Here is a 47,006-nt window from a genome sequence, read left to right on the forward strand (position 1 = left end):
GCTGCATCACGACCCTCAAATAGCACAACTACTTTTAATTGATTCAGCACTACCCAGTCTTGCAATTTAATTAATTCACTTTGCAGGCGAATGAGCTCTGTAAAATAATATCGACGGGCCTTGCGCTCATCGGGGGTGAGAGGATTTGGGTTATGTCGGTCATCATCAAGCTCCATTTCAAGCTCTTCATCAAAGCTATCCATTAACTCTTCTTGAGCACGGCGGTAAAGGTCGGATTCGTTCATAGGGGAAGATATGGGTGGCATTAAGCTGTGTTTGGGGGGCAATTGATAAGTCAATTCTTATATTTAATTATGACATTAATATGACAGCTAACTTTAGCCCCATTTAGGGCTCTAATCGCGGGAGTTGTGGGGAATTGCTTGGCCATTGCACCACAATTTGTGGGTCAAATTTCAAAATTTTCTTATTTTTATTGGGGTAGCTTAGTGTCGATAAGAGATGTTGAATTAGGTTAATGCGCGCTATTTTTTTGTCATTAGCCCGAATCACAGTCCACGGCGCAGCGCTATTATTCGTTTTTTTCAGCATTGCATCGCGCGCTTTGCTATAGGCTAGCCATTTTTTTTGCGCCTGCTGATCAATAGGACTCGTTTTCCATTGTTTCAGCGGGTCTTTGATGCGATCTAGCAAACGCTCTGCCTGTTCTTTTTTAGATATATCCAAATAGTATTTAATTAACTTGATGCCAGAGCCTACTAACATAGCCTCGAAGCCATTTACCGTTTTCATAAATTCAAGATACTCTTTTTCAGTGCAAAACCCCATGACATGCTCAACGCCTGCGCGGTTATACCAACTACGATTAAACAAGGCGAATTCACCTTTGCTGGGTAACTGCGCTACGTAGCGTTCGAAGTACCATTCGCCGGTTTCTCGATCGGACGGTTTACCTAGCGCAACAATCCGAGTTTCTCTAGGGCTCAAATGTTCAGCGATGCGCTTAATGCTGCCGTCTTTACCTGCGCCATCGCGGCCCTCAAAAATAACTAGAATACGTTCGCCATTTTTAATGAAGTGACGTTGCAACTTAACGAGTTCAATTTGTAATAAATAAAGTTCAGCCTCGTAATCTAATTTTTTATTTTTTACTTTTTTGACGGGAGATTTAAATTTCATCACGGTTAGTTTACAAAGTTACCAGATTTTTTTTAAGCTATATAGCGATTTAAGGTTTTCATTACTTTGCTCGCGTACCCGATTTTGTTCTGCACTTAACCAGCCCATGGCAAACCAATGTTGAGAATGTTTTTCTACGCTTGGCCCTAACTCATGAATCGCCACGCAGATGTCGTTATAGTTACCCAAACTTTCTAGGGCAGTAGCCATCACCTTCAGGTATTTGCTACGTTTATTACGCTGACAAAAATCTCCAAAAAACTCAAGCGAGTAACGTAAAAATTTTAATTTTTTGCGTAAACGATGACGCTTGAGATCGTCGATAGTTTTAAAGTGAGCGGCTTGTTTTTTGGTATCACGGAAGGTGCTATCGAGCATGGCAATAATCCGTTTTTTTAATAGGCTGTTAGGCAGGCTAGACTCCACATTATGATTTCCAAGGGCGATGATGGCCAATAGTAGTTCTTGAAATGGCTTCGCACGTAAAAATGTACTAGGATGTTTTTGCGGTGGCATAATTTCTAATTGAATGGCGGGACCTTTCGAGGCCTTTAAGGCAGGACTTAACTTTTCAGCAATAAAATTGCTATCTCGATATGTGCCTAGTAATTGGAATACCTGCTCGAGTGTTTGAATTTGCAGTTCGGTCATATAGGTATGATTCAGCGCTAAAATTTTCAAAGCCGATTTAAAGCGCCGTAAACCCACTCTAAGCTGGTGTAAATGCTCATCATAAAGATTAATACCTGCATTTATTTCACTTAAATTTGGCAAAATTTGCGCTAAACAGGATTGCACAATGGTGGAAATAATTTCAGTATCGCTTGGCTTGGAATTAGCAAAATGGGCTAACTCCGCCCGCACCGGTGGGATGGATTGAATACCATTAGCCAAGGTAAAGCCTTGTTGAGCTTTGCCCCGCGTATCAATAGAGGCGCCAAATCGCTTCACCATCATTAATGCGTGGGCAATGACCGCACTGCGTTGCCCACTTAAGAGTTCAATTTCGAGCTCCATTACGGGCACTGTTTTTTCTGTGCCTTGGGAATCAAATGCTTTAATTTGACCAAGATCAAGCGCATATTCAACCAAGCCGTTGCGCGCCTTAAGGTGGGCCTTGCGACGCCATATATCGGTGGAATACCGTACTGCTAAGCCCTCTGCCGAGGTATTAACCAGCGCCTTCATTAGTACGGCTCCAGCAGGATGCTCGGCGTGGGCAGCTAAGGACCATGCTGGAATACCACCCCCGCGATGGGGTACCACTATTTCATGTTCAAGCCGGGCAAAGTTGCTTGAGGTGCCTGTTTTAAGGGTCTGCACCCATTGACGGCCTTCTTTGCGCAGCCGCAAAGCAATGCCAGCACGGGCTAAGCGAAAGTCGTCAGTATCTATATAAGCAGCTTGCAAGTGTTGCCGCTTCAGGGCACCTTTGCTACGAAGAAATTTTTCAATTGCCGGCAGTTTTTCGGCTGGAAAGACGAGTTTTAGCTCGAATTCTTGATGGTCTTGATGCAATGAATCCATATTGGTGCATTCTAACTCGCAAACATGACAAACTAGGAATTGGAAAATTGAGCCATCAGGACATTTTGGCCAATAATGGGTTTTTGCTTGGCCTTGGCATGCAGTTGTTGGTAACTGCCGTCGGAGTTCATTTGCCACGCAGAGGCATTATCAGAAAGTAGAACTTTTAAGCCTTCTTGAATGACTTTTTGTTTTAAAAAAGCATCTTTAATTGGAAATGCCACCTCAACGCGGCGTAAAAGATTACGCTCCATCCAATCAGCACTAGATAAATAGACTAATTCATTACCGCTATGATAAAAATAATAAATGCGATGATGTTCTAAAAATCTGCCAATAATCGACCGTACTTGAATATTGTCGGATAAACCTTTTACACCTGGCTTAAGGGCGCACACACCCCGAACAATAAGTTCAATTTTGACACCCGCTTGAGAGGCCTTATACAACTCTTCAATGATAGTGGGCTCTAATAGGGCATTCATTTTTGCTATGATCAGGGCTTTTTTTCCATCCCGTGCAGCACGTGCTTCAGTGCGTATCAGTTTAATCAGTTCGCTTAAGAGAGTAAATGGGGCCTCAAGCAGTTCCTTGGTTTTGGATTGCAAGCCAGTGCCCGTTAACTGCTGAAAAAGTTGATGAGCATCGCTTGTCATATCGGGATTGCAGGTCATCAGACCAAAGTCAGTGTACAGTTTTGCCGTGCGGGGATGGTAGTTACCGGTGCCCAAATGAACGTAGCGTTGTAAGATATATTTTGGTGCCGCTTTACTCGAACTAGAATTGATACTGGGTATGATTTCGCGGCGCACGATTAACAACATTTTAGCGTGGCATTTATGACCCACCACGCCGTAAACTACGTGCGCGCCCACGGATTCCAGTTTAGATGCCCAATTAATATTGGTTTGCTCATCAAAGCGCGCTAAGAGCTCGAGCACTACAGTAACTTCTTTACCATTGCGAGCCGCTTCCATCAGCGCCTCCATTACGGGTGATTCATCACCTGTGCGGTAAACCGTTTGTTTAATGGCTAAGACATCTGGGTCTTGGGCAGCTTCCCGCAGTAATTGCAAAACCGGCTCAAAACTCTCGTAAGGATGATGTAACAAAATATCACCCTGATGAATTTTATGAAAGAGCGACTCATCAGGAATAGCTTTTAATACGGCAGCTTGATAAATCGGAAATTTTAAATTCGGCCGCTCGATGAAATCGGGTATTTGCGAGAGTCGTACTAAATTAACGGGCCCATTAACGCGGTAACAATCTGTTACTTCTAATTGAGTGGATAGGCGCAGGAATTCTAATAATTCGCTCGGGGTATCTGCTGATACTTCCAGCCGTACTGCATCCCCCAAATGGCGGGTTGGCAGTTCGCCTTGCAAGGCTTCGCGTAAATCAGTAGCCTCATCATCTGAGACAAATAATTCTGAATTTCGTGTTACTCGAAAGGCATGAGCTTGTAAAATAGTTAAGCCTGGAAAAAGTTCAGCTACAAAGGATTGCACCAAAGCAGAAAGCAAGACAAAAGAATAATCACAATCAGAAATTCGCTTAGGAATTTGAATAACTCGAGGTAAAGCACGCGGCGCCTGAACTACGGCTAAGTTGGCATCACGACCAAAGGCATCTTTACCAGTTAAAGACACAATAAAATTTAAACTTTTATTCCCAACACGTGGAAAAGGATGCGCGGGATCGAGAGCAATTGGAGTTAGGAGAGGTAGTATTTCTGCACGAAAAAAATCGTTGGCCCAACGACGTTGCTGCACTGTCCAATCTTCGCCCCTTAAGAAACGGATACCAGCGGTTGCCAATTGGGGAATAATGATTTTTTGATAAATCTCATATTGGCGGGCGACCAAGTGATGGGAATATTCAGCCACCCGTTGGTAGCAATCTTGAATCGTTAGGCCATCTGGCTCAAGTTTAAGGGGCTGGCTTAATAGCTGTTCTTTAAGCCCCGAAACCCGCACTTCAAAAAACTCATCTAAATTATTAGAAACAATGCTTAAAAAGCGCAAGCGCTCAAGTAATGGGTTTTGGGGGTCTTCAGCCTGTGATAAGACCCGTGAATTGAATTCCAGAATACCGATTTCACGGTTGAGAAGGGGGGTCACCATATTTTTTGGTTATATTTCATTAATGTGTCACTTTTATTTCATAATATAAGCTTATCTCTTATTTTTCACTGGTTTAGCTCTTTTGCCCACTTCCCCTAATATTTCTACCCCGCTGGGCTCTAATCTAATCGCTGCAGTTGATTTAGGCTCAAATAGCTTTCGTATGTTGGTGGCTCAGCCAATTAATACCTCCTCTGGCACCCAATTACGCCCAATTGATACCTTGCGTGAATCTGTAAAATTAGCCGCGGGTTTAACCGAAAATAAATTATTAGGTCACGATGCTTACCAGCGGGGCCTCAATGCAATTCATCGATTTGGTGAGCGCTTGCGCGGCTTTGATCCCAGCAAAGTCAGGGCAGTTGCAACCAACACTTTACGGGTGGCACGTAATTCAGCAAACTTCATTGCTGATGCGGAGCAGGCTTTAGGGTTTCCAATTGAAGTGATTGCTGGGGTTGAGGAGGCGCGCTTAATTTATATTGGCGCCTCACATGAAGCTTCAGCTGTGCAGGGCAATCGCTTGGTGGTAGATATTGGGGGTGGTTCAACCGAATTTATTATTGGCGCGGGTTATGACCCGCAACTTTTAGAAAGTCTTTATATTGGCTGTGTATCGCATAGCATGCAATTTTTCCCTAAGGGGGCAATTGATGCGCACGCTTTTAAGGAAGCTGAATTAGCCGCTCAACGTGAAATTCAGGTGATCTCAGGTGCCTTTTTAAAAGCAGGCTGGCGACAGGCAGTTGGCTCTTCCGGCACCGCTAGAGCTTTAGCCGACTTAATTATAGAAAATAATTTAAATGACAAAGTTAACCACCCTGAAGGCTTAATTACACGAGAAGGCTTAAAACAACTTAAAAAGCTTTTACTCCAATTTGATAATGTTGGTGAAGTTGAATTACTTGGTCTTAAAGATGATCGGCGTTTAGTTTTACTTGGCGGGCTGTCGATTATGTTGGCAGTATTTAATGAGCTAGGAATTGATTCGATGGAAGTAACCGACGGCTCCTTACGCATCGGGGTACTCTATGATTTACTAGGTCGTGCTCAGCATCACGATATGCGCTTTGTAACCGTTGAGCAATTTATGCAGCGCTATACTGTTGATCGAAACCAGGCACAGCGAGTTGGTAAATTGGCTACCGATTTTTTAGAGCAGTTACCCAAGCCGAACCTAGAAAATCGCAGTGATAATTTGGCGCTAATAGAGTGGACTGCTAATTTACATGAAATTGGTTTATCGATTTCGCATAACGGCTACCATCGGCACTCTGCATATATTGCGGGTAATGCCGACATGCCTGGCTTTTCGAAAAAAGATCAAGCGCGCCTAGCAACCTTACTATTGGGTCATACGGGTAAGCTAGGAAAATTAGCGACTAGTGAGGGTTTTTTAGATTGGCGCATGCTCTTTAGTTTGCGCTTGGCTCACGTGTTAAGTCGGGGACGAATCGATGCCGATTTACCGGCTGTTAAAGTTTCACTCGAAGATGATGGATTTGTTGTGAGCTTACCCAAAGCTTGGGCTAATGACCATCCTTTAACTGAATTTAGTTTAAAAAAAGAAGCTTTAGAATGGGAGCGTATTGGCCGTAGTTATCGAATTAAATTGAAATAAAAACTAGCCAAGTAAAAGTCAACTATTCTTAGCTGCCAAAGAAGTGCTTTGCATAACGTGGGTTAATTTCATTAAGGCGCAAAATGGTGAGCACATCTGCGGTATTGAATTGAGGGTCCCAAGCCGGGGCACTACAAATTTTGGCGCCTAGCTTTAAGTAGCCTTTAATTAGCGGTGGCGGTTCGACCTCTAAGCCGCCATTTAATCGCTCTAAAGGTAGCGGAACATGAGGAAATGCATGATTTTCAATTGGCGCCATCTGTTCATTTTTTAATGAATTGAATAAGCTCGCAGCAAAATGACCGCCATCCGCCATTGGGATGCTGGCACAGCCCAACATAATTTCATATTGATGTAATTGCATGTATTGGGCTAGACCGCTCCACAAAGCCATAATGACTGCGCCAGAGCGGTAATCAGCATGTACACAAGAACGTCCTACCTCAACTAATTTAGGGCGTAAATGATTCAACCGAGTGAGATCAAATTCGGAGTCGGAATAAAGGCGTCCGATTTCCTGTGCTTTATGGGGCGGTAAAACACGGTAAGTACCAACCACCTGAAGGCTTTCTTGATCGCGTATCAGTAGGTGCTCGCAATACGCATCGAACTCATCGATATCTAGACCCGTGCTATTAGGAGACAATTGCGCACCCATCTCCTCAGCAAATACTGAATAACGTAAGCGCTGGGCCTCACCTATTTCTTGTGAGTTGATGGCCCATGAAATTTGTAGCGTAGGCTTTTTTGATTTTACTGATTTTATATTGGGCTCAAGGATTTCAACTTGAGCTAATAGAGATGCTCGCGATTTAAGAGCAAACTTCTTACCAAATAGTTTTTTTGCAATCTTTTTAGAAAAGATCTTTTTTAGGGGCTTTAATTTTTTCCCCCACCTTGCTTTATCGAAAACAATTAGACTATCTAAATGAATAAATGGATTTGGAACTTCTTTCATAAGAAAAATCTTTCAATATTTAGTCGAAATTAATTAATAAAAATCGGAATAATTATCGTAAGCCAAATTAATAAGGCGAATAATAGTGTCAGCATGACTGCCGCCGAGCCAAAATCCTTAGCTCTTTTAGAAAGATCATGATGCTCAAATGAAATACGGTCAATTGCAGCCTCAACGCTAGAATTTAATAGCTCAACCGTTAGCACCATCAGCAAAGATCCGACCATTAGTGCTTTTTCAAGATGGGTAGCGGGAATTAAAAGTGCAATTGGGGTAAGGATAATTAGCAAGGTAAGTTCTTGTCGAAATGCACTTTCCTCCTGAAATGCATAAACAACGCCGCACCAAGAATTTTTAGCTGCATGCCAAGCACGGGAAATACCCCGATTACCCTTATGAGGGTTTTGATTGATGTGATATGGCATTTTCAATTGGGGATATTCACGCTAAAGCGGTTTGATGTAAGTCGGGATTTGGAACGGGCTGAAGATGACTTGCAAATTGTTCAGTTGCGGCACGCCAGGAGAATTTTTCTGCATGTTCACGAGCGCGCTCCCGAGGAATTTTAAGGGCCTGTAGGCAGGCTTCTTTTAAATCTTCATGCATTACGCCAGCATTCGATTTACCAAGCACATCAATTGGGCCAGTTACTGGGTAAGCTGCTACTGGCAAACCGCATGCCATTGCTTCGAGCAAAACTAGACCAAAAGTATCTGTTTTGCTGGGAAATACAAAGACATCGGCGGCAGCATAAACTTGAGCAAGCTCAACTTGATCAAGTACACCTAAATAATGAATTTCAGGATATTTTTGCTTAATACCTGCTAATGCAGGCCCATCGCCGACAATCCATTTTGAGCCTGGCAGATTGATTTCTAAAAAGGCATTTATATTTTTTTCAATAGCAACTCGTCCGACATAAAGATAAATTGGGTGGGCTGAATTGAGCACTTTAGAGGGTTGCATTTTAAAAATATTGAGGTCAACACCGCGCGACCATAAAACTACATTAGCAAAACCATACTTTTCAAGATCATTTTTAACCACTATCGTTGGCGCCATTACAGCCATAGAAGGTTTGTGAAACCACCTTAAAAAACGATAGGTGATGCCCACCGGAATTTTTGTGCGCGCTTGAACATATTCAGGAAAACGCGTGTGATAGGCTGTAGAAAAGGGTAAATGATTACGTACCCCGTAGGCGCGGGCTGCCAGACCTAATGGGCCTTCAGTAGCAATATGCATAGCATCAGGTGAAAATTCCTTAATTCGTTCAGCTAATTTTTTACCTGGAAATAAGGATAAAGAAATGTCGGGGTAAGTAGGGCAGGGGATGGTTTTAAATTCTTGGGGAGTAATCATATCGACCTGATGCCCCATGGCAATAAGTTCAGACCGAGTTTGCTTTAAGGTGCGCACTACGCCGTTTACTTGTGGTTCCCATGCATCTGTAATGATCATGATTCTCATGCGAATACCTCATTTGGAAGGGTTGATATTGGTTCTAATGGTGGATCGAGTGAAAGTACTGGGTCGCCTTTAATTTGCGGCCAATGAATAATTTTTAATTCACCGGTGTTGGTCTCAACTAGAGCAGTAAGGCTTTCAACCCAGTCGCCATCATTGCAATAAAGTAGTCCATCTATGTGCCGAATTTCGGCTTTATGAATATGTCCACAAACGACCCCATCGCAATTGCGCATGCGCGCTTCGCGGGCCATCATATGTTCATAGTCGGCAATAAAACTAACGGCATTTTTTACTTGGTGCTTTAAATACTGCGATAAAGACCAGTATTGCAAACCCATCTTCATGCGAATGTGATTGAAGTAACGGTTCATGTGAAGAATGAGGGTATAAAGGCTATCGCCAACGTACGCCAGCCACTTGGCGTATTGCATTACTCCGTCAAAGAGATCGCCATGAGTAATCCACAGTTTTTTCCCATCGGCTGTCACGTGAATGCATTCTTCTACTACCTTGACGTCTCCAAATGAGAGACCAAAAAATTGGCGGGCACTTTCATCATGGTTGCCAGGGATGTAAATTACTTCAGTACCTTTACGGGCTTTGCGTAGTAATTTTTGTACGACATCATTATGTGATTGTGGCCAATAAAATGATTTTTTTAAGCGCCAACCATCGATAATATCGCCGACCAAATAAAATGTATCTGCTTCGTTGTGCTTCAGAAAATCGAGAAGGTAGTCTGCTTGGCACCCTGATGTTCCGAGGTGCACATCTGAAATCCAAATAGCTCTGTAGTGCTGCATGGAAGTTCATTAGGCCACCGAGTTATGTAAGTAGCATGACAGTTTCGTGTCATTTTTATGACTTGTTTGAAATTTATGATTGCTGAATGGCTAATTCATTTTCATTTTCAATCATCTTTACCTTAAGTAGAATTACTTGGCATATTATTCGCGGCATGCTGACTCTCTGTTTTCTATTTCCTTTTCTTAGTAGCAAGGCGAAAGAGCAGCAGATTCAAAATTGGGCGCTTCAGTTGCTAACTTTACTAGGCATACGCTTGCATTTAGTTAACGCAGACTTTTTTCCAAAAGAGCCTTGTTTATTAGTTGCTAATCATATTTCCTGGGTTGACATACAAGCGATATTGGCATTTCAACCCATGCGTTTTGTTGCTAAGTCAGAAGTTGCTAGGTGGCCACTTTTTGGCTGGATGGCAATTCAATTGGGTACTTTATTCGTTCGCAGAGATAGCGCATTTCATGGTCGAAAAGTAGCGCAGGATATGCTGCCGATTCTTCAGCAGGAAAGTATTTGTATATTTCCTGAGGGCACTTCTACTGACGGCACTGTAGTTTTATCCTTCAAAACCAGTTTATTCGAGGCGGCTGTGCTGGGTAATGCACCTGTTTCGATGGTGGTGATACGGTATTTTAGGGATGCATCGAATGGGCCTCAGCCCTCAAGTGCAACTGCTTTTATTGGTGAAATGGGGTTAATAGAGTCTATCTTTAAGATTTTGCAAGCGAGACCCTTATTGGTTACGCTTGAGTTCTTGCCAATAGCCCCAACAGGCTTAGACCGTAAAGGCTTGGCAGAATTTACGCACAGCCAAATTGCAGCCAAAATCACTGAAAAATTGCCCAATGCTCCTAAATTAGACCTTCTAGCTTCAACTTTACGGTGAAATTGCGTAGCCCATGTAAAATAGCTAGCTTGTCGGGGCGTAGCGCAGCCTGGTAGCGCATCTGCTTTGGGAGCAGAGGGTCGAAGGTTCGAATCCTTTCGCCCCGACCATGATTCTTTAGTCCAGCAGTTCGTGTTTCCATCTGCCCATAGCTCAGCTGGATAGAGCAACGCCCTTCTAAGGCGTAGGTCGCACGTTCGAATCGTGCTGGGCAGGCCAAAAATCAATAAATAATTGGAATTACCTTGGTTAATTGTGATCTATTGAGCCAATCATGGTCGCGCTTGAGTAGCGTAGGGTTCAGCTTAACAAGGCGTGGGGATCTGTCAGATAAAACAATTTTGGGATAATTAAACCTAGCGGTTTAGTTGGAGCAGTTTAACTGTCGGCCTGATTGGGTACAAACGGCAAATACATTACCCGTTTTATCGTACAAGGTGTATTTCCAAAAAGCACTCTCCCCAATTCGCTCTAATAATGCAAAGCCAAAATTATTATTCCAAATCATATTGCTTGGATTTAGCCCAGGCGCGACAGTATCTTTAGTATAAAAAGGAGGAGAAGTAGTAGGAAAGGCATCTGCTAACTCATTACCACCTCCGCCAGAAACAATGGTCGCTGGATAAGTTGTACCAGTGTTAGAAAAATTAATTGCTTGCATGCTATGCACGTGCGCATGAAATGCCATGCTAATCGAACTTGGATAATAGCTATTTACTGCTGCAGATGGATATAAATAACCCATCACACTATTCATAACACCTTGTAAAGTTACGTTACCTGGCGGTACGGACTTTGACTTCGGAATATTATAGGCCAAGATAGGGTGATGATTTATAAAGATAGTATTGGTATAAATCGGATTGCTCGCCAGTGAGAATGCCTGCATAAATTGCTGATAATAATTATTGTTTGGATCTGATACGGTGGAGCCAGTAGAAACATCAGAAGAGTCGTACACCACAAGTCTTGATCCACGTCCTAAGTCCACTGCATAAGTAGAAGAATAGTTTGCGATAGTGTCATTACTTGCGTTATTACACGAACGTAGTTGAGTGTATGAGTTAGGATCTAAAAATCGAAACCATCCTTGACCTCCCCGAGTGCATATCTCATGATCACCACGCACCAGCACAAAAGGAGCTTTTTCTAATAATGGTGCAGCGGGAGTAAAAAAATCTGCTTGCCATGTATCCCAACCATAACCCCATGGACTGTTAACATCCGTTGGGCACCCGCCTGATGAAGAGCATGGAACTTCGCGGTACTGATAGTCGCCCATGTGTATTACTAAGTCCGGCGCTAATTGAGCGCCAATTTTTGCTAAGTTAGAAAATGGCCAACTGGACGGATCATCGCAATTTTGTAATGTTGTCGTATCCATACGACAACCCGTGTCGCCAAATAACAATACACGATCAGGAGATTTTTTTGGGAGCGGTATGGATTGTCCAGCGATGCTTGCAACTTTTGCTGTTAGAGGGAGCACTGTTTCGCATACAGACACTGGAAAATTTGCTGCGACGGAAGGCTGGTAATCAGTTGATCTCAACGGCATCAGTCCCGCAACAACACGCATAGTCATTTGACTAATAAAACCATCGATAGTGATATTGGGGCATACCGCCTCCCCGGTAGGTGAAATATAGCTGGTTGCAACTCGGGCGATTGCTTGATTACCCCCAATTGAATCAGTGCCAATAATGACCCATGAGGCTGAAATATACTTTGCCTCATTAGGAGCATTATTTTGTGATTGACTATCACCACCCCCACTACAGGAAAGAAGTAGTAGAGCGAGTACAAGACAGATTATTAAAGATCGAAAAAATGAGTAAGTGGCAAATACTTCAGAAAATACTTTACTCATATTTACCCCCTTCAACTTATGGTGTATTAAAAACGATGATTAGCTTTTGCAGATTATAAAGATAGGTTAAAAATCCTAGTTCAACAACTCCTAACCCTGATTGTCTCGAACAGACACACAGCAGCTGCAGTAAAAGAAGTAATCTTTAGTTTTAACAACTCAAGCTACTCTGCGGAGTAGTTTTATTTTTTACCAACCTGTCATCCTAGTTGAACGCTATGACTAGCTAGAGAGGCATCTTTTGTCTATGACCTTCAATCTATTTTGTCGGTCAACCTGACAAATTTGATATCTGTCCATCCGACCGCCTGCCAATTCCAAGTCGGATCCATCACATTTCACCCAACCCCAAGGCTCTCGGTGCCTACTGAACACCTGATCTAAACACCTTAAAACCATTGTTTAACTAGTTGTTTTACCTCATTTTTAAAGCTTCTAAGGCGTAGGTCGCACGTTCGAATCGTGCTGGGCAGGCCAAATTTTCACGGTCCGTACCGGACACATGGTTTACATCCGGTACCGACCACATAGTTTACAGTTGCCGTTCAACCTAATTATTTTTTCCCATAAGCGGCATCATGATCTGGCTCTATCAATAAGACTCTTAAAAAGTGATTTTCTCTAAAACCGATCCCTCGAATAGATTTGCTGACACGAAACGAGTAGAGTGCTTCAATATTCTTAGGGGCTGCAATGCTGTGAATCTTTTCCCATTTCAAGCCCTTATCTCGATAGACTTGGTTCCAGGTTGGCTGTGTGAGCTTTTCAAAAGTAGCTAATGCCTTTTCTTGCTCAGCTAGCTCTAAATCACCCCAGGCAGATCGAAAAACAGGACTATTAAGATCAAATTCGACTAATGGCTCAGGCTTTACGTTTCGTGCCATGCGCTTTAGCCATTTTTAATTTAGAAAGGTTGCTTGCTTTAGCAGGTGCTTTTTGTGCCCAAGCTAAAGCAGCAGATAAATCCTTTTTAAGGGCTGGCGTATGCATCCACTTTTCATTATCTGGAATGACAGTAGCGGTGCGAATCACCCAAACTCCAGGCCCTGGGATTTCAACTAGAACCTGACGTCCTGCATATTCCTTTCCAAGCGAGATTTGCCCACTCGCTCCAATGGATTTAATAACTTGGTGATCTATAACTGCGCCCATGACATTCTCCTATATTCGTGCTGCCTTATTGCATGATGGCATGAATTTTGTCAAATAATGCTTATTGAGTGTTGAGCTAGATGAGGATTTATCTTTTAAACAGCACTTATGCATTACATAGTTTATTACGCAGTGCCATTTTTACGCTGTAAGCCATTAAAAAATATAGACATTACAGCAACCACAAATTTTAAAAATCCTTGTATCGGCGCTTCGATTCCGCCCAGCACTTCTAACTGCCAACTTTACTCTGAAGATTTTGAACTATGTCAACCAGCCTAGGACCAAAGTCATTTTCTATTTGTTTTTTATCGGCCTGGTGTGCTGGAACGGTGATATTCATGGCTAAATTTTGACCATTTATTTTATTTTTAAATGGCACTGCTATTCCATATAAATTAGGTCGCCATTCACCATAACTTGTGCAAAAACCTTTTTTTTGGATTTCTTCAAATGACTTGCTCAGTTTTTCATGAAATTTTTGCCACTCATCTACTTTATCAATATGTAACTTATCCAAAATGAGCTCAAGCTCTGATTTCGTATTTGTATACAGCAGAGCACGTCCAATAGCCGTACTAAGTAAAGGCCTAGCAGATCCGATATCAGGATGTGCATTACTACGATAGCGGTTATAGGTAGTTTCAATATAAACAACTTGTAGGCGATCTCTGATGCCTAGAGAAACTGGACCCTTTACTATTTTTGATAGCTCAATCATATCGTGAGCTGCAATTTCTCTAATATTAAGTTGTATTAATAAAGGGTACCCAAGTGTTAATACTCCAGCCCCTAAAGAGTATCTACCGGTTGCTTTATCTCTGCATAAAAATCCCATGGCAACAAGGGTAAAAGTTAATCGAGATATGGTTGGCTTTGCTAGACCCAATTTTTCAGCTATTTCCTTATTGCTGAGTGTTAAGGACGCAACGGTAAAGCACTGTAGTACATCAAGACCATTACCAAGGGTTGAAGCAAACTGTGGATGTTCTTCCAGCGTCGCCTTTGGCAGAAGTTCAAAATTATCAATTTGTTTATTGTGCAATTCGCTTGACCTATAAATTATTTGTTATAGTTGTATTGTATATTTAAATTGAATTGAATACAACTATTTTGAATTGAATCGATATGAAAAAAGGGGCAAAAGGAAGACATTTATTTAGGTTTGCATTGATAGCAGATTCGCATTTGAATCCAGTAGATGAGGGTAATACCTCTCCATGGCAGACCAACCACTTAGCAAATCCTAGGAACGAAGTAGTTGTCAGGGCTGTAAATATACTCAAGCCTGCATTTACAGTGCATTTAGGAGATGTTGTACATCCATTGCCTTACACAAGTTCATACAAAGGCGCAGCAGAATATGCAAATAATTTATATCAAAAATTAAATCACCCTTTTTACATAACACCCGGAAATCACGATATTGGGGACAAATATTTAGCTGGTAATCCTGCAGCAACTATTACGCAGGAAAGCTGTAAGGTTTATGAGAGCTTCTTTGGGGAACAGTGGCAGACATTTGAGAGGGATGGGGTTTGCTTCATCATTTTAAATTCTTGCTTATTTGGCTCAGACTCAGAATCTGAGGATTTGCAATGGAAATGGTTTGAGAAGACTTTGAGCCTCAATTCAGATAAAAGAATTTTTTTATTTTCTCACTATCCACCATTCATTGCAGACAGAAATGAAGAAAATAATTACGACAATATTGAGCAAGAACCTAGGGCAAGGCTATTACATTATATTGAAAAATATAAAGTTGAAGCAATTTTTGCTGGCCACGTACATACATTTTTTTTAAATCAAATTTTTAGTACGCTTTCTTACGCTCTACCCTCATCAACAAACTTTCGTCAAGACTATGCGGAAATTTTTAGAGTAAATCCGGCTCAAGAGTTTGGCAGAAATGATGTAGGAAAGTTTGGATTCTTTATTGTTGATATATATGAAGACGGCCATATAAGTAGATTTGCCCGCACTAATGGATCGACTGAGTTGATTGATGCATCAGAGATATCTAATCAGATGGAGTTTAGACCGGAAAATTCAAAGCCAATGAATATTTCTGTGGATATGTGTCATGAGTGGTGCGAAGTATTAAGGCTTCCATATAACCCACCCTTAGATGCCTTCACTAGAAAAAAGGTTAGAAATGATTATTCAATATTAAATTTATGGGACTGCGGAATTGAGCACATCAGAATTCCAGTATCTGACATTAGTGATGATCAGGTTTGGGAAAGGGTAAAATTTCTTAGCCATTTAGGTATACGATTCACAGTATTTACTGTATCTACTTTCAGTAATCTAGTAAGAGAAAGACTTTCGGAGATATCTAACTCAATTCACGCATTTGAGATGATCTCAGTTAAGCCTGATGAAAAATTGGTCAATCTAAAAGTAGCTTCACTAGACATTCCAGTTTATTTCTCACCAATTTATATTCCACAGCCTCATTCTGGATCTGCCGGACCATTTGATCACACAATGGCTAGCGGATATTTTGTAAGCGATCTATCTGAACATTTTCAAGCTCCAAAATATATTCATTCGGGGCGTGATCTAGATGGTATTGTGGTTAGAGTGCCATATGGAGACAGTGTTTTAGATGCCATTGCACATTTAGGAGCTCTACAAAGCTCAAGCGATATGCAAATCGTTGCAAACATTTGTTTATTACCTAATAAATCATCCTTAAATAATAACGATGATGATGCAATTTCTCTGCGGGTCGCTGAAGCATGCTTTGCTTCGTTAATGAACCCACAAATACACATTCGATTAGATACATTTGTTGATATTGATCGCGGCTATTTTTTAAGACATGGGTTATTTGATAGGCGACACAACCCCCGTAAAGCCGGCCTCTTAATGAAGCAAATTAAAGATGTTTACGGGGCTTTAAAAAACTTGTACGTTAGCGTAGAGGTCAAATCTGATGGAGTTAAAGAGTTCCAATTGAAATGGGACAAGGGTGCCTTACAACTCCAATTAAAAAATGGAATCTTCAAGGAGATAGTATGAAATTACTTAAATTATTTTTTTTATTGACCACTTTAAATCTTGTAGGTATATGTCAAGCGCAAGAATGGCCAAACAAGTCCATACAAATGATTGTTCAGTTCCCGACGGGTACAACAACGGATTCTGTTGCCAGGGATTTGGCTGATGAGTTATCAAAAGAACTAGCGCAAACAGTGGTTGTGATGAATAAGCCTGGGGCTGGTGGAGTTGTTGGTGTGTCAAGTTTAGCTTTGGCTAAACCGGATGGATATACGATTGGAACAGTCAATATGCCCACATTAACAACTATTCCCCTGCTTCAGACGGTCACTTATGATCCTTTGAAGTCGTTTTCACATTTGGCGGTAGTTGGGCCATATGACTACGGGATCTTTGTCAATGCAGATGCTCCATGGAAAACTTTAAGTGAATTAGTTGAGTACGCCAGAAAGAATCCCAATAAATTATCTTATGGGACATTGGGGGCTGGCACTACAAATCAACTAACAATGGAGAGGCTGGGCAACGATCTTGGGTTTAGCTGGAACTTCATTCCATACAAGGGAGACAATGAGTCAGTACTTGCATTACTAGGCGATCAAATTCAGGTAATTAATGCTTCTGGAGCCGCCACTATGGCGCATGTAAAGGCTGGAAAATTACGAATGCTGATAAGTACGGGACCTAAAAGATGGTCTGCGTTGCCAAATGTTCCAACTCTTACGGAAACAGGATTAGTTAAATTTTCACAAAATTCATATTATTCACTAGCTGGCCCCGCTGATATTCCCGAGCCAATTAAACGGCGCCTTGAGAATGCGCTCAAAAAAATTCTAACGGATAAGACTGTTGCAGAAAGATTATTAACCAAATATGGACAGTCTGTGGTCTATCAATCAGGCGCAGATTATGCAAAATTTATCGCAAATGAGAATGCAAGTTTGAGGGCACTTACTGAAACGAAGAAATAAATTTGAGAGACTCATTTATTAAAAAATCTTGGAATATATGAAAAATAGCGATATAGATTTGCGCCGTCAAAAAATACTCCCTAGAGGCGTAGGAATTATGTGTAATTTTTATGTGAGTAGAGCTGAAAATGCAACTCTTTGGGATGTAGAGGGTAATCGGTATACCGATTTTAGCGCAGGTATTGCGGTATTAAATACAGGTCATAAGCACCCTGTAATAAATTTAGCAATTCAATCTCAGCTAGATAACTTTACTCATACCGCATTTCAAGTAATACCCTATGAAAGCTATATTTCATTAGCAGAGCGTATTTCACTTATAGTTCCAATTTCTGGTGAAAAAAAAGTTGCATTTTTTTCAACAGGAGCAGAGGCGGTTGAAAATGCTGTAAAAATTGCCCGTTCATACACTGGAAGATCGGGATTAATATCATTTTCCGGCGCCTTTCATGGGCGGACAAATATGGGTTTGGGCTTAACTGGTAAAAACGTCCCCTATAAGAATGGTTTTGGCCCATTTCCTTCTGGTATTTATCATTTACCTTTCCCGGCGGATATTCTTGGCGTTAGCGTTGATGAAAGCATTGATTCTTTAGAGCGACTATTTAAATCGGATATAGATCCGTTCAGTGTTGCTGCAATTATTTTTGAGCCTATTCAAGGCGAGGGTGGTTTTTATGTAATGCCAAATGAGATGCTTATCAAATTACGCAAAATTTGTGATGAATATGGAATTGTTTTAATAGCCGATGAAATTCAGTCTGGGTTTGCAAGAACAGGGAAAATGTTTGCATTAGAGCACTATAGTGTTGAGCCTGATTTAATAACGATTGCCAAAAGCTTGGCTGGAGGAATGCCTTTATCGGGGGTGTGTGGACGGGCGGAGATTATGGACGGGCCCTCTCCTGGTGGTTTGGGTGGGACTTACGCGGGTAACCCGCTGGCAATCGCCTCCGCTCATGCCGTACTAGATGTTATTGAGGCGGAAGGTTTATGCGCTCGCTCAAGAAATCTGGGCGATAGGTTAATTCAGATGCTTACGAAAGAACAAGAATCTAATCCATATATTGCAGATATTCGAGGAATTGGATCCATGACTGCCATTGAGTTAAGAGATCCCAAAACCAATCAGCCTACTCCAGAGATCGTAACTCAGATACAAAAAACGGCTTTAGCACAAGGATTAATTCTTTTGTCATGCGGTGTTTATTCAAACGTAATTAGGTTTTTGTATCCCTTAACAATCCCAGAAACTCAATTTGAAGATGCATTGAAGATTCTGAGTAGCTCAATACGGGAATCATGCTGAAGAAAACCCCGATTTACTAATAATAGGTCAAATAAATAGAATGACCTAGATAGAAACAACCCATTGTCATGAAGTTTTAGTATATTCAGGTAGTTCAATTTGAGATGGGAGTCGCCGTGAAGTTTGCCTATGTTTACTTATGCTTAGCATTCATTGGCGTAGCGCAGGCGGCCGAGCCTAATTTAGCCTCCTACCCAGCCCATCCTATCCGTGTAATTATTCCGCTAGCGCCAGGCAGCGGGGCCGATAATGCCGTGCGCATTGTTACGCAAAAAATGAGTCAAAATATGGGACAAGGTTTTATCGTTGAGAACCTTCCTGGCGCCGCTGGCTTAATTGGTGCCGATAAAGTTGCAAAAGCAAGCCCGGATGGCTATACCTTAGGGGGTTTCAACGATAGCATCTTAACTATGGTGCCAAATGTCAATCGCAAACTGCCTTGGAACCCTATTAAAGACTTTGCCCCGATTTCTTTGGCTGTGATGGTGGAGTGGGGCCTCGTTGTGCCATCTAAATCCCCCTATGCGAACGCAGGCGAGCTGATTGCTGCTGCCCGCAAAAATCCAGGACAACTGAATTATGGATCAGCTGGTAACGGCAGCCCCCAACATATAGCCATGGAGTTATTTGATTCCGAGGCAGGCATTAAGATGACGCACATCCCCTATAAGGGGATTAATCAAACGGGTATTGGGGTTGCCTCAGGAGAAGTGCAGGCGGCATTTATTACTTTAGCTAGCTCTAAAACCTTAGTAAAGTCGAACCGCCTTAAATTAATTGGTGTTACGAGCCCTAAACGTGCTTTGCAATATCCAAATGTCCCAACGATTGCAGATTCTGGTCTTCCTGGGTTTGAGTTTAGCGCCTGGTTTGCGTTGGTAGCGCCTGCAGGAACACCACAGCCTATTATTCAAAAACTAAACACTGAGTTGATTAAAGCATTGAAAGATCCCACCGTACGACAACAACTTCTGGCTAATGGCCTTAATCCAGTGGGTAGCTCGCCAGAAGAATTAAGCAAAAAAATTCAAGAGCAATTAGCAAGCTATGCTGCTTTAGTTAAAAAGACGGGTATAGGTACGGATTAATTAAGGCTGGGTAGGGTGTTGATAGGTCATGGCTACTTTGAATTTGTTCTGATAGGATAGGCGGAGTATGAAAATCTTTATCGAGATTTAATGCGCTAACCTAATGTAAGATGATAAGGATCTTATGCGGCATAGCATCGCCATAATTATTATCAACGCATTACTTGTTTCTAACGCATGGGCAATTCCCGATGGATTTGTTTATGTTGATCAGGAAATTCCTGGCATTCGGGTTGGGTTAAGGTATGCCAGCAGCAATAATTTCGTCGGGCGGCCTATTAACGGCTATGTTAGTCAAAGGGCCGTCTTAACTAAACCAGCTGCTAAAGCACTTGCTGAGGTTCAATCTGATCTCAAACCATTTGGCCTGGAATTATTTATTTTCGATACTTATCGACCACAAAGGGCGGTTGATGACTTTATCGCTTGGGCAAAAGATCTAAAAGATACGCGTACAAAAACGAAGTACTATCCTAAAGTGGCAAAAGAAAATTTATTTTCGGAGGGCTATATTGCTGATCGCTCTGGCCACAGCAGGGGAAGTACGATCGATTTAACGATTATTTCATCAGCTTCGCCATTTCGACCTCTCAATATGGGCACTAATTTTGATTTCTTTGGGCTAGAGTCATGGCCAAAATATATTGGTGTATTGACAGAACAAAGGGCTAGCCGACTGTTGCTGAGAACGCTCATGCTCAAACATGGTTTTAAGCCATACGAGATGGAATGGTGGCATTTCACCTATGAAAAGGAGCCATTTCCCGAGACCTATTTTGATTTTGTTGTTGATTAAGCGCCCTGATCATGCGTCTGTTACTATTTATATAATAATTGAATTTCTAAAGGCCAAATTGCCCCATTTTTTAAAGTCTTTTATGATTTTGGTAGTCATTGGCGTAAGCTCCAATGGCTTTGCCCAGTCACGTTTTGAGGATAGCTTTACTCAAATGGGCGTGGGCTATGAAGTCTTAAAGTTTTCCTTTACAGGCGGAACGATTACTGAACCTCCACTTCAGGGTGTGCCTTATACCGCTTCTGCTCCCAATTCGAATAGCCTAACCTTCTCGGCTGCCACCGGCTATAGTTTTTTATTGCATCCCAATTTCTTATTGGGCTTTGGCGCTGAATATAATCTGGTGGATTCCAAAAGCTCTACTTACACGATTACCGTTCCAGGTGGAAGTGGCAGTGACCAATTTAAGCAAGGTAGCGCTACTAATTGGGTATCTGCTATCAAGAACCAAGATTACAGTGTATATGTTGCGCCTGGATATCCTATTGGGCTTGATAAATTGGTTTTTGCCAAGTTAGGTTATGCGAGTACTCGAATGTATTCTGGGGGTGGTGATTACGATATGGTTAGGGGACCCTTAGTTGGACTAGGCTACAAACAAGTGATTGCCGATTTTGATTGGATTATTAAAGGCTATATCTATGGCTTTGGCGAAGCAAACTACATTAAATATAGTAATGTTTATACCTCTGGTGGAACTGGATCATACTCTGCTACTGCAGCCAATGTTCGCGTAGGTTTGGGCTTTCTGTGGAAGTGATGTAAATAGGTCTCTGATTTTAGGATCTAAAGCAAGACGACCAAAATCATCAATATTTTTTCTGAAGGCTTTATTGTGGGCGTGCCTTAACTTTATTTAGACACGCTTTTTAAGCGCAGAAGTTAAGCGCAATAAACCTGGGCTATATTTTCCCAAGGGTACGCAGGCCCGAATAATACAGAGTTCATCTAAAGCAGTTGCCTTAGTCAATGCAGAAAATAATTCATCTTCGGTTTTGCATAAGAAACCTTTGCCAGTGCCCAATACGGTTGGTAGTTCTTCAGAGCGCAATGAGGCAATATCATTAAAGGGGCCGTCCATCATGGGTCTTTGAGTGCCATAACCTTGGTTATCAACAACTATCACTAGTGGATTTACCCCGTGAAATACCGAAGAAAGAACCTCTAAGCCTGTCATCAAAAAGGCGCCATCTCCGACTAATACCAAGGGTCTGCGGGTAGCATCGGCGCGAGCGGCGCCCAAAGCTGCTGGCACCGCATACCCCATGGTAGCGTAATAGGCGCTGGCAAGCATTAGAGATTGCGCTGGCAGTTCTATCGAGCCAAATAAACAATCTCCTGGCTCAACAATTAAACGCATTTTATTATCAAGAAAGATCGATACGCATTCCATAATTCTTTCAACCACGAGACCTTGGCCAGCAATTGGAATAAAAGTCATTGTTTTATGGGTGACATGCCCATATTCTTTGTAACCTCTAGCGCTAGCTGCCTTAATTAAAGCAGGTAAGAAGGCCCACAGCGGAACGTCTTGATAGGTGCGAAAACCAATACTCACTTGGTAATCCGTACATTCGATTACCTGACCGCGATCTAGGTGATCGGTAAATGCACCCATTATTAAATCGGCATATAAAACCCCAAACATAATCAGAGGTTTTGCATTTTCTACTTGTTGAACAATGGCTGGTGCGCTAACTGCCCCCATATAAACACCCAAAGCTAAGGGATGGGTTTCTGGTACTACCCCCTTAGAAACAGAGGTGGTTGCCATTGGCACCTCAAAATTTTCCATGAAAGCTAGTAGCTCTTTACCAAGTCCGCGCCGCACCGCCATTAAACCCGCAATAGCCACTGCATCACCTGCACCCTCTAATAGTTGCAATGTTTCTGCTACTGCAAGTTCTAAACGCTGTGGATGGACTTTAGGCAACTCGATCGATAGATCCTCTAGGCAATCAAGCACGGGAACGTCAACCATATCTCGGGGAATTTCAATGTAGCCAGGACGTTGATTTGCAATCATGGCTCCTAGAACACGATCTATTTCCGCAGTCACGGTTAAGGGGTTTGTCAGCACGGCCTGGGCGATGGTGATATCTTTAAATACCTCAAGTTGGGTGTCAAAATTTTTAACCTTGTGATGCAGTAAAGGGTCCCCCTGTCTTTCAGATAAACCTGGAGCACCACTTAGCACTAAAAGTGGTACATTTTCCGCCCAGGCCCCAGCCGTAGCATTCACTACTTTAAAGCCGCCCACCGAATAGGTTACGGCACATACCCCAAATCCTCGGATCCGCGCATAAGCCTCAGCTGCAAATGCTGCGCCTTGTTCATCGGTAGTTACTAGTATTGGAAAGCCACAGTGGTGGAGTTGAGCAAATAACTTCAGAGCATAATCTCCAACGATTCCAAAACCCTCATCAACCGCCAGCTCTTTAAAACGACGTATGAAAAACTCCGGAATTGTTGTCATGGTTTGCGCTGTTGTCATATGGGCCATAAGGGTTAGGTTGGTCTAGTCTAAAGCAAATCAAGGTAAAAAAATGAGCTATTTAGCCTCCTTACCCCTTAAAATAAAGCAAAAAATAGAGCTAAACCTAGTCACGTAAATTTGTCATAATAAAACTACATTTGCTCCTCACTTTGAAAGTAATCATGAAAACTAAACTATTCTTAATGCTTGCTGTATTAGAGTTTTTTGCATCTGCAGCATTTGCGCAGACAGGCAGTGTTTGTGAGGCTTTGGTTATTACGGGGCACCCAGCTTACCCGCCAGTAGCCTGGGGGGCTAATGGAAAAATTGTGGGCGCTTCGGCTGAATTAGTGACGACTATTGCCCAGCAGCTGCAAGTGAAGAATATCAGTTCAGTTGACTTTGGGTCTTGGCAAAAAGCCCAAGATGCTATTAAAGAGGGTAAAGCAGATATTATTTTTGGTATCTATAAAGATTCATCAAGAGTTGCTTATATGAATTACATTGATCCACCGTATATGCAAGACCCAGTTGCCATTGTGATTCGTAATGGTGATTCTTTTAAGTATGCCGAGTGGGGTGATTTAAAGGCCAAAAAAGGAGTAACAAATTTAGGCGAAAGTTACGGCAATGATTTTGATACCTATATTGCACAAAATTTAACAGTGGCGCGTGCTAATGGAGTAGACAAAGCTTTTGAGGTGTTATTAAAAAAGCAAGCCGATTACCTTATTATTGGTCGCTATCCAGGTAAGCTGGAGGCAAAGAAATTAAATATCCTTACAAAAGTTGATTTTTTGCCGAAAAATGTGGTTTATGGAGAAATGTATGTCGCTTTTTCGAAGAAATCTAAATGCTACAACAGCCTACAGGCTGGCTTTTCAGAGGCAATTAAAAAAGCCGTTAGTGGTGGCAAGATAGAGATGTTGCTGGAGCAGGCTAATAAACAGTTTTATAAATAAGCAGTGCTATTAATCTTAAATCTGTTTCAATGAATTTCTGGTTCACTGCCTTTGCTGCGCTTCTGTGAATTTTCAGCATTGCTAGCATGTACTTGGGTTTCTAAAAAATCAAAATCACAGCCATTATTGGCTTGTTGAATGTGTTGTAAATAAATCTTACCAAAGCCCCGCTCAAACTTAGGAGCTGGTGCTACCCATGCTGCTTTGCGTTTGGCCATTTCCGCATCAGAAATCAAGACATTTAATTTGCGGGCGGGTACGTCTAATTCAATGAGATCGCCATCTTGTACAAAAGCCAAGGGCCCACCAATATAAGCTTCGGGAGTGACATGCAAAACACATGCGCCATAACTAGTCCCGCTCATACGTGCATCAGAGATACGCACCATATCGCGCACTCCTTGTTCTAAAAGCTTTTTAGGGATAGGTAACTGCCCCCACTCTGGCATACCAGGCGCCCCTTGTGGGCCAGCATTTTGCAAAACAATTACTGAATTAGCATCGATTTCTAAATCGGCCGAATCAATGCGTGCAGATAAATCGTCATAGTTTTTGAATACGACCGCTTTACCAGTATGTTTTAGCAAGTGAGCTTCAGCAGCAGGGGGCTTGATAACTGCGCCATCTGGGGCCAGATTTCCTTTTAAAATTGCCAAGCCGTCGCTTTTTACCAGTGCTTTATCTGCCGAACGAATGACATCATCATTGAATACCTTGGCATCAGCGATTAGCTCGCCGATGGTTTTACCATCAACGGTTTGCTCAGCAAGACTTAAGAAGCCGGTCAGTTGCTTGAGTAAAGCACGTAAACCACCCGCATAGAAAAAATCTTCCATGAGATATTTGCCCGAAGGTCTTATATTCGCAAGGACAGGGATTTTGCGTGCTAATTCGTCAAAGCGTTCTAAGGTGAGCCCAAAGCCCGCACGTTTGGCAAGAGCAATTAAATGCACTGCGGCATTAGTAGAGCCCGATAAAGCTAAGGTAGTCATTACAGCGTTATCAAAAGAGCCGGCAGTGAGAATGTCAGATGGTTTTAAATCTTCCCAAGCCATTTCGACAATGCGTCTGCCTGTTAAGGTAGCCATTTGCGCATGTCTTGAATCGGGGGCCGGAATAGATGCATAACCAGATAAACATAAGCCTAGCGCTTCAACTGTACTTGTCATGGTAGATGCGGTACCCATGGTCATGCAATGACCAGCTGAGCGTGCAATACCATCTTCAATTTCGCCCCAGTCGGCCTCGGTAATATTGCCCGCCCGTAATTCATCCCAGTATTTCCATACATCGCTGCCGCTACCCAAAAATTGACCGCGATAATCACCACGTAACATCGGGCCAGCCGGCAGAAAGATGGCGGGAATGTTCATACTAATAGCACCCATCAATAGAGCAGGCGTTGTTTTATCGCAGCCGCCCATCAAAACGCACGCATCTGCTGGGTAAGAACGTAACAACTCTTCTGTTTCCATTGCGAGCAGGTTGCGATACAACATGGTTGTCGGTTTTTGAAAGGGCTCGGATAAACTCATGGCGGGCATTTCTACTGGGAAACCGCCGGCCTGCCAAATACCTCTTTTTACTTCTTCAGCGCGCTGACGAAAATGGCTATGACATGGGTTAATATCACTCCACGTATTAATAATAGCGATGACCGGTTTGCCAGCATAATCGCTGCGGGTATAGCCCATTTGCGCTGTGCGCGAACGATGCGCAAAGCTACGCATATCTTTAACGCCATACCAGCGATGACTACGGAGCTCTTCTGGTTTTTTGCGATTTGCTTTACTCAATTTTGGCACCTGACTCTTTAATAACAGCGACCCACCGATCATTTTCGGCTTTAATAAATGCGGCAAATTCACTTGCCGATCGTTCGGTTATAGGCGTACCCGCTTTTTCAAAGCGCTCGCGTACTTCAGGATTTGCTAAGGTTTTCTTGAGAGCAGCTTGCAATTTTTGCACTACATCTTTAGGCATATTTGCTGGACCAACTAAACCTTGCCAACCTGAAGTTTCTAATTCTGCATAGCCCGATTCGCGAACCGTTGGAACATTAGGTAAATCTTTATCTCTAGTAGAGCTAGTAATGGCAATCGCTTTGAGGTTACCAGACTGAACTTGCGGCACTAAGATGCCAGTAATATCAATCAAGATATGGGTTTGACCTGAAATTAAGTCGACGATGGCTGGTGCAGAACCTTTATAGGGAACATGTGTGAGTTTGATGCCGCCAACATTATTCAGTAACTCACCATTTAAATGGGTGATGGAACCATTGCCACCAGAAGCAAAATTGGCTTTGCCCGGATTCTTTTTAGCCCACTGAATAAATGTTTTAAGAGAGTCTACGGGTAGCTCGCGTGGGACAACGGCTAGAAAATAAGTAGAAACAATTTGCCCAATGGGGGTGAAGTCTTTTAAGGGATCGTAAGGTTTTTTTGCCATCATATTGGGCGCTAAAACCATTGGACCAATATTAGCTACCACTAAGGTATAGCCGTCGGGAGCAGCTCGTGCTAGCTCGGTTAGGGCAATGACACCAGCAGCACCGGGCTTATTCTCCACAATAACTTGCTGTCCCAAGGCCTCGCCAAGATAGGGCGCAATGAGACGCGAGGTAAAATCTAGGCCACCACCTGGGGGAAAGCCAACAATGAGCTTGATGGGTTTGTTAGGATAGTTTGATTGCGCATAACTAGGCAAAGTCTGCATGAGCAACGCAATTACTACTAAGAATGGTAATCTACATCGTTTAAACATTGTCCCCTCCTTATTTTTTTATTATGCTAGCACATTCTAAGCAGCAATAAGCTCTATCACTATGCCAATATTTCAAGCCGAAGATTTAAAAACTAAAATTGTTCAAATTATTACGGCTACTGGTAGTTCTGAGGTTGAGGCTTTGCGGGTTTGTACCAATCTAATTCACGCGAACCTAAAAGGGCATGATTCGCATGGTGCTGGGATGATTCCGCGCTACGTGGAATCATTTGTAGAAGGCTCTTTGCAGCCAAACCAATCGGTTCGAGTGAAGAGTGATTTAGGCAGCTTGTTGGTGCTTGATGGCCAGCAAGGTTTTGGTCAGGTCGTGGGCGAAGAGGCTATGGTGATGGGAATTGCTAGAGCCAAAAAATTAGGTAGTTGCATTTTATCCTTATCGCGTGCTCATCACTTAGGCCGTATTGGACATTTTGCTGAAATGGCGGCGGCAGATGGTTTGGTGTCGATTCATTTAGTCAATGTTCTATCTGCACCTGTTGTAGCGGTATGGGGTGGGGGTATTGGTCGCCACGGTACTAATCCATTTTGTATTGGTGTGCCAATTGCTAACCGTGCGCCATTCATCCTAGACTTTGCTACTAGTCGCTCAGCCCAAGGCAAGATGCGGGTGGCTCATAATGTAGGTAAATCAGTAAGCCCTGGGTATTTAATTGATCAGCAGGGTTTGCCGACTACCGATCCTGGCGTAGTAGTAAGGCCCGATGCGGCTGGCAATTTGGGCGCGCTGATGCCTTTTGGTGAACACAAGGGTTCGGGCTTGGCCATTGCCTGTGAATTATTAGGTGGAGCATTAACGGGCAACGGCACTTGGAAGCCGCCGAAAGTAAAAAAACGCGCCATTTGGAATGGCATGTTATCCATTTTAATTAATCCTGCTAGCATGAGCTCTAAAGAACAATTTGACCTAGAAACAAACTCTTTTATCGACTGGGTATATCAAAGCCCAGCTAGCGAAGCGGGTGTGCCGGTTATGCTAGCTGGTGAGCCCGAACAAAAAATGATGGCTCAACGCATTAAAGATGGCATTGAGATTGATGATAAAACTTGGCAAGATATTTGTGAGGCAGGTAAAAAGGTTGGTGTTAATTTAAATTCAGTTTAATTCTGAGATTGGTTCAATAAATTGGAGAACGTATGCAGCACGTTACAACTTCACTGAAGTCAAAGTTACAGCAAGGTAAGAGTATTGGAGGCGCATGGATGATGACGGTTAATCCCGCCTTTGCTGAAATTGCATCGGCAGTTGGCCTCGATTTTGTGGTGGTTGACATGGAGCATGGCGCAATTGGTCTAGCAGATTTACCTGGCATATTGCGCGGCTTTAGTCGCGAAACTACCGCGCTGGTACGCGTGCCTTCTGCCGATCCTAGCCTCATTGCTCGTGTTTTAGACCGTGGTGCCCACGGCGTGATGGTGCCTCGGGTTGAAAGTGTTGAAATAGCTTTAGAGGTAGCACGCGCCGCAAAATTTCCGCCTCAAGGCGATCGTGGCTTAGCTCTACCCGCGCTGAGAGCCTCGGCTTATGGAACCAATGCCGACTACCGCAATAATGCAAATAGAGATACTTTGGTGATTATTCAATTGGAATCTCTGAATGCAATGAATTTAGCCTTGGAAATTGGCGGCTTGCCAGAAGTTGATTTAGTTTTTGTAGGCCCAACTGATTTATCGGCCAATTTAAATTTAGAAGGGCCAGATCATTTTATTGAGTTAAACCAAGTAATCGATGCAGTTGTCGCTAAATGCAAGTCGGCCAAAATTCCAGTTGGGATTATTCCCTTTGCTGGCAGAGCTATTCCCGAGCTTAAACAGCTTGGGTTTCAAATGATTGTGGCTGGCAGTGATGTGGGTTTCTTAAGAGATTCAGCAGTTAATTTGAAGAAAATCCTCGATTCGAATTAAATTATTGAAACTCGAAATAAATTGGCTGAAATGATGGGTAAGGTACCTTTAACTGCTACAGAGCTAGCTGAAATAGCTACTAAAACTGTAGATCATTACAATATTAATGCGGATGATTTTTTTGCAGGTACGCGTGATCACGATGTCAGTCAAAATATTGCAGCTCTACTAAAAGCGATTAAAGGAGCTGGTCCTTTTCAAATTTTAGATTTTGGCTGTGGTCCTGGCAGGGATTTGCAAGCATTTACTGCACTCGGCCATCAAGCAATTGGACTAGAGGGCAGTACGCAAGCGGCTGCAATAGCCCGTAAATTTAGTGGCTGTGAAGTTTTGGTGCAAGATTTTTTTAATCTACAACTACCAAATGATTATTTCGATGGCATTTTTGCCAATGCCTCGCTATTTCATGTACCCAGTCAATTATTGCCAAAAGTTCTGGATGATTTATTCGCCACCCTAAAACCGCAAGGTATTTTATTTAGCTCTAATCCAAGAGGTACAAATGAAGAGGGCTGGAACGGTGATCGCTACGGCTCTTATCATGATCTAAAGGCTTGGCAAGCGTATTTATGCGCAGCCGGCTTTACCGAGGTAGATCATTTTTATCGGCCACCGGGCTTACCGCGTGATCAGCAGCCTTGGCTGGCAAGCGTTTGGCGTAAATAAATTATTTTTTCAGGCTTGAGGCAATACGGCGAGTTACTTTTGGCGGCGCAATATCAATGTGGTGACGATGTCGCTCTTCCTGCATATTCAGATCATCCGCAGTAAAGCGATCAAAACGACGTAAATAGTCGGCCCACGTTTCAAATACGTAGAACTCTACAAATTTACCGGTATGTTCGGCGTCTTCGAACAAGCTCCATGAGAGCGCCCCTTGGCGGAGACGCGACTTTCTGGTGCTAGCCATCAATTTCTTGAATGTATCATTTTGGGTAGTGTGGGTTTGATATTCAATCGAAATCATCACTGGGCCCTCACTTGGATCAATGTTTCGAGATGGGTGTGGACGCTCTAATGGACATACCGGGCTCATATCTTCTTGATGCAAACCTTCTACTTGCAATTTACGAACTGCGATTAAGGCGACAATGCCAAAGATTGAACTTAAGCCAATGCTGATGCTAACGTCAGTTTCAGTGGCAATTTTGCCCCAAATGGCTGCGCCTAATGCGCTGCCCCCCATAATACTCATTTGGTAAAGTGACATACCCCGCGCTCGAACCCAGCTAGGTAAACAGAGTTGAGCTGATGTTGTTAGCGAGTTGGCTACACTAATCCAGGCAATGCCACAAATGAGCATGAAGACCGAAGCAAGCCATAAATTGAGCGATAACACGACGGCAGCTGAGCTAACTGATAAAAGAATAATTCCATAATTGGCTAATTGATTCGTGCTCAGATGTATTTTTAAACGAGGTAGTTGGGAGCCTGCAATAACAGCTCCCAAGCCTAAACACGACAGCAATAAGGTAAAGATATGGGCATTACCCTGAAAATGATCTTTAGCAATAACGGGCAATAGGGCAATGAGTCCAGTTGACTGCAGAAAAAATAAGAAAGTACGAATAAAAATAGCTTGTAATTGATTTGATTGGCGCACATATTGCAAGCCGACGCGCATGGCGCCAAAAAAACGTTCGCCGGGTAGGGCAGAAACATAATATTGATATTGCCACCGCAATACTACCCATGAGGTAATGAGTGATAGCACCATATTTAGGGCAAAGACATACTGGCTACCAGCCGTGGCAATAATAATTCCCGCAATCAGCGGGCCGACAATACGCGACACATTCATTGCAATTGCATTTAATGCTAAGGCTGGTTGCAAGGAATCGCGGGGTACTAATTCTGGAACTAAGGCGGCAAAGATGGGCCAGCGCATGGCCAAGCCAATGCCATTGGTAAACGTTAAAAATAAAAGTACATAGGGATTAAGTAAGCCGAAAACCAAGAACAACATGAGAGCAGTTGCATTGGCTGCTAACCATAGTTGGGTAAAGACAAAAAAGTGTTTACGATTCAGAATATCGGCAAGTGCACCACTCGGAATGCCAAGTAGCAGAACAGGCAGACTAGAGGCAGTTTGTACTAAAGCAATTAAGGTTGCTGAAGTAGTTAATGAAGTCATCATCCACGCTGCAGCAACATCATTCATCCACATGCAAATGGTGGCAGTAAGCCATACTAAATAAATTGAACGAAATACTTTAAATTTCAGTGGTGCTAACCACTTTTGTGAAAAAATCCATTTGTCTATGAAGGTGCTCATTGGATTATTTTTTTGATCCCTTTTTAACCTGCGCAGAACTTTCACGCACACATAGCTGTGGTTGAATCTGGATGGATTTTATTTGCTCGCCATGCATTAATTTAATAATGAGATTGGCCGCATGAATTCCTACATCGTGCTGCTTGAGGTCGACTGAGGTAATAGAAGGTGTAGTGTAGGCAGCAAAATCATTATTATTAAAAGAAACCAGAGAGATCTCTTCAGGTACTCGTTTACCTATTTCATAAAGCCCACGGAGTACACCTAGTGCATGATAGTCGCTGGTGCAAATAATGGCAGTAGTATTTGGTTGATTTTTGAAAATCTGCTCAACTGCATTGCGACCCGTACTAAATCGATGCGGCTCTTCAATGATTGCATTGGGTGCTAGCAAAACCCCGGCTTGGTTAAGCTGCTTTTTTACTCCCGCCAACCTTGCTGCTGCTCTTGGATTATGCGCCAAAGGAATTCCTACAAAGGCAAAATGACGATGACCTAATTCTAGTAAATGATTAGCGGCTAATTGCCCCGCCTTACTTTGATCAACTGAAACGTATGGTTGATCTTTTAGTTTTTTTGTAGTCCAAATTAATATATAAGGCAGTTCACGATGGTGGAGCATTTCAAAAAGTTCGGGTTTATGATCTTCGCCAAGGAGTATTAATGCATCTGCGCCGCGCTCAAGCAAACGATAGGCTGCTGATTCGGATGAAGCTAATGAAAATTCAGGCTGCGAGACAATTAAAGTGATATTTTGAGCTTCTAATGCATCATTCAGATCGGCTATAGTTTGAGCAAATGCAGAAACCCCCATTTTGGGTATTACCGCGCCAATAACAGTTGGCTTGGCAGAGCGCAGATTTCTGCCAGCAGGGTCGGGGAAGTAGTGTAGTTTTTTTACAATACTAAGAATTTTTTCTAAGGTTTTTGGAGCTACTAGATTTGGCCTTGTTATTGCTCTTGATACAGTACCTGGAGAAACCCCTGCAATGCTAGCCACGTCATGCAGGGTGGCTATCTTTGATTTATTTTGAGTTTTAGCCAGTTTCATTTTTATTTTTGTAGTTTATCTGTTAGTATAAATTAAACTTTATGCAAACGTTTGCATTTTAACTTTAATAATCGGATAAAGGGCGTGATGAGTACAACCAAGCGAGAAATAGTAAAAACGTTGATTGAATGCGGTGCTAAACATGCCTTTACCTTGCCTGGGCTTGGCATCACTTGGATGTTGGACGAATTTTATGAGCAACGTTCGAAGTTAAAGCTAGTTTTATCGCGTAGCGAACAGCATGCATCAATTATGGCTCAAGCTTATGGCAAGGTTACTGGTACGCCTGCAGTTTTAATGGGTATGGGCCCTTTTTTAACCACCACCGGCGCCTTTGGAATTTTAGAAGCTTATTTTGCCGGTTCCCCAATGGTAGTTTTAACTGATACCTCTTGTTATGATGGGTTTGCGATGCGCGGTGTATATCAAACCATGACTGGTGACTATGGTGCTGCAGATGCAGCCACGGTATTAAAAACTATGACTAAGTTTTGCGCATATGCCACCGAGATAGATGAAGCAGTATATGGCGTGCAAATGGCATTTAAACACGCAACTTTGCCCCGCAATGGCCCCGCGGCAGTAGTTCTAAAATCGAGCATTATTCGTCGACCATTTGAGATTAATCCGCGGGTTACGCTTTACCCTTCAGCGGGGCATTTGCAATATACCCCTGCAAGACCTGACGCAAATGCAATAAATGAGCTTGCCAAAATGCTTAAAAAAGCTGAGCGCCCACTACTCATTGTTGGACAGGGCGCCCAAAATGATCGTGCACGAACTTTACTTGCACAAGTTGCGGCAAAAGGCGGTATTGCAGTAGCCACTAGCTATAACGGCAAGGGGGTGGTTGATGAAGGTTCGCCGATTAGTGTCGGTATGTTAGGTACATGGGGCTGTAAGGCGGCTAATAATGCCTTGCGCGACGCCGATTTAGTAGTGGTAATTGGAGCCAGTCTTGGACCAGACTACATGCGTTTTTGTGAAGCTGGATTTTTAAATCCACTGGATCAGACCTTAGTACAGATCGATATTGATCCTAGAAATAGCGGGTGGGTCTATCCTGTTAAGTTGTCGATTACAGGCGATGCTGGTGATGCACTTGAAATGCTTGTTGATTTAGATGTGGGTGACGCGAAGCGCGGCGAACGCTTAGGTTGGATTGCAGAAAATAACCGCAAATTTAATTATGGTGTCATTCCCGAATATAAATCTCCAGATGGGACAGTGCATAACGTCGATATTGTTAAAGCCTTAGACCAACATTTAACTGATAATCATTTACTCACTCTCGATGCAGGTAATAATCGCATTTGGGTTACAGGTACTTTGAAGATTCGAACCCCTGGACAATTGCTAGTTCCCGGTGGTATTGGGGGGATGGGCTGGTCAATTCCTGCTGCGGTTGGTGCAAAAATTGCTAAACCAGAAAAGCGGGTTATTGCGCTAACTGGCGATGGCGGAGCAGGCATGTCGGTTGCTGCGTTGTCTACCGCGATTTCTGAGAATGCGCCAATAACTGTAGTTGTCGCTAATAATTGTGGTTTAGGTATGGTTCGTGACAATATGAAGGGCGAACCTTATGGCGTGAACTACCCGCCTACCAATTTTGCGATGATTGCTAAGGGCATGGGTTGTCATGCTTTTGAGGTAACCCGTAAAGAAGATATGCTAGATTGCTTAAAAGAGGCAGAAAAATTTGCAGGCCCCTGTTTAATTGATGTGGCAATCGACCCTAACGCTAGCCATCACCCCGCATCTGATTATTAATTTAAGAAGAATCTCAAAATATGAAGCAAGTTGCGATTATTACTGGGGCAGCAAATAATATTGGCCTAGCAATAGCACAACGCTTTAGCGATGATTTTATAGTTGTTGGATTAGATTGCGTATTTCAGTCACAAGATGTTGTAGATAAAAAAAATCTGCTTGGTTTTGAGCAGATTAGCTGTGATATTACGAAACCATTAGAGGTAGAAGCCGCTTTTGCCTTTGCGCGACGCATTGGCCCAATTGGCGTAGTGATAAATAGTGCAGCAATAACTGGACCTAGGACATCAATTGTTGACACCTCTCTTGAGTCTTGGCGCCAAGTAATTGATGTCAATTTAAATGGGGCCTTTATTGTCATGAAGACTGCATATAATTACTTAAAAGAAACCCAAGGTTGTGGTTTATTAATATCATCGCGGGCTGGCAAAGTAGGTTATGCAGGTTTCGATCCAAATCCAATAGGAACCAAGGCGAATTATTGTGCTTCAAAGGCAGGTGTAATCTCTTTGGTGAAATCGCTTGCAATTGAGTATTCACCTGCAAAGATACGAATCAATGGGCTTGCCCCTGGATCGATTGAGGGCACCATGATTCCAAAAGAGTTCTGGCCAGAGCTTGCTAATAAAATTCCGTTAAAACGCCTAGGGTTACCAACTGAAATTGCTGAAGCAGCTTTTTTTCTTTGCTCAACTGCAGCCTCATATATTACTGGCCATATTTTAGATGTCAATGGTGGCTCTTTAATGGATTAAGAAAATGAAATCATTAAAAAATAAAAGATACTTCTTATGACTAGCTTGTACTCATTAAGCCAACAAGTAGCCTTAATAACTGCAGCAGGCAGTGGCCTAGGTAAGGGAATCGCACTCGAATTAGCTCGCCGAGGAGCCCTTGTTCATGTATGGGATCGCGATGCAGTTGCGTTAAAAAATTTATCAGATGAAAGTGCCGCCGCGGGATACGCTATTGAAACACGGCTAGTTAATCTTTCTATTGACGATGAGATTCAGGCTGCATTTTCAGCCAACATACAGCAATCGAAAAAAATAGATATTTTGATTAATAATGCCGGCGGCTCTTTACATACGCCTTTTCACTTTCTAGAACAGTCAAAAGATGATTGGCAAAAAGTATTTGAGTTAAATTTAATGTTGGCAGTTACGCTTTCTCAATTAGTTATTCCCGTAATGGTGGCAAACCACTACGGTCGAATTATCAACTTAGGATCGAAAGCTGGCCGTTATGGTAGTTTATTTGCGGGCGCCAATTACGCTGCTGCAAAAGGCGCAATTCACTCGCTAACTTTGCAGTTAGCCCAAGAATTTGGCCCCAATGGTATTACCTGTAACGCTATTTGTCCTGGTGCTGTAATGACACCAAGGGTACAGGGTTTGTTAAAAGAGCGCCAGTCAGATGAATTAAGACAGAAAATACTAAATGAGATACCTGTCCGCAGACATGCTGAGGTTGATGATGTAGCACAAGCAGTTGCTTATCTGGCCTCTCGTGAAGCAGGCTTTATTACTGGAACACTGTTAGACATTAATGGTGGTCAAGCAATGAGTACTTAAATTTAATATGGTGAGTAATTAAATATTTTAGGAAGGAAGTATGAAAAATTTTTTAAGAATTTTTTTAAGTGGTGCCATAATTTTTCTTGTGCCAATTGCGGCACCTGCGCAAAACTATCCAACCAAGCCAGTGAAAATAATTGTGCCATTTCCGCCTGGTGGCGCAACCGATATTATTGGTAGAGTTCTTGCAGAAAAGTTGCAAGCAGTCTATGGGCAAACTTTTATTGTCGAAAATAAAGCTGGAGCAAGCGGTAATATTGGGGTCGGTGAAGTTGCCCGGGCAGCACCTGATGGCTATACCTTGGTTGTCGGCTCTGCTCAAACCCTTACCATTAATCATCAAATCTTTAAAAATGTGTCATTTATTCCGCAGCGTGATTTGGCACCAATTGTTGTTATTGCATCAGTGCCCAATGTATTAATTGTGTCGAATAAACTGCCAGTAAAAAATGTACAAGAGTTAATTGCATACGCCAAGGCAAATCCAGGAAAATTAAGTAGCGGTTCATCAAGTATTGGTGGAACCCCCCACCTTGCATTGGAGCTTTTCCAAATATTAACCGGCACTGATATTGCTCATATTCCATATAAGGGCAGCGCTCCTGCATTACAAGACTTAGTGGGCGGCCAAATTGGCATGATGTTTGATAACCTACCTGCAGCATTACCTTTAATGAACGGCGGACAAATTCGGGCGTTGGCAGTCACTACCCTAAAACGTACGCCTTCAGCGCCTGATATTCCTACTTTAGATGAGTCGGGTTTAAAGGGCTTTGATTCTCAGGGTTGGTTTGCCTTATTAGCCCCAGCTGGAACACCTGCACCCATTCTTGATAAGCTCAATATTGAAGCCAATAAAATTATTAAAACTGCCGATTTTCGTGAGCGCATGAGTAAATTAGGCGCAGATGTTGTCGGGGGTTCAATCGATGAATTCAAGTTGCGCATGAAAACTGAGACTGAACGATGGGGCAAGGTAATTGAGAAGGCTAATATAAAAGCAGATTAATTAATCATTCTTGGGAATTATTGTGAGAAAGGCATTGGCGATACGTTTACAATAATAATTATTCAAAGTTTTGGGGATAATTATGCTTAATGCCGAGCAGGTGAAACAATACCAAGTAGATGGCTATGTGGTAATTCCCAGCGTTTTTAAGCCGACTATTGTGCAGCAAATGCGTGATGCGGTCTCGAGAATAGTTGAGTCTTCGCGAACGGTTCAGGACCACAACTCAATCTATGATTTAGGCCCAAATCATTCTGCAGTAAAGCCCTCGGTACGTCGTATTAAGCAACCACACCAGGTAGACCCCATTTTTCAGCAGGTAATGACCGACCCTAATTTATTAGCGATGTTGCAACAATTACTGGGAGAGAGCGTACGTATACGTAACGCCAAACTGAATTTAAAAGAGCCTGGCGGGGGTGAGGCTGTTGAATGGCATCAAGATTGGGCTTTTTATCCGCACACTAATGATGACGTTTTAGCGGTTGGCATCATGTTAGATGATTGCAAAATGGAAAATGGCCCACTAATGATCATCCCTAAAAGTCACCAAGGCCCAACTTATAGTCATCATGACGTTGATGGCTACTTTTGTGGCGCTATGGATCCAACTGCTGACGGAATTAATTTTGCAGCTGCTCAGCCATGTATTGGACCGGCAGGATCGATATCCTTTCACCATGCGCGTGCAATACATGGTTCGGCCGCGAATACCTCTCCTAGCCCGCGGCGTTTACTGTTATTTGAATTTGCAGCAGGTGATGCTTGGCCCTTATTAAAAAACTATAATTCACTTGCCGAGTTCAACAGTTGGTTACTTACTGGCAAAGCCTCTATTGTTCCCAGAATTGTACCTGCGCCAGTTATCATGCCTTTGCCGCCTGCTGTCAATCAGGGCTCGATTTATGAGAATCAATCGCGCCTAAAAAATAAATACTTTGCATAAAGCAATCTTGTTTCTAATATCAGGAAAAATATGAAAATTAATAACTGGTTCAGCCAGCTTTTTGTTGCCTTACTTGCGTTAATATCTTGCAGTGCGTTTGCGCAGGCCGATTATCCAACTCGTCCAGTTAAAATTATTGTGCCATTTCCAGCAGGTGGCACTAGCGATGTGATGGGGCGGATGGTCGCAGATGGCTTAACCAAATACTTTAAACAAACTTTTATCGTAGAAAATATTGGTGGCGGTGGAGGGGTTGTTGGCACTAAGCGAGCAACTGAAGTGCAGCCTGATGGCTATACTTTAATCCTTACGGGAGTTGGCCAAAATGCGGTAGCGCATGGTCTTGATCCAAATGTAAAGTACAACTCAATTACTGATTTTATTCACATCTCGCAAATTCATATCGGCCCTAATATATTAGTGGTCAACCCAAATTCACCTTTTAAAACCTTAAAAGAGTTGGTTGATTATGCACGCGCAAACCCCGGTAAGCTCGATTATGGCTATACCTATGCAGCCTCTGGGCATGTGGCTATGGAATTATTTAAGCAAACCGTTACCGCTTGCAGTGCGCCTAAGAAAAATGAAAAATGTTTACCATTAGGATTAGTTGGCATTCCCTATCGTGGTGGCGGTCCGATGATGACGGCGATTTTAAGTGGTGAGATTCCAATGATGTTTATTAATCAAGATGTAGCTTATCCGCATATACAGGCTGGTAAATTACGTCCTTTAGCAGTAACAAGTGAGAAACGCAATCCGCTTTATCCAAATGTGCCAACCATTGCTGAATCTGGCTTTCCGACCTTTGAAGCTATTTCGTGGTCAGGTTTGAGTGCACCAAAAGGTACTCCGAAAGTGATTATTGATAAGTTAGAGACTGGGATGAATCAGGTGATGAGCACTCCAGAAATAAAACAGCGCATGGAGTCACAGGGGTTTGTAATTCCACCACAGGGTTCAAAGCCTTATACGGAGTTTATTAAGAGCGAAATTCAACGTTGGACTGCAGTAATAAAGCAGGCTGGCATTAAGCCCGAATAATACTTATCCCGCTTTTAATTATTTACCGCTGGTGAGCGATACGCCATTGTTGAAAAGCAATGATATTGGCTGCATCGGTTGGCGGGTAAAGGCCAACGATGCTTTGTCCTGCTAGCACTTTTTCGCTGACAAAATCTTCAAAGGCGGTCATTTCAACTGCTTCATTAGCAATCTCATCAGCTAAATGCGCAGGAATAATGACAACGCCCTCGCCATCGCCAACCACGATGTCGCCCGGATAGACAGCAACATCGCCACAACCAATAGGTACATTAAGATCGATTGCACAATGTATGGTGAGATTGGTTGGTGCACTAGGGCGTTGGTGATAAGCTGGAATTGCTAATTGCGCAATTTCAGGCGAATCGCGAAAGCCGCCATCGCTCACAATGCCCGCAACCCCACGCTTCATTAGGCGAGAAATGAGGATAGAGCCAGCAGATGCAGCGCGAGCATTTTTACGACTATCAATGACGAGTACCGAGCCTGCAGGGCAATCTTCAATTGCAAGTCGTTGGGGGTGCAGCGGGCTCTTAAAAACATCAATGGTATTCAAATCTTCGCGCGCCGGAATATAGCGCAGGGTATAGGCTTCACCCACCATATTGGCTTGGTGGGGATTAAGGGGGTGCACATCTTGAATAAACTGGTTACGCAACCCTTTTTTAAACAAGGCGGTGCATAAAGTAGCAGTACTTACCTTGAGTAATTTATTATGGGTTTCAGGATTTAAGGGCATATTAATTTAGGGGGATAGTTTAATGTTTAACACAATACGGGGGAATACTCTTTTGAGTGAGCCTGTGTAATTAAATTTATTTCTGGCACTACACCAATACCAATAGGATTTAATTGCTCGATATTTAAGTAACCATTTTCAGCATGCAAGGGCTTTGGACAGATATCAAATTCAAGATACTGATTAGACATACTAAAACCCCAAGGAATCGAGTCAATTGCAAATCCTAAAGAAGCAGTAGCAGCTGCAGAAAGCGAAGTTTCTGCAACCTTACAGGCAAGATTAAGCTTAAGGTTTCGTCGCTTTAATTCATAGGCAGCCTCTAGCCCAGATAATAGGCCTCCTGTTTTTATTAGTTTCAGGCTAGCACCGTCTAAAGCATTAGCTTGATCAAAAAATACTATTTCACTAACTCCATGAATCGATTCATCTAAAGCAATTGGCAATAGCGATTTTGATTTAAGCACAGAAAAGTCATTAAGGGAAGATTGGGTTGATATTGCTTGCTCGACAAAAGATAGTTTGCGAGTTTGCTCAGCACTACAAAAAGTGATTGCATCTTGTAATTTAAATGCCCCATTTGCGTCAGCCGAAATCGTATCTCCATCTAGCAAGTTGCACAAAATTGATACTCTTTCAAGGTCTTCAGTAAGCGGCAGAATGCCAACTTTAATTTTCCAATGCCGATATCCTTGAGCGCGATATCTAGCAGCTTCAGCAATTTCTTTATCTAAAGAACCTCCTAGCATCCGTAATAAGGGCAGCGGACTTGGCTGAGTTTGGGTTTTATTTTTAGCTAGAGTGCGTAGTATTTGCCAAACACTAGTTTCTTGCTCTTGGGCGATAAGATCAATTAAGGCCATTTCGAAGCAAGACTTAACAGAAGTATTGCCATATAAGATTTTACCAAGCGCTATTGAAATTGAATTAAGCTCGGGGATATCTAAACCCTTTAGATGTTCACCAAGATATTTAGCATTTTGCAACAAGCCACCCAAAGTCTCGCCAGTCATTAAGGGGGCCGCCGACGTTTCTCCCCAAGCCTCTTTGCCAGTGTTGGTTTTTAAATAAACTAATAAGGTATTGGCATGCGTAATTGTTTCGCCCGACATCTTAATAGGTTCTATTAAGGGAATAGCCAGAGGATAAAGTTTGATATGGCTTATTTTCATCAGGCGGTATGACTTCTATTACTCTACTTGAATATTGTTATCTTTAATTACTTTAGCCCATTTTGCAGATTCTTGAGCAAGAAAGCTTGCGAATTGTGCCGGTGTGCTGGCAATAATTTCGTTTCCTTGTTCAGCCATACGCGCTTGCACGGCAGGATTTTTTAAGGCTTGAGCAAATGCGCTATAAATTTTTTCGATGATGGCAGGTGGCGTTCCAGCGGGGACCAAAATGCCAATCCAGGAGCTCACATCAAAATTAGTTAAACCTTGCTCGCTAGCAGTTAGAAGTTGGGGCAAAGCGGGGGTACGTTTATTGCCTAAAATAGCCAAGCCCTTGAGATTGCCACCTTTAATTTGGGGGATGGTGATGACTGCCCCTAATATAGTTATATCGGTTTCTCCCGATATAGTAGCGGTTAAGGCAGGACCTCCACCTTTGTAGGGTACATGGGTCATGTTAATTCCCAAATTATTTTTGAGTAACTCTGCAGCTAGGTGTCCCGAGCTACCAGCGCCACCACTTGAAAAATTGATGCCATTTGGCCTGCTTTTTGCTAGCGCGCTTAATTCCTTTAAATTATTAGCAGGTAATTTATTTCCGGCTACCAAGAGCAAAGGAATTGAAACTATTTCCATTACTGGAGTTAAATCTTTAAAAGAATCAAATGGAAGATTTTTATAAATGTGAGGGTTAACCGCAAAAGTGTCGTATACCATCAGAATGGTGTAGCCATCCGCTGGTGATTTAGCAACAAAATTGCTGCCAATTGTGCCCCCAGCACCTGATTTATTTTCAATCACAATAGGCTGCCCAAGTATTTCTTGTAGGGATGGGGCCAGCATTCGCGCAATGGCATCTACCGCTCCACCTGGTGCGAGGGGGTTAATAATACGGATCGGTTTATTTGGGTAAGTACTTGCTGGGTTTGGTTGAGCTATCGTTAGCCCGATCGATTGGCTGAGAATTAAAGCCGTAACAAAGTATTTATAGAGTTTTGATTTATTCATATTAGTCTGCCTTGATATTACCTTCTTTAACAATTTTTGCTAAGCGCAACATTTCTTTTTGAAAAAATACTTGGCTCTCTGTCGGGCTTACAAGGTTCATTACTTCACCCCCATCGCTAGCTACTTTTTCTTTAAAAGCATTTGACCCAATAACGCTTTCAAGTGCTTTATCAAGTTTATTCATAATTGAGTTTGGCACGCCTGCTGGCGCCCATACGGCATAGATGATCGACATTTCATAGCCCTTTAAATTACCAGCCTCTTCAATAGTTGGAGTTTCAGGCAAAAGTTTTGAGCGGGTATTACTGGTAATTCCCAGTGCCATTAACTTACCTGCTTTAACATGAGGTAATGCTAGCCCAAAGGCTGAAAAACTCAGCGGTATTTGCCCGCCCAAGGTATCGGTGATGGCAGGGCCCCCACCTTTATAAGGCACGTGAACCATTTTGATACCTGCTTGAGAGGTAAATAGAGCGCCAGCTAAATGACTTGCGCTGCCATTTCCAAAGCTGGCATACGAAAGACGATCAGGTTCTTTTTTTGCCAAGGCAATTAACTCATTGATATTTTTTGCTGGGAAGCTCGGGTTAGCAACCAAAAGCAGTGGAACAGCAGCTACTACGGCAAGCGGTACGATATCCTTTTCTGTTGAATAGGGCGTTTTACCGTACATGGTTGGATTAATTGCGTGTGAAGTGATGGATTGAAACATTAGGGTGTACCCATCAGGGGCAGATTTGGCAACGAGATCTGCGCCAATCATGCCATTTGCACCGCCGCGATTTTCTACTACGACTTGTTGCCCTAATATTTGACCTAATTGTGTGGCAATGGTTCGACCAAGTGTATCGGCAAACCCCCCCACGGGCCAAGTAATAATTAATTTAATAGGTCTACTCGGGTAATTGTCATTACCTTGCGCCCAAATTGGCGCAGCAACACAAGCAAATAAAGCAAGACCCACTAGAATTTGTTTGCCAGCAAGACGACCTACATTCACCATTGTGCTCTCCTAGATGTCATACGATAACTTTTTTATTTTTTAATTCTTGTATAGCATTATTACTTAAATCTAGATATTCCTTTAATAACTCAACAGTATGCTGTCCTAGTAATGGAGGGGCGCGGCGAATTGAGCTAGGGGTGGCATCCATTTTTAAAGGAATTCCTAGCGTTTGAAATTCACCTATCTTAGAATGTTTTATGGTGCGCACCATTTTTTTTGATTTTGTTTGCTCGCCTTCAAGCGCCTGCTTAACAGTATTGACTTGGCCGACAGGAATACCATTTTGGCGCAGTAAGTGAATTAAATTTTTACTAGAAAAATGGATTACTGCTTTAGCAATTAACTCATTAACGTAGGCGCGGTGATTAACTCTTGCTGCATTAGTACAAAAACGCTCATCTTGCGCCCATTCTGGGTGCTTTAGTAGTTCCGCGAGTTTCATAAATTGGCTATCGTTACCCACGGCAAGCGCAATCATGCCATCAGAACACTTATAACTTGTATAGGGGACAATAGTAGGGTGGCCATTGCCATAGCGCCCAGATTCATTACCTGTTGCGAGATGGCTATTACCAACATTGGCTAGCAATGCAATAGCTGTGTCGAATAGCGAAACTTCAACTGCTTGCCCTAAACCTGTTCGATAGCGGGCAAGTAAGGCCGCTTGAATTGCATTGGCCGCCATCATGCCAGTTGCTAAATCGACAATGGCAACCCCATACTTAGTAGGCTCGCCTTCAGTTCCCCCAGTAATACTCATTAAACCTGATTCAGCTTGCAAGATAAAGTCGTAGCCAGGTAAATCGGCTTGGGGACCATCACTGCCGTATCCTGTAATTGAACAACGCACTACACGTGGCGCATTTTTTTCAAACCATGCATTATCAAAGCCCCATTTTTCAAGGGTGCCAAGTTTAAAGTTATCTAGTAGTACATCAAATTTTGGAATTAAGGCAGCTAACAATTCTTTTCCACTAGTTTGGGAAAAATCAATTGCCATGCCACGCTTATTACGATTACACCCTAAAAAATAGGCTGACTCTCCGGCCAAAAAGGGTGGTCCCCAGGCTCGGGTGTCATCGCCAGTGGTAATGGACTCTATTTTGACAACTTCAGCGCCTAAGTCGCCCAGCAATTGGCCGCACCACGGGCCTGCTAGCACCCGACTAAGATCCAGTACTTTGAATTCAGCTAAAGCACCTGAGTTGGTAGTGGACAAATCTGCACCGCCTTGAACACTCATGATTAGGTTAATTAATCGCGCATATCTGGTGGAGCATTCAGATTTTTGTGAAAGCCATCTAAATATTCTTCAAGCGCAGCTTTATTTTTCATGCGAAATTTTTGGAAATCAGGTTTACGACCTTCTAAAAAGGCATTCATACCTTCTAAGCTTTCCTCTGAGCCCCATACGTAGGCGAGAAGCTCCATACCATGTTGCCATGAAGCATAAAGCTGATCGGATTCAAAATTTAAACTCTTTTTAGTCATGCGAATAGTTTGTGCACTATTACTTTTAATCGTTTCACACCAAGCGAGGGTTTCTTGTAATAACTCAGACTCTGGAACACATTTATTAATGAGACCAATACGTTCAGCTTCTTTCGCATCAAAACGCTTAGCAAGAAAAATCATTTCGCGGGCAATGCGTTCGCCCACTATACGTGGCAGATATTGTGTGGCTCCAACAGTAGGGCAGGCACCCACTTTAGCGCCAGTTTGGCCAAACATCGATTTTTCAGAGCCAATGACTAAGTCACACCAGAGGGCCAGCTCATGGCCACCACCAACACACCAACCGTTGACCATTGCAATTGCAGGAATTGGCGCGCCTCGAATAGCCATCGCTAAACCAAGCATGCGATCATTCCACATCGAGGCATTAGTGAAGGTAAGACGCTTCATAGCATAAAAGTCTCCGCCAGCTGAGAAGGCTTTATCGCCAGCGCCGCTAAAGACAATACAAGCAATCGATGCATCTTCACGGGTTAGCTTGACGGCATCAATCATCTCATCTAAGGTTTGCTCGCGAAATGCATTGAGTACTCGAGGCCGATTGATCGTAATCCAGGCTACTTGATCTTTAACCTCGAATAAGATGTCTTTATAAGGTTTGGTGGGTTGTAAGCTCATTATTTTTCCTGAGTTTAATCATTAGAGGTTAATGTGGTGGGCGAAAGGTGACTGCATGAAACAAATTTAATCAAGTGTAATGGCGCCAGAATACCGGTCATAAAAATGATTATTGGCCGATAAAGCTACTGCCAGAATTAGAGATATCGTTCTCGTAGTCATCGTGCATGCCACCATCTTTTGCCAGATTAGTTGCACATCCCAGCAGGGGCACTACCAAGAAAATGGCTAGAATAAATTTACGCATGAGATTGATTTGCCTTTATATGGCTAGTTAAGATTTTAAATTATGGGCTTGAGCGTGATAGATGCGAAATGCTTCAGTCATCTTGGCTGAACTTTCATTGGCTAGCTCAATTCGTTTCTTGTTATATTCACCAAAGGTAATTTTGCCTGAATATAATTCTTCAGATAAGAAATTTAATTTAGAAGTGTATTGTTTTAATTCTTCAGCGTAGGCATATCCTAAGCCTGGGGTACGGACATGATTTATAGCAATTTCAGTTTGCAAAGATAAATATTCTTTACGTTTTTCAACTAATATATGCAGTTCATTTTTTTCTGCTTTATCTGCCTTAGATGGATCTGCGAATTGCGCCAAAGTTGTTTGTTTTGGATGGGCGGGAATTTTTTTGCTTAACAAGGGCAGACTTCTTTCGTACCACTCGGCTTGCACTACCGATGCAGCCCTCATTTCTTCTGCATACTTTTTCTGCGCAAAAGCTGAATTGCATAGAAGTGGCGCTAATAACAAGGCTAAAGCGGAAATCAGAACAAATTTTTTCATGTCCACAACCTATATTTGGTTATTAAATTAAAGGAAATTATAGATTAGTGTAACGCACCAATTGCGCTACCTAGGTTCTGGCAAATCAGCGTTTTTACAACTTTTCAGTAGGCCGGGGATTTCCACCAGTAAAACTCATGGAAATTCAATTTATGGCATTATTAAAAAAGGAAGTCTAGAGCTAATTCAATGGGTATTAGCCTTTACTAGCAAGATAAAGCCTAGAGGGGGTTGGCTTGAAAAAGACCATTTTATTTTATCTCGTTATTGTTACGCTGGGAACACAGCTCGTATCTTGCGGAGATAACACTAGCACTTCATCCTGTTCTGAATCTGGTCCCTATGCCTGTCAAACAGGCGCTACAGAACCCCTATATACCTATCAATGGGCCTTAAATGCTGCGCAAAGTTTCTTTGCTGGATTTCCCCTTGTTGCCGATGGTTTTACAGATTTAAATGTTGAGGCAGTACATAAGCTAGGCATTAAAGGGCAAGGCATCAATGTCATGGTCTTAGATGATGGAATGGAGATCAATCATATTGATCTGAAAGCCAATATCAATCCGGCAATGACATGGAATTTTGAAACCGGCACTTCTGATTCAACGCCTTCAAATCCAGCTGATGCCCATGGCACTAATGTTGCCGGGATGATTGCAGCCGCCCAAAATGGGATTGGCGTCATGGGAATCGCCCCTAGAGCTACGCTGGGAGGGGCGAAATTTGTTGGATTTGATTCTATTAATAATACGCTTGAAGCTTATGGCGGTGCAGGTTGGTCAAAAGATACCGATGTATTTAATGCATCTTATTCTTCTTCTGCCTTCACAATTACGCCCTCTAGCTATCAAGAGAATCAAGCGCTTCAGAGCTTGCCGAATTTGCGAGGTGGTAAAGGTGCAGTCATGGTTAAAGGTGCCGCAAATGGTTTCGAAGATGAAAAACCAAACTCGACCACAATCTACGATTGCCCACAATTTCAATACGGCAACTCTTTCTATCGCCTTGTCAGTTGTGCAAATCCATCTTCTGATACTGAAACCCTTGAGCTGCCAGTCATTGTCACTGCAGCGGCCAATGCCATGGGCTATAAATCAAGCTACTCCTCGGCAGGCTCGGTGATGTGGATCACGGGGCTTGGTGGGGAGGATGTGTCAATTGGTAATTACGGCGAGGCAGGTAGCGCGACAAATAAGCAGGGGCCACAGATTTATTCTACGGATTTAATGGGCTGTGAGCGAGGCTATAGCGAGAATGGGTTGCCTGCTCTTCGTACTGCTCAATTCCTGATTGGTGGCTCGCCCATCAATAAAGAAAAAAACCCAAATTGTGATTTTGATCAAATGAATGGCACTTCATCTGCAACACCCACTGTTACCGGAGTTGTAGCATTAATGTTAAGCGCTAATCCAAATTTGGGTTGGCGAGATGTGCGCGATATTTTGCGAAAAACAGCACGGCTTATCGATGTTGATTACGGCAATCAAGGGTATCGCAATCATCAGGTCAATTTAACATTAAACCCGACGATTTCAAATCAAACCAGTAAGGAATTGGTTGATGGACAAACCTCAGCCAGAATTGACTATGGTTGGCAAAAGAACCAAGCCGGAATTTACTATTCTAATTGGTATGGATTTG

At 42.6% G+C, this 47,006-nt stretch carries 44 protein-coding genes and 2 tRNA genes (1 of these 46 only partly in view); 21 read left to right on the top strand and 25 right to left on the bottom strand.

Annotation, left to right across the window (positions count from 1 at the left end; genetic code table 11):
* The 4 genes from ppk2 (LZT21_RS05540) to ppk1 all read right to left on the bottom strand — a co-directional run.
* Positions 1 to 245 carry the 5' end (the start) of a polyphosphate kinase 2 gene (ppk2, locus tag LZT21_RS05540; RefSeq protein WP_233924035.1) on the bottom strand. The gene continues 649 nt to the left of window position 1, outside the view, so only the first 245 of its 894 coding nucleotides appear in the window; the start codon lies at positions 243 to 245; the stop codon falls past the left edge of the window.
* Between the two features lie 103 nt (positions 246 to 348).
* Positions 349 to 1,140 carry a polyphosphate kinase 2 gene (ppk2, locus tag LZT21_RS05545; protein ID WP_233936364.1) on the bottom strand — a complete coding sequence of 264 codons (792 nt, stop codon included), beginning with the start codon at positions 1,138 to 1,140 and terminating at the stop codon, positions 349 to 351.
* Positions 1,141 to 1,158: 18 nt separating this feature from the next.
* Positions 1,159 to 2,667, bottom strand: coding sequence for a CHAD domain-containing protein (locus LZT21_RS05550; RefSeq protein WP_233989744.1), 1,509 nt, complete (start codon positions 2,665 to 2,667; stop codon positions 1,159 to 1,161).
* A 32-nt stretch (positions 2,668 to 2,699) separates the two neighbouring features.
* Positions 2,700 to 4,793: a polyphosphate kinase 1 gene (gene ppk1 / locus LZT21_RS05555; RefSeq protein ID WP_233989746.1), complete on the bottom strand. Its 2,094-nt coding sequence runs from the start codon at positions 4,791 to 4,793 to the stop codon at positions 2,700 to 2,702.
* A gap of 163 nt (positions 4,794 to 4,956) precedes the next feature.
* On the opposite strand from ppk1, the gene LZT21_RS05560 reads away from it, so the two are divergent.
* Entirely contained in the window at positions 4,957 to 6,414 is a 1,458-nt protein-coding gene (locus LZT21_RS05560) for a Ppx/GppA phosphatase family protein (RefSeq protein ID WP_233936446.1), read from the top strand.
* A 28-nt stretch (positions 6,415 to 6,442) separates the two neighbouring features.
* Here LZT21_RS05560 and LZT21_RS05565 read toward each other — a convergent pair whose 3' ends face one another.
* The 4 genes from LZT21_RS05565 to LZT21_RS05580 are packed head-to-tail and all read right to left on the bottom strand — an operon-like array spanning position 6,443 to position 9,645.
* Complete coding sequence (locus LZT21_RS05565) at positions 6,443 to 7,372, bottom strand: GNAT family N-acetyltransferase (RefSeq protein ID WP_233936387.1); 930 nt, start codon at positions 7,370 to 7,372, stop codon at positions 6,443 to 6,445.
* 29 nt (positions 7,373 to 7,401) lie between these two features.
* Positions 7,402 to 7,797 (bottom strand): diacylglycerol kinase, encoded by a 396-nt coding sequence (locus LZT21_RS05570; RefSeq protein WP_233924040.1) that lies wholly within the window; start codon positions 7,795 to 7,797, stop codon positions 7,402 to 7,404.
* Positions 7,798 to 7,813: 16 nt separating this feature from the next.
* Positions 7,814 to 8,842 (bottom strand): glycosyltransferase family 1 protein, encoded by a 1,029-nt coding sequence (locus LZT21_RS05575; protein WP_233924041.1) that lies wholly within the window; start codon positions 8,840 to 8,842, stop codon positions 7,814 to 7,816.
* Positions 8,839 to 9,645 (bottom strand): UDP-2,3-diacylglucosamine diphosphatase, encoded by an 807-nt coding sequence (locus LZT21_RS05580; RefSeq protein WP_233989748.1) that lies wholly within the window; start codon positions 9,643 to 9,645, stop codon positions 8,839 to 8,841. The genes LZT21_RS05575 and LZT21_RS05580 overlap by 4 nt, the downstream gene beginning before the upstream one ends.
* 86 nt (positions 9,646 to 9,731) lie before the next feature.
* On the opposite strand from LZT21_RS05580, the gene LZT21_RS05585 reads away from it, so the two are divergent.
* The 3 genes from LZT21_RS05585 (at position 9,732) to LZT21_RS05595 (ending at position 10,748) form a co-directional block, all read left to right on the top strand.
* Positions 9,732 to 10,529, top strand: coding sequence for a 1-acyl-sn-glycerol-3-phosphate acyltransferase (locus LZT21_RS05585; protein ID WP_233989750.1), 798 nt, complete (start codon positions 9,732 to 9,734; stop codon positions 10,527 to 10,529).
* A 33-nt stretch (positions 10,530 to 10,562) separates the two neighbouring features.
* A tRNA-Pro gene (locus LZT21_RS05590) sits at positions 10,563 to 10,639 on the top strand.
* Between the two features lie 32 nt (positions 10,640 to 10,671).
* A tRNA-Arg gene (locus tag LZT21_RS05595) sits at positions 10,672 to 10,748 on the top strand.
* Between the two features lie 145 nt (positions 10,749 to 10,893).
* Here the strand turns inward: LZT21_RS05595 and LZT21_RS05600 are convergent.
* The 4 genes from LZT21_RS05600 to LZT21_RS05615 form a co-directional block, all read right to left on the bottom strand.
* Entirely contained in the window at positions 10,894 to 12,414 is a 1,521-nt protein-coding gene (locus tag LZT21_RS05600) for a metallophosphoesterase (protein WP_233989752.1), read from the bottom strand.
* A gap of 539 nt (positions 12,415 to 12,953) precedes the next feature.
* The gene (locus LZT21_RS05605; RefSeq protein WP_233989754.1) at positions 12,954 to 13,283 is read right to left on the bottom strand and encodes a hypothetical protein; all 330 of its coding nucleotides are present in this window, start codon (positions 13,281 to 13,283) and stop codon (positions 12,954 to 12,956) included.
* The gene (locus tag LZT21_RS05610) at positions 13,261 to 13,551 is read right to left on the bottom strand and encodes a hypothetical protein (RefSeq protein WP_233989756.1); all 291 of its coding nucleotides are present in this window, start codon (positions 13,549 to 13,551) and stop codon (positions 13,261 to 13,263) included. Before LZT21_RS05610 ends, LZT21_RS05605 begins: the two co-directional genes overlap by 23 nt.
* Before the next feature lie 232 nt (positions 13,552 to 13,783).
* Positions 13,784 to 14,596 carry an IclR family transcriptional regulator gene (locus LZT21_RS05615; RefSeq protein WP_233989758.1) on the bottom strand — a complete coding sequence of 271 codons (813 nt, stop codon included), beginning with the start codon at positions 14,594 to 14,596 and terminating at the stop codon, positions 13,784 to 13,786.
* An 83-nt stretch (positions 14,597 to 14,679) separates the two neighbouring features.
* Between LZT21_RS05615 and LZT21_RS05620 the strand changes: the two genes are divergently transcribed.
* The 6 genes from LZT21_RS05620 (at position 14,680) to LZT21_RS05645 (ending at position 21,481) form a co-directional block, all read left to right on the top strand.
* The gene (locus LZT21_RS05620) at positions 14,680 to 16,578 is read left to right on the top strand and encodes a metallophosphoesterase (protein WP_233989760.1); all 1,899 of its coding nucleotides are present in this window, start codon (positions 14,680 to 14,682) and stop codon (positions 16,576 to 16,578) included.
* Entirely contained in the window at positions 16,575 to 17,528 is a 954-nt protein-coding gene (locus LZT21_RS05625) for a tripartite tricarboxylate transporter substrate binding protein (RefSeq protein WP_233924051.1), read from the top strand. Before LZT21_RS05620 ends, LZT21_RS05625 begins: the two co-directional genes overlap by 4 nt.
* A gap of 37 nt (positions 17,529 to 17,565) precedes the next feature.
* A complete protein-coding gene (gabT, locus tag LZT21_RS05630) occupies positions 17,566 to 18,837 on the top strand; it encodes a 4-aminobutyrate--2-oxoglutarate transaminase (protein WP_233924091.1) in 1,272 nt (423 codons plus the stop codon).
* A 116-nt stretch (positions 18,838 to 18,953) separates the two neighbouring features.
* The gene (locus tag LZT21_RS05635) at positions 18,954 to 19,925 is read left to right on the top strand and encodes a tripartite tricarboxylate transporter substrate binding protein (RefSeq protein ID WP_233924052.1); all 972 of its coding nucleotides are present in this window, start codon (positions 18,954 to 18,956) and stop codon (positions 19,923 to 19,925) included.
* A gap of 124 nt (positions 19,926 to 20,049) precedes the next feature.
* The gene (locus LZT21_RS05640; RefSeq protein ID WP_233989762.1) at positions 20,050 to 20,721 is read left to right on the top strand and encodes a M15 family metallopeptidase; all 672 of its coding nucleotides are present in this window, start codon (positions 20,050 to 20,052) and stop codon (positions 20,719 to 20,721) included.
* Between the two features lie 58 nt (positions 20,722 to 20,779).
* A complete protein-coding gene (locus LZT21_RS05645) occupies positions 20,780 to 21,481 on the top strand; it encodes a hypothetical protein (protein ID WP_233989764.1) in 702 nt (233 codons plus the stop codon).
* 96 nt (positions 21,482 to 21,577) lie between these two features.
* On the opposite strand, the gene LZT21_RS05650 is transcribed toward LZT21_RS05645, so the two are convergent.
* The gene (locus tag LZT21_RS05650) at positions 21,578 to 23,215 is read right to left on the bottom strand and encodes a thiamine pyrophosphate-binding protein (RefSeq protein ID WP_233936408.1); all 1,638 of its coding nucleotides are present in this window, start codon (positions 23,213 to 23,215) and stop codon (positions 21,578 to 21,580) included.
* A gap of 164 nt (positions 23,216 to 23,379) precedes the next feature.
* Between LZT21_RS05650 and LZT21_RS05655 the strand changes: the two genes are divergently transcribed.
* Complete coding sequence (locus tag LZT21_RS05655) at positions 23,380 to 24,159, top strand: ABC transporter substrate-binding protein (RefSeq protein ID WP_233989766.1); 780 nt, start codon at positions 23,380 to 23,382, stop codon at positions 24,157 to 24,159.
* 26 nt (positions 24,160 to 24,185) lie between these two features.
* On the opposite strand, the gene araD is transcribed toward LZT21_RS05655, so the two are convergent.
* Both araD and LZT21_RS05665 read right to left on the bottom strand, forming a co-directional pair.
* Positions 24,186 to 25,997: an L-arabinonate dehydratase gene (gene araD, locus LZT21_RS05660; RefSeq protein ID WP_370634788.1), complete on the bottom strand. Its 1,812-nt coding sequence runs from the start codon at positions 25,995 to 25,997 to the stop codon at positions 24,186 to 24,188.
* Positions 25,948 to 26,877, bottom strand: a complete 930-nt coding sequence (locus tag LZT21_RS05665; protein WP_233924057.1) for a tripartite tricarboxylate transporter substrate binding protein — start codon at positions 26,875 to 26,877, stop codon at positions 25,948 to 25,950. The genes araD and LZT21_RS05665 overlap by 50 nt, the downstream gene beginning before the upstream one ends.
* Positions 26,878 to 26,986: 109 nt before the next feature.
* Between LZT21_RS05665 and LZT21_RS05670 the strand changes: the two genes are divergently transcribed.
* Genes LZT21_RS05670 through LZT21_RS05680 form a run of 3 tightly spaced genes read left to right on the top strand, consistent with a single transcriptional unit; the run spans position 26,987 to position 29,514 of the window.
* On the top strand, positions 26,987 to 28,048 hold the full coding sequence (locus LZT21_RS05670; RefSeq protein WP_233989768.1) for a malate/lactate/ureidoglycolate dehydrogenase: 1,062 nt from the start codon (positions 26,987 to 26,989) through the stop codon (positions 28,046 to 28,048).
* 32 nt (positions 28,049 to 28,080) lie between these two features.
* Entirely contained in the window at positions 28,081 to 28,848 is a 768-nt protein-coding gene (locus LZT21_RS05675) for an HpcH/HpaI aldolase/citrate lyase family protein (RefSeq protein WP_233989770.1), read from the top strand.
* Between the two features lie 33 nt (positions 28,849 to 28,881).
* Positions 28,882 to 29,514 carry a bifunctional 2-polyprenyl-6-hydroxyphenol methylase/3-demethylubiquinol 3-O-methyltransferase UbiG gene (locus tag LZT21_RS05680; RefSeq protein ID WP_233924060.1) on the top strand — a complete coding sequence of 211 codons (633 nt, stop codon included), beginning with the start codon at positions 28,882 to 28,884 and terminating at the stop codon, positions 29,512 to 29,514.
* A gap of 1 nt (position 29,515) precedes the next feature.
* Here LZT21_RS05680 and LZT21_RS05685 read toward each other — a convergent pair whose 3' ends face one another.
* Both LZT21_RS05685 and LZT21_RS05690 read right to left on the bottom strand, forming a co-directional pair.
* A complete protein-coding gene (locus tag LZT21_RS05685) occupies positions 29,516 to 31,123 on the bottom strand; it encodes an MFS transporter (protein WP_233924061.1) in 1,608 nt (535 codons plus the stop codon).
* 4 nt (positions 31,124 to 31,127) lie between these two features.
* A complete protein-coding gene (locus tag LZT21_RS05690) occupies positions 31,128 to 32,174 on the bottom strand; it encodes a LacI family DNA-binding transcriptional regulator (RefSeq protein ID WP_233989772.1) in 1,047 nt (348 codons plus the stop codon).
* A gap of 87 nt (positions 32,175 to 32,261) precedes the next feature.
* Here LZT21_RS05690 and LZT21_RS05695 point away from each other — a divergent pair, with 87 nt between their 5' ends.
* From LZT21_RS05695 to LZT21_RS05720, 6 genes are all read left to right on the top strand, one after another.
* Positions 32,262 to 33,944 (top strand): thiamine pyrophosphate-binding protein, encoded by a 1,683-nt coding sequence (locus LZT21_RS05695; RefSeq protein ID WP_233989774.1) that lies wholly within the window; start codon positions 32,262 to 32,264, stop codon positions 33,942 to 33,944.
* A gap of 20 nt (positions 33,945 to 33,964) precedes the next feature.
* A complete protein-coding gene (locus LZT21_RS05700; RefSeq protein WP_233989776.1) occupies positions 33,965 to 34,699 on the top strand; it encodes an SDR family NAD(P)-dependent oxidoreductase in 735 nt (244 codons plus the stop codon).
* 36 nt (positions 34,700 to 34,735) lie between these two features.
* Complete coding sequence (locus LZT21_RS05705) at positions 34,736 to 35,518, top strand: SDR family NAD(P)-dependent oxidoreductase (protein ID WP_233924065.1); 783 nt, start codon at positions 34,736 to 34,738, stop codon at positions 35,516 to 35,518.
* A 40-nt stretch (positions 35,519 to 35,558) separates the two neighbouring features.
* Positions 35,559 to 36,530, top strand: coding sequence for a tripartite tricarboxylate transporter substrate binding protein (locus LZT21_RS05710; RefSeq protein WP_233924066.1), 972 nt, complete (start codon positions 35,559 to 35,561; stop codon positions 36,528 to 36,530).
* 82 nt (positions 36,531 to 36,612) lie between these two features.
* The gene (locus LZT21_RS05715; protein WP_233989778.1) at positions 36,613 to 37,476 is read left to right on the top strand and encodes a phytanoyl-CoA dioxygenase family protein; all 864 of its coding nucleotides are present in this window, start codon (positions 36,613 to 36,615) and stop codon (positions 37,474 to 37,476) included.
* 30 nt (positions 37,477 to 37,506) lie between these two features.
* The gene (locus LZT21_RS05720; RefSeq protein WP_233924068.1) at positions 37,507 to 38,520 is read left to right on the top strand and encodes a tripartite tricarboxylate transporter substrate binding protein; all 1,014 of its coding nucleotides are present in this window, start codon (positions 37,507 to 37,509) and stop codon (positions 38,518 to 38,520) included.
* 22 nt (positions 38,521 to 38,542) lie between these two features.
* Here the strand turns inward: LZT21_RS05720 and LZT21_RS05725 are convergent, their stop codons facing one another.
* The 8 genes from LZT21_RS05725 to LZT21_RS05760 all read right to left on the bottom strand — a co-directional run bounded on the left by LZT21_RS05725 (position 38,543) and on the right by LZT21_RS05760 (position 45,365).
* Positions 38,543 to 39,259 carry a ribonuclease activity regulator RraA gene (locus LZT21_RS05725; protein WP_233989780.1) on the bottom strand — a complete coding sequence of 239 codons (717 nt, stop codon included), beginning with the start codon at positions 39,257 to 39,259 and terminating at the stop codon, positions 38,543 to 38,545.
* A gap of 26 nt (positions 39,260 to 39,285) precedes the next feature.
* Complete coding sequence (locus LZT21_RS05730; protein WP_233989782.1) at positions 39,286 to 40,431, bottom strand: mandelate racemase/muconate lactonizing enzyme family protein; 1,146 nt, start codon at positions 40,429 to 40,431, stop codon at positions 39,286 to 39,288.
* Positions 40,432 to 40,449: 18 nt separating this feature from the next.
* On the bottom strand, positions 40,450 to 41,439 hold the full coding sequence (locus tag LZT21_RS05735; RefSeq protein ID WP_233989784.1) for a tripartite tricarboxylate transporter substrate binding protein: 990 nt from the start codon (positions 41,437 to 41,439) through the stop codon (positions 40,450 to 40,452).
* Between the two features lies 1 nt (position 41,440).
* Entirely contained in the window at positions 41,441 to 42,442 is a 1,002-nt protein-coding gene (locus LZT21_RS05740; protein WP_233924072.1) for a tripartite tricarboxylate transporter substrate binding protein, read from the bottom strand.
* 16 nt (positions 42,443 to 42,458) lie between these two features.
* A complete protein-coding gene (locus tag LZT21_RS05745; protein ID WP_233989785.1) occupies positions 42,459 to 43,688 on the bottom strand; it encodes a CaiB/BaiF CoA-transferase family protein in 1,230 nt (409 codons plus the stop codon).
* A gap of 11 nt (positions 43,689 to 43,699) precedes the next feature.
* On the bottom strand, positions 43,700 to 44,578 hold the full coding sequence (locus LZT21_RS05750; protein ID WP_233989787.1) for an enoyl-CoA hydratase-related protein: 879 nt from the start codon (positions 44,576 to 44,578) through the stop codon (positions 43,700 to 43,702).
* Positions 44,579 to 44,687: 109 nt separating this feature from the next.
* Positions 44,688 to 44,825 (bottom strand): hypothetical protein, encoded by a 138-nt coding sequence (locus LZT21_RS05755; RefSeq protein WP_233924075.1) that lies wholly within the window; start codon positions 44,823 to 44,825, stop codon positions 44,688 to 44,690.
* A gap of 27 nt (positions 44,826 to 44,852) precedes the next feature.
* The gene (locus LZT21_RS05760) at positions 44,853 to 45,365 is read right to left on the bottom strand and encodes a hypothetical protein (RefSeq protein ID WP_233924076.1); all 513 of its coding nucleotides are present in this window, start codon (positions 45,363 to 45,365) and stop codon (positions 44,853 to 44,855) included.
* Positions 45,366 to 45,601: 236 nt separating this feature from the next.
* Between LZT21_RS05760 and LZT21_RS05765 the strand changes: the two genes are divergently transcribed.
* The coding region (locus tag LZT21_RS05765; protein WP_233989789.1) for a S8 family serine peptidase at positions 45,602 to 47,006 on the top strand (1,405 nt) is incomplete at its 3' end.

It is taken from the genome of Polynucleobacter sp. IMCC 30228, from assembly GCF_021395205.1.
Lineage (GTDB): Bacteria > Pseudomonadota > Gammaproteobacteria > Burkholderiales > Burkholderiaceae > Polynucleobacter.

What these genes read in the sequence shown, in the direction of transcription:
- araD (WP_370634788.1), bottom strand. Translation starts at nt 25,997, where the DNA reads ATGATCGGTGGGTCGCTGTTATTAAAGAGTCAGGTGCCAAAATTGAGT.
- LZT21_RS05745 (WP_233989785.1), bottom strand. Translation starts at nt 43,688, where the DNA reads ATGAGTGTTCAAGGCGGTGCAGATTTGTCCACTACCAACTCAGGTGCT.
- LZT21_RS05640 (WP_233989762.1), top strand. Translation starts at nt 20,050, where the DNA reads ATGCGGCATAGCATCGCCATAATTATTATCAACGCATTACTTGTTTCT.
- LZT21_RS05560 (WP_233936446.1), top strand. Translation starts at nt 4,957, where the DNA reads ATGTTGGTGGCTCAGCCAATTAATACCTCCTCTGGCACCCAATTACGC.
- LZT21_RS05690 (WP_233989772.1), bottom strand. Translation starts at nt 32,174, where the DNA reads ATGAAACTGGCTAAAACTCAAAATAAATCAAAGATAGCCACCCTGCAT.
- LZT21_RS05755 (WP_233924075.1), bottom strand. Translation starts at nt 44,825, where the DNA reads ATGCGTAAATTTATTCTAGCCATTTTCTTGGTAGTGCCCCTGCTGGGA.
- LZT21_RS05685 (WP_233924061.1), bottom strand. Translation starts at nt 31,123, where the DNA reads ATGAGCACCTTCATAGACAAATGGATTTTTTCACAAAAGTGGTTAGCA.
- LZT21_RS05705 (WP_233924065.1), top strand. Translation starts at nt 34,736, where the DNA reads ATGACTAGCTTGTACTCATTAAGCCAACAAGTAGCCTTAATAACTGCA.
- LZT21_RS05720 (WP_233924068.1), top strand. Translation starts at nt 37,507, where the DNA reads ATGAAAATTAATAACTGGTTCAGCCAGCTTTTTGTTGCCTTACTTGCG.
- LZT21_RS05750 (WP_233989787.1), bottom strand. Translation starts at nt 44,578, where the DNA reads ATGAGCTTACAACCCACCAAACCTTATAAAGACATCTTATTCGAGGTT.
- LZT21_RS05700 (WP_233989776.1), top strand. Translation starts at nt 33,965, where the DNA reads ATGAAGCAAGTTGCGATTATTACTGGGGCAGCAAATAATATTGGCCTA.
- LZT21_RS05740 (WP_233924072.1), bottom strand. Translation starts at nt 42,442, where the DNA reads ATGGTGAATGTAGGTCGTCTTGCTGGCAAACAAATTCTAGTGGGTCTT.
- LZT21_RS05670 (WP_233989768.1), top strand. Translation starts at nt 26,987, where the DNA reads ATGCCAATATTTCAAGCCGAAGATTTAAAAACTAAAATTGTTCAAATT.
- LZT21_RS05655 (WP_233989766.1), top strand. Translation starts at nt 23,380, where the DNA reads ATGAAAACTAAACTATTCTTAATGCTTGCTGTATTAGAGTTTTTTGCA.
- LZT21_RS05550 (WP_233989744.1), bottom strand. Translation starts at nt 2,667, where the DNA reads ATGGATTCATTGCATCAAGACCATCAAGAATTCGAGCTAAAACTCGTC.
- LZT21_RS05675 (WP_233989770.1), top strand. Translation starts at nt 28,081, where the DNA reads ATGCAGCACGTTACAACTTCACTGAAGTCAAAGTTACAGCAAGGTAAG.
- LZT21_RS05565 (WP_233936387.1), bottom strand. Translation starts at nt 7,372, where the DNA reads ATGAAAGAAGTTCCAAATCCATTTATTCATTTAGATAGTCTAATTGTT.
- LZT21_RS05665 (WP_233924057.1), bottom strand. Translation starts at nt 26,877, where the DNA reads ATGCAGACTTTGCCTAGTTATGCGCAATCAAACTATCCTAACAAACCC.
- LZT21_RS05650 (WP_233936408.1), bottom strand. Translation starts at nt 23,215, where the DNA reads ATGACAACAGCGCAAACCATGACAACAATTCCGGAGTTTTTCATACGT.
- ppk1 (WP_233989746.1), bottom strand. Translation starts at nt 4,793, where the DNA reads ATGGTGACCCCCCTTCTCAACCGTGAAATCGGTATTCTGGAATTCAAT.
- LZT21_RS05725 (WP_233989780.1), bottom strand. Translation starts at nt 39,259, where the DNA reads ATGCCCTTAAATCCTGAAACCCATAATAAATTACTCAAGGTAAGTACT.
- LZT21_RS05575 (WP_233924041.1), bottom strand. Translation starts at nt 8,842, where the DNA reads ATGAGAATCATGATCATTACAGATGCATGGGAACCACAAGTAAACGGC.
- LZT21_RS05695 (WP_233989774.1), top strand. Translation starts at nt 32,262, where the DNA reads ATGAGTACAACCAAGCGAGAAATAGTAAAAACGTTGATTGAATGCGGT.
- ppk2 (WP_233936364.1), bottom strand. Translation starts at nt 1,140, where the DNA reads ATGAAATTTAAATCTCCCGTCAAAAAAGTAAAAAATAAAAAATTAGAT.
- LZT21_RS05605 (WP_233989754.1), bottom strand. Translation starts at nt 13,283, where the DNA reads ATGGCACGAAACGTAAAGCCTGAGCCATTAGTCGAATTTGATCTTAAT.
- LZT21_RS05620 (WP_233989760.1), top strand. Translation starts at nt 14,680, where the DNA reads ATGAAAAAAGGGGCAAAAGGAAGACATTTATTTAGGTTTGCATTGATA.
- LZT21_RS05710 (WP_233924066.1), top strand. Translation starts at nt 35,559, where the DNA reads ATGAAAAATTTTTTAAGAATTTTTTTAAGTGGTGCCATAATTTTTCTT.
- LZT21_RS05625 (WP_233924051.1), top strand. Translation starts at nt 16,575, where the DNA reads ATGAAATTACTTAAATTATTTTTTTTATTGACCACTTTAAATCTTGTA.
- LZT21_RS05760 (WP_233924076.1), bottom strand. Translation starts at nt 45,365, where the DNA reads ATGAAAAAATTTGTTCTGATTTCCGCTTTAGCCTTGTTATTAGCGCCA.
- LZT21_RS05735 (WP_233989784.1), bottom strand. Translation starts at nt 41,439, where the DNA reads ATGAATAAATCAAAACTCTATAAATACTTTGTTACGGCTTTAATTCTC.
- LZT21_RS05585 (WP_233989750.1), top strand. Translation starts at nt 9,732, where the DNA reads ATGGCTAATTCATTTTCATTTTCAATCATCTTTACCTTAAGTAGAATT.
- LZT21_RS05680 (WP_233924060.1), top strand. Translation starts at nt 28,882, where the DNA reads ATGGGTAAGGTACCTTTAACTGCTACAGAGCTAGCTGAAATAGCTACT.
- LZT21_RS05610 (WP_233989756.1), bottom strand. Translation starts at nt 13,551, where the DNA reads ATGGGCGCAGTTATAGATCACCAAGTTATTAAATCCATTGGAGCGAGT.
- LZT21_RS05730 (WP_233989782.1), bottom strand. Translation starts at nt 40,431, where the DNA reads ATGAAAATAAGCCATATCAAACTTTATCCTCTGGCTATTCCCTTAATA.
- gabT (WP_233924091.1), top strand. Translation starts at nt 17,566, where the DNA reads ATGAAAAATAGCGATATAGATTTGCGCCGTCAAAAAATACTCCCTAGA.
- LZT21_RS05715 (WP_233989778.1), top strand. Translation starts at nt 36,613, where the DNA reads ATGCTTAATGCCGAGCAGGTGAAACAATACCAAGTAGATGGCTATGTG.
- LZT21_RS05580 (WP_233989748.1), bottom strand. Translation starts at nt 9,645, where the DNA reads ATGCAGCACTACAGAGCTATTTGGATTTCAGATGTGCACCTCGGAACA.
- LZT21_RS05570 (WP_233924040.1), bottom strand. Translation starts at nt 7,797, where the DNA reads ATGCCATATCACATCAATCAAAACCCTCATAAGGGTAATCGGGGTATT.